The following is a 57,671-nucleotide window of genomic DNA, read 5'->3' as shown; positions in this document are numbered from 1 at the left end:
GGCGATCATATGGACCGCATGCGCGTAGAAACGGAAGCAAGCGACGGCTTAGCTAACATTGATATGCTGAATGCCGCGGGGTACGAAGTTGTAACGATTGGCAACAATGAAGGGCTGACTTTTACATCGGAGCAGCTCACGGAAGCTTACGGTACACGAGCAGCCTTTAAGACGATATGCGCCAATTTCTATCAGCTTGAGGATGGCAAACGTCCGTCCTGGCTGCTCCCTAACACGATTGTTCATAAAGGGAAGCTGCGCATCGGCCTCATTGGCGTGACGGCTGCTTTCGCTGAGTTTTATAAACTTCTTGGCTGGGATGCAACAGATCCGTTGCAGGCTGTGGCAGAGCAAGTTGCCATACTCCGATCCCAAGTGGATGTGGTAGTGGTAATGTCGCATGTCGGCATTACGCTGGATCGCAAGATGGCAGCTGAGATTGCGGGTATCGACCTTATCCTTGGCGGACACACGCATCATTTATTCGAAGAGCCTGAAGTGATCGGCGAGACGTCTCTCTGCGCAGCGGGCAAATTCGGCGAATATCTCGGGCACGTGGAGATTAGAATGGAGAGCACAACGAATCGGCCGATCTTCCGTGCGAAATGCGTACCGATGGAGTCGAGGAGTGAGCAGCCTCAGGCGACAGCGCTAATCAGCGGCTTTAAAGCGGATAGCAGGCAACGTCTAAGCCGGGTTATCACCGTGCTGGACGAACCTATGCCTGCAAGCAGCGAGCATGAAACATCGCTCGCCAATTTGCTCGCCGCAGGCCTGCGGCGCAAAGCCGATGCCGAGATTGGCATCGTCAATACGGGCCAGCTGCTCAGCGGCCTCGCCGCAGGAGAAGTGACGGCAGGCGATTTGCATGCCCTCTGCCCGTCGCCGATAAATCCATGCCGGATGAAACTGACCGGCACTGAAATCCGCTTGTCGCTTGAAGAAGCGCTCCAACGCGAATACGTGGATAAACCGATCCGCGGGTTCGGTTTCCGCGGTCTGGTCCTCGGCACGCTTGCCGTAGACGGACTCGAAATCCACTATTCGCCGGAACGACCGAACTACAGCCGAATTTCCTCCATTGTAGTGAACGGTCATCCTTTACAGGAGGACGGGGTCTACATAGTTGGGACGATCGATATGTTTACCTTTGGGGTCGGTTATGAGAAAATCAAATACGGCACAGACGTTACCTATTATTTGCCTGAGTTTATACGCGATGTGCTGGAGCAGGAGCTGCTCGATAAAGCCGCAATTGCCGATAGCTATCGGCAGCGCTGGATTGAAGATTAAATCAAGTTTCAAAAACGCCTTAGGAGGATCAAATGGGAGACATTATTCACGCGATTATTTTAGGTATAGTGGAAGGGTTAACGGAGTTTCTGCCCGTTTCATCTTCGGGCCACATGATTTTGACGAATAAGCTGCTTGGAATAGCATCGGACGATCAGGCGATCGTTACGTTTGAAATTGTCATTCAGCTCGGCGCTATATTAGCGATGGCCATCGTTTATTGGGATCGCATTCTCGATTTGTTTGGTTTATCGCGCAAAGCACAATCGATGGGCACGCTTTCTTCCGGAAGACGCAAAACAAGCAAATTGAACTTGATCCATGTTGCGCTCGGAATTGTACCTGCCATGCTGCTTGCCTTCCTTCTCAAGGATATTATTAAAGGCGAAGGATTTAATCAGACCCCGGTCTTGATTTCCCTCGTTGTAGGCGGGATCTATATGATCGCTGCTGAGCGGCTGCAGAAGTCTCGTCGCATCAAGGTCGTTTCTGAAACGATGGATGATATATCTTATAAGCAGGCTTTCGGTATCGGCTTGCTGCAGTGTTTGTCGCTATGGCCGGGTTTTTCCCGTTCGGGTTCAACGATTGCCGGCGGCATGCTGACAGGGACAAGCTATAAAGCTGCAGCTGACTTCTCGTTTCTAATGGCAATTCCAATCATGGTGGCGGCTACCGGCTATGAAATGCTCGACAACTACAAGTTTATTGAGGGCGACAATTTGATGTTCTTTATCGTAGGCTTCCTCGTTTCCTTCGTTGTTGCTTGGCTTGTCATCGTCTTGTTCCTGCGGTTCATCCAGAAGGTAAGACTGACGCATTTCGCTATTTACCGTTTTGTATTGGCGGCTTTGTTCTGGCTGTTTGTGATGAGCTAATAAAAATAACTCGAATATGTCGATATTTGGCGAATCGGTTATTGCTCTTTTTTCGCAAATCCCTTACAGTAACATTACGAGGTTTTAATAAGTACTAGAAAGTATTGGATTTTCAATCCGTGCTTCGTTGGTATTTTCAGGGAAGAAACTTACCGCGCCGACACTGTACGGCATAGCATTTCTTCTTACCTAGCCTACAAATTTAGGAAAATAGATGCAAGGCAGGGGTCGATACGATGCGATTATTGCCCACACAGATGTGCCGGCCGGGCATGAGACTAGCGAAAAAGATATATTCCGAGGATGGACTGGTCCTGCTTGGGGAAAATGTCGAATTAACGGCAAAATTGATAACTCGCCTTTATGAATGCGGCGTTCATTTTGTCTATATTCAAGATCCGCGAACAGCCGATCTGATCATTCCCGATATTATAAGCGAAGAAACGAGACATAGGGCGCTTAGCGAGATTAGGACGAATTTCCGAGATTTAATGGATCGTCCTAATCGGAAGAGCGGCGTAACTTATCCATATATAGCGAAATCGTTCAAACAAATAATGACGATGGTTATCGATGATTTGACGGATCAGAAGGATGCTATGATCATGCTCATGAACATGGGCATTGTGGATGATTACTTGTTCCAGCATTCGCTGAATGTATCCGTTTATACGACTTTGCTGGGTATTGCGAATGGCTATTCGAGGGACGAGCTGATGACGCTTGGCCTTGGCGCCATGCTGCATGACATCGGCAAGACGCAGATTAGCATGAACATTCTCAAGAAGCAAGGCTCGCTGTCGAGAGATGAATACGAGGAAATGAAACGGCATGCGGAACGCGGCTACTATCTGTTAAAGGATGAGCCGAATATTCCGTTGCTGGCTGCCCACTGTGCCTATCAGCATCATGAACGGTTGGATGGCAGCGGATATCCGCGCGGCATTAAAGGCAACGAGATTCACGAGTACGCGAAATGGATTGGCCTTGTTGATTCCTATGATGCGATGACGACAACCCGCATTTATCGGAATCCGCTGCTGCCGCACGAAGCGGTAGAATCCCTATATGCAGGCACGGGCACATTATACGAGCAGCGGATGCTTCAGCTGTTCCGTGATAAAGTCGCCATTTACCCGCTTGGCATTACAGTGAAGTTCCATTCCGGAGAGACCGGCGTCGTCGTAGATATTAACGCTTCTTGCCCGCACAGGCCTGTCGTTCGTATTCTGAACGACGAGCAGGGCGAAGAGCTGAAGGTGCCTTACGAGGTCGACTTATCGAAGCAATTGACGACAATGATCGTTGGCGTGAATGAAGATCAACCTTTTGCAGAGGCTTACTGAAGCTGAGAAGTTGTAACTGCTCCAGCAACCCAATTCAATACGGAAGTCCGGGGAGCCGAGCAGGCTCCTTTTCGTTTTTTTGCGCCATTGTGTTTGCAACGAGCGACTTCGGACATTACAATAAAAGAAAGTTATTTAAGAGCGTGCGTTTATCATGACAAAGTAAGGTGCTGAAACATATGCAGAATGCTATATCTTTTGTACAACCGGATTCAAAGCTGTTATACACGCCCGCGAACGATCCGTGGGATCCCATTCTTTCACTGCGCGAGCATGGTCGGCATGTGCTGACAAGTGTAGAGATGACGCTTTCCAATTTATGCAACATGCGCTGTGAACATTGTGCCGTTGGCGACACATTAGTTATGGCGGAGCCTGCGAAGCTGCCGCTCGATACGCTGCTGCGCAGATTGGACGAAGTCGAGCATCTGAAGACGATTAGTATTACCGGCGGAGAACCGACGTTCTCTGCGAAAGCCGTGCGCGAGTATATGATTCCGCTGCTCAAGTATGCGCGCAGCAGGGGCATAGCTTCACAAATCAACTCCAATGTCACATTGGACTATAACAGGTATGAGGAGATCGCACCTTACCTGGATGTGATGCATATTTCATTCAATTACACGAGCAGCGATGATTTTCACCAAATAGGCTTTGCCAAAAGCGGGCATCCTGTTTCGAAGGAAACTGCAACACGTATGTATGACCGCATGATTGAGAATGCAAGGCGACTAAGTGACGGCGGATTATTCGTATCGGCAGAGTCGATGATTAATTTCAGGACTTATAATAAAATGCCGGAAATCCACAAGCTGATTCTTGAAATGGGCTGTAAGCGTCATGAAGTTCATCCGATGTACCCGAGTGCATTCGCGGCGGATTTGCCTGTCATTTCGAAGCAACAGATGCGGGATGCGATTACTTCCTTGCTGGATAGCCGAGACCCATCTGTCTGGATGCTCTTCGGCACGCTGCCGTTCTACCACTGTAATGAACAGAAGGAAGATCGCGAGCTGCTTGCAAGATTGGCGGCGGCCCCGCTTGTAACCGTGCGCAACGATCCCGATGGCCGCAATCGGTTGAATGTGAACTTATTTACCGGCGATGTGTTCGTCACTGATTTCTCCGATGTTCCGGCGTTCGGCAACATTGGATCGGATCGGTTAGACGATCTGTTCGGCCGATGGCTTGCACATCCGCTGGCGCGCAGCGTAGATTGTCATTGCCCGGCTGCATCCTGCTGCGGACCGAACCTGCTCGTGAAAGATATGTATTACCGGGATGTCGACTTTGGAACTCGTCAAGCCATCCTATAATATAGATAGAGCGGCAATATGCCGATGAGAGGAGCGGACGAAGCCTTTGCATGAATTTGAAGCAGGCCGAATTCTGTTAAACTTAAGTGTAGTCCTTATTCTTGTATTGTTGAACGGGTTTTTCGTAGCGGCGGAGTTCTCCTTGGTGAAGGTCCGTTCATCAAGGCTGACTCAGCTGTCCAACGAAGGGCATAAGAGGGCTAAATACGCATTGACAGTCAATAAAAAGCTGGATGCGTACTTGTCAGCCACGCAATTCGGGATTACGTTAGCTTCTCTTGGCCTTGGTTGGGTAGGGGAGCCGGCCATTTCCGATCTCATCGTTGAACCTTTGTTTTTCAAATTCGGTTTGACCGATGAGACGCTCGTACATACGGTTTCGATTATTATCGGATTTCTCGTCATTACTTTCCTGCACATCGTACTTGGAGAGCTTGCGCCTAAATCGCTGGCGATCCAGAAATCGGAAGCAACATCCCTGTGGCTTTCAATGCCGCTGCTGTTCTTCTACAAAATGTTTCTGCCTGTCATTTGGCTGCTCAACGGATCGGCAAATCGCTTGCTGCGATTGTTTGGCGTTCAGCCTGCCAGCGAGCATGATTCGGCACATACCGAGGAAGAAATTCGCATTCTGATGAATCAGAGCGCCAAGAGCGGTATTATCGACAAGGATGAACTTCGTTTGTTCGATAATATTTTCGAATTTAGCGACAGGCTGGCTCGCGAGGTCATGCTGCCACGGACCGATATGGACTGTCTCTATGCGGATCATTCTTTTGAAGAGAACATGAAGATCGTCTACGCCACCAAACATACCCGCTATCCGGTTTGTGTGGAAGATAAGGATCAGCTTATCGGATTTGTACATATTACGGATTTACTTACATCCGATCCCGATGAGGAGCAGTCCATCCATAAATATCTCCGTCCTATATTGAATGTGCCGGAATCGATGGAGATCAGCCATGTTTTGAAGCTGATGCAGCGCAAGCATTCACAACTGGCTATCGTGGTGGATGAGTACGGCGGAACTGCGGGAATGCTGACAACGGAGAGCATCTTGGAGGAAATCGTCGGTGAAATTCATGACGAATTCGATAATCAGCAGCCTAACATTGTCGTTAAAGGAGATGTCACCTCCGTTGACGGCCGGATGCTGATCGAAGAAATCAACGATATGTTTAACTTGGATATCGAAGATGAGGACGTCGATACGATCGGCGGCTGGCTCTTCACGCAGCTGGAGGGTAACCCGGATAAAGGCAAGAAGATTGTAGTGGATGATTTCGCCTTTGAAGTAGCGGAGAGCGAACGTCTGCGCGTATTGCGTGTGTTTATCTACCGCGTGAAGAAGCAGACGGAACAATCCGAGCTGCAAGAACAGGAAGAGAAGGAATAACGATGTAGAAGCTGAGGCTGGCACTATCAATCATCATGGATGATTGATGGGGTCAGCTTTTTTTGCTTTGTCGGCCAACACTATTCCCCGGGAAATCAAAATGGACGATATTCATAATCTATAGGAACATTTACTGGGCGAATGTCATATGATTAGAAATGGAATTTTGTTACTGTTCCGGTCAGATTCGATTATTAGGAGGAGAATGCAGGTGAATGCGATAAAGCCGACACGAGATTGGTACCCCTTCATAGGTCCGTTCGACCCTTGCCCGCCTAAATATGTGAAATCCTACTACGTCCCGCCGAATGAATTTATACCCTATCAGCCGATGAATTTACCGCAGTTCTCGCTGGCAGATGCACTTAAATTAGGTACGCTTTGGCCGGCATTATACGGTCCCTATGAGGCGAAAAGCTCGATGAGGAGGCAGCAGGATGAATAAGCAGCTGGACGAAAACTATTATAAGAAGCTGCTTGAGCTGCAGCAGCTGGACTTTGCTTTGGTCGAATTGACCCTTTATCTCGATACGCATCCCAATGACCTTCAGGCTCTTCAGCAGTTCAATCAATTGGCCCAGCAGCGTCAGCAATGTGCATTGCAGTTCGAGATGGAATACGGTCCGCTCATGCAATTCGGTCACAGCTACTCCAAATACCCGTGGCAGTGGGTCGAATGCCCATGGCCTTGGCAAGTATAGGAGCTGTCATGCTGGTGTAGAAAGGAGAGGAGGAGATTCCATGTGGATTTATGAGAAGAAGCTCCAGTACCCCGTTCGGGTCAGCAAATGTGATCCCAGGGTGGCCGGCTATCTGATCGAGCAATACGGCGGGGCCGACGGCGAGCTGTCAGCGGCGCTGCGGTATTTAAATCAGCGGTACTCGATTCCTAACAAGGTGATTGGCCTGCTTACCGATATAGGTACGGAGGAGTTTGCCCATTTGGAAATGATCGCTACCATGATCTATAAGCTTACGAAGGATGCGACGCCGAAGCAGCTGGAAGAAGCGGGACTCGCTCCGAGTTATGTGAATCACGATAACGGACTGTTTTATAGCAATGCATCCGGAGTGCCGTGGACGGCAGCCTATATCGCGACGAAAGGTGATCCGCTCGCCGATTTGTATGAGGATATTGCAGCCGAGGAGAAGGCGCGTGCGACGTACCAATGGATTATCGATATGACCGACGACGTGGATTTGCAGGATGGACTTAAATTTCTGCGTGAGCGTGAGATCGTCCATGCGATGCGTTTCAAAGAAGCCGTCGAGATGATAAAAGCCGATCAGAGCACGAAGAAAGTGTTCTGAACTCGTGTTCAATCGATCTATAAGTACGAAGCTGGCCCTAGCGCGGAGCCGGCTTTTTTTGATTTTGGATAAGCAATTTTTGGCGAAATATAACTAGTTTTGTCAAAAGCCCCTTTCGACTGAAACTTTTATATTCCGCCTCGCGTTTACTAGGTACAATGTGATTGAAGTCTGGGAAAGCGGGGCGGAGGATGGACATACAATCGAATGTATCGACACCGAGAGAAACAACTATAAATCGTACTGACACTCCACTACAGCACCAAGCAACGGCCAACCATGGATTCAGAAGACGCTGGAAACGAATGGTCCGCATCATGACGATAAGTGGGATGATTCTGCTGATGCTTGGCATCACCGGAATCGGGTGGCTGCTGCTGACACCGTCCGGCAGCAACTTTCGCTATCTGATGGCGGATACGCTCATTACAACGCAGCACAGGCACTGGGCAAAGTACATAATCGGGCAGCACGAGCTGGACGTGCGCGTGCAGCAATATCAGCAGCGATTTAATGCTATGGGCGAAGAACGAGATACGCACGAAATCCATCCGCAGCTGCAGCCTCAGCCGCAGCCGATCCATACAGCCGTACCTGTCAGTACGCAGCCGGAAGCAAAGCCGCTCGTTGAAATCGAGGAGATTTCCGGTACAGGGTACAGCGGGTATGTCATGACGGTGAATGATCCAACGAAAATCCGCATTGGGGTTCCGGCGAAACAAGGCCGCGGTGAACGCGTTCGCAGTATGGTGGAGCGGACCGGGGCGATAGCTGGCGTAAATGGCGGTGGTTTTGCGGATCCGAATTGGCAGGGGAATGGATTTCAGCCGATTGGCATCGTCATGTCCGGAGGTAAGCTGTTCTATGATGATTTGGGCAAATCGAAGACTACACAAGTCGTAGGACTGGATCGCGATGGCAAAATGGTTGCGGGCCGCTATTCACTCACTGAGCTGGAGCAAATGGGGGTACAGGAAGCCGTGACGTTCCAGCCTCGCATTATTGTGAACGGCAAGGGACTTATTAAAAATGCGGCGGACGGCTGGGGAATTGCTCCTAGGACGGCGATGGGACAGAGGGAAGATGGAGCCATTCTCTTCGTGGTCATCGACGGCAGACAGCCCGGTCATAGCATTGGAGCGAATCTGTACGATGTTCAGCAAATCATGCTGGAGCGCGGGGCAGTCATTGCGGCTAATTTAGACGGAGGGTCATCCACTGTGCTGGTTAATGATGATCACGTCATCAACAAACCTTCGACTAAGAGCAGCGAGGGCAGATATTTGCCGACGGCATTCCTTGTGTTTGAGCATCCGGAGCAAGCAAACATTACGAATGTATGGGATGGACTTGGACCGAAAGATATTGATCCCGGCAAATGGTAAATGCAGGTTGCGCGACGGTCTTCTTTTCCAGTATGATAAAGGGCAATAATGCGAAAAGGGGATTTCTTCTTGCAAAGCAACGTTACATTGTCGCGGCCTGAGGCTATTATATTTGATATGGATGGAACATTGTTTGAAACGGATACGCTGCTTATTCACGTGCATGAGCGTATCTTCGAAACGCTGCGGGCTGAAGGGTTGTATATGAAGCCCACTCCGCCGGTAGAGAAGCTGCTGGGCTGCCTTGGCATGCTGCTGGAGGATATCTGGCGCAAGGTAATGCCGGACGGTACGGAGGCCGCTCAGAGAAGGGCTGACGAGCTGCTGCTCCAGTATGAGCTGGAGGGCTTGGAAGCCGGAGAGGGCGAGCTGTATCCGCATGTGGCGGAGACGCTGCAGTCACTCAAGGAGCAAGGATTCCGATTGTTTGTGGCCAGCAACGGGTTGGAGCGCTACGTGAAAGAGGTTGCCCGCTATAAAGGGATCGCACCGTTGTTTGATGGATTGTACAGTGCGGGAGAATATGGAACTGCGTCGAAGATCCATCTCGTAGCGCGGCTCATGGAGGACCACGATGTCAAGACTGCCTGGATGGTCGGCGACCGTTCCTCCGACGTGGAGGCCGGCAAGAGCAACGGGCTGGGCGTAGTCGGCTGCGCCTATGCCGTGTACGGGCGTAAAGAAGAGCTGCTAGGAGCGGATGCGCTTATCTCTGATTTCCGCGAGCTGCTTGCGTTGACGCAAGCGTAGAAATGAAGAGGCTGTCTCAAAAGTGTGGAAGCGACTTTTGAGGCGGCCTTTTTTTTGTTTTGTGAGGGGGAAGAGTACAGGTAGACCTCTATGTGAGCTACATTAGCGAAAATCGCCACAATGGGGTTTGATGTAGATCTCTAGGCGAGCTACATTAGCGAAAAATCATCAATATGGCTCTCAAGTAGATCTCTAGGCGAGCTACATTAGCGAAAAATCATCAATATGGCTCTCAAGTAGATCTCTAGGTGCGCTGCATATTCGGGAATCGTTACTTTAGGGGATTTACATAGGTGAAAATCGGCAAGGATTTAAACCTTTAGTTGAACTTTGTTTGTGAAAATTGTCCCAATGGTTACCGCCATCAGCAGGAGTGGGAAAGCGTGGATGGATTGCGAAGAGGGGGAGTGGTTACCGCACATGAGTGGGAAAGCGTGGATGGATTGCGAACAGAGGTAGTGGTTACCCTACATGAGTGGGAAAGCGTGGATGGATTGCGAAGAGAGGAAATGGTTACCGCACATTGGCGGTAAAGTGAGGATGCACCACAAAGAGAGGTACATGGTACCTCTCTTTAATGACCAACTATGTGTACTCAACAAACGAATCTGCTTGCAGTGGAATCTACCGGCGCGCCTCTGGCAGCTCCGTCACGTGCCAGCTGGACTAATCCAGCGAAGGCACCTGTTTATCCTGTTTATCCTGTTTCTCTTTGCGCCGCTTCTTCTGATCGTAAAGCCAGACGGCGTATTCCAGCGGCCGGACGATGGCTTGCTTATAGGTCTCGCGCTCCCCGGCCTGCGCGAATACTTCGCGAGCCGGCTTCGGATTCACCTCAAGCAGCCAGATCTGTCCTCTCCGGTCGATGGCCAGATCAAGCGCGAGCTCGCATAATCGCCCATAAGACTCTTCGAGATAGGCAGCTACTTTCACGCCGAAATCCTCGGCCTTTTTCATAATATCGGCAGCGGTATCCTCGTTCCTAATCCAGTCGCTCAGCAGCGATTGCATCTTGATCGCTTGGCCGCCTCCGTGGAGGTTGGAGGTAATGCTGCCGGAAGCGCCGATTCGTCCCGCGCAGCCGGTCACTTCCCATTCCCCTTTGCCGTTCTTCTGCACGAGCATCCGGTAATCATGCACGCGGCCATTCGGCAGCTTAAGCTGAATGCCTTGCTGCACGAGATACCGGTTCCCTTTCAGGTCCCAGGAGGCCAGCCTGCCTTGAATGCCGGAGAGTGATGCACGCTGGGGGCGAACGATGCGCCGATCTTGGTCTCTTCCCTGGATTAAATACTCGCCGCCTTGCTGTTTCTCGATGCGTAGTATACCTCTGCCCCCGGTTCCATTGATCGGCTTCAAGTAGATTAGCGGATACTTACGGATCATTTCCGTCAGATCGCCGGGACTCTCGTATAGCCGCGTCATGGGGAGATGCGGGACAAAGCCATCCTCCTTGCGCATCGTGCGGTACACCGTCCACTTGTTGCGGAGTACCCTGTTTAAGAAGGTCAAGTGGCCATATTTCTTACGGAAATGGCTGAGCTGAACGAAGCGATGGCTGCGCTGAATGCGGCAGCGATCATAGATCATATGGGGGAAGGAGCGCCATTTGCGCGACCAGCTTTTCGATGCGGTGTCATAGATATGGGCATGAATCCGGTTATCTGAATAGTTGACGTCCGCCGGTGTGAACACAAATACTTCAAGACCGAGCTTCTTGCCGGCCAACGTCATGCGTTGATAGATCGGTTTCTCCTCGAGCAATCCCTTGTCGTTCAAATAGAGCGTCAGGATGCCGAGAACCGGCTGAACCATAAGGACTCCTCCTAAAAGGTTTTGCAGTGACCGCAAAAACGAACTTCGGAAGCATAGACTTAAGGCGTTGCGGAGGTCAAACCCGCTTCAAATCAACTCTCAAAACGCAATGTCGGCTTGCCTGTCGGGCCGGTATGCAAGCTCACGGCCTTCATGCCGGCACGGAAACACATGGCCATACTGGAGGGATTATCAGAGGCGACAGTGCAGCTGAGAGAGCCCATGCGCTGACTGAGCGCCTTTAGCAGCGCGCTCCCGGCGCCTTGTCCGCGGAACTCCGGGGCAACGACGACGAAGCATGCGCGTTCGCCGCCTTCGGCAGCAAATGCGCACGCAGCCAGCTTGCCGCTGCTTGAGATCGCCAGTGCAATTGCGGCAGGCGACTCGCCGGAACGGCTGCAGGCCAGCTGCGCCGCGGGAAGCTCCCGCAGCTCAACCAAGGCTGCATTTGTAATGCGATCGTCGCCATACCGGTATAAGAAGCGGGTGACCTTCTCCTTCGCAGACGCCCATTGGGTTGGTGTTAGCAGCTTTACCTGCACGGCAAATCACTCCTCGCTATAGACCCTTCAGCTTGAGCAAATACTGGCTGTAGTGAAAAATGCGCTCAAGCGAACGTTTGCGAATATCAGGCTCGTCGAATTTCATCGGCTTCGCGTTGGCTTCGAAGAACCAGATACCTCCAAACTGGTCCACGCCAAGGTCCATCGACATTTCCGCCAATCGGCGGCCGGAGCCGCGCTCGATTTGACGAGCAATTATTAACGCAGCGTTGCGGGCCTTTACTAGCAGTTTACGTGCCTCATCTTGACCAAATACGCTGACAAGCAGCTTCTCCGGATCTTCGATGCTGCCGCCTCGAGGAACATGGGTCGTGATGCTGTACGTTCCGGCTACGCGTGCACCGATGCCGGAGATGTCCCATTGACCCCGCCGATTCTTCTGTACAAGCGCGCGAAGATCGAAGGAGCGCTCATTAAAGGCAGCGAGCTGGATGCCCTGCTGGGCAATGTAACGCTCCCCGCTGCTTTCCTTGATAATGCGGGTCCACAGCTTCCCGATCGTGCCGCAATTGTAAGTCGTACTCCCGCGATCCCCTTGAATCTTCAAGCGGTAGGGAAGCGGCTTTTCCTGCTGCAGCTGGATCGTCATAATACCTTTTCCGGCTTTGCCGCTGACCGGTTTGAGGTATAAAAATTTATGCTTCAGCATCATTTTGCCGAGTCCGCTTATCGTAAGCAGGCGGCGCGTTGCCGGAATGAACGGCTGAGTCGTGCGCGACTGCTTCAACCATTTGAACAGACTCCACTTGTTGAAAAAAGCAGGATTGAAGAGCTGGATGCGGGGATGTTTGACACATGCCGCAATTTTACGTTTCACTTCCGGCTGAAGCTCATCTTCGCGGAGCGGAATCCTGTTATAGATGAGGTCGGGCAGCGGGAATTTCCCCAGCTCCCAGCTCTCGGTAGCCGTGTTGAAGGTGAAGCCGTCAAGCAGCTTGCGCTGAAGCTTCAGCTGCTTGACAGTCAGGACGTAAACCAGAAAACCAAACTCGGTGCCCATAGCAATGATGTCTGCAAAGTTTCCGCGATTGCCTCGAAATAGCTGTATATCGTCTTCTATCGTTAAGATAGCGAGAACCGGCTGCTTACGCTGAATGGAGGCGGCTTCATCTACCGCCGCCGTATCCTCGTGAATAACGAGTGCCATTAAGCTTCGCCTCCTTGCCCCGTGAACCTGCTTAGATACATGCAATGATCCAGAATATGACTTACGGAATCACGTCCTTGCGCACGCAGGGCGGGATGGCTGAAGATCGATCGGCCCGGCTTGGCGTTGGCTTCAAACATCCAAACCTCACCGTCCTTGTCGATGCCGATATCAAGCCCGAGTTCACCAAGCGTGTGCGGGAAATTGCGTTCAATCGCTTCCGACAGCTTCACCGAGACATCCTTGGCTTTCGTCAAGATTTCGTCCGAACGATCTCCGAAGGCCCGGCTGAGCGCCTGTTCCGGAGTCAGCAGCTGGCCGCCGTTCTTGATATGCGTGGTGACGCTGCCGCGTCCGGCTTTCTTCGCGCCGATGCCCACCGGCACCCATTTGTTGCTGCCATTCTTGTGCATATGGAAACGGAAGTCGATCGGACATCCGTCAATTTCGATTAATCGCACGCCTTGCTGGCTGACATAACGACCAAGTCCGCTGCCATGTCTCGATTCCAGCATGCGCATAAGGCTGCTGAAGCTCGTGAAACGAAGCAGCACATTCGTATCCCCTCTGCGGTATCTGGCAAAATAGCCGCGTTTCGGATGATACGTCAGTCGATAAATCCCGATGCCGAGGCTGCCGGCAGAAGGTTTGTAATAAATGAATTGATGTTTCTCAAGCATCTCTTTGATTTTGTCGGCACGCGGGTTATTCACCGATTCCGGCAAATGCTCCAGCGCTTCCACATCCTTATCGAGCAGCTTATAAACATCGGATTTATTGAAGAAGCTCCAGTTGAAGAACGGTACGCCTTTACGGATAAATTTCTCCCTCAGCGACATAATCGAAGCTGTAGTCTCGGCGATGCGGCTTGGGAGGCGGTTGTAAACGACATCAGGGAGCGGAACGACTTTGCGGTACCAGCTTCCCGTACTGTTCAGGAAATACCCATTAATCGTTCCTTGATTCCAGTTTACATCGCGCGGCGTAAAGGCGAAGAAATAGGCTTTGCGTTCTCCTGTTTTTAGCAGCTGCCGGATGTACCCCGATCTTGCGCCAAAAGGAGAATCGGCGGAGCGGCTGCCATCTGTCAGCACGCCGATGAGAGGTCCGATTTGAACCTCATTATCACTGCCTTGGATATAAGAAATACTGCCTGCCTTCGGAACCCGGATGGATTGGCGAACGCCTGCGGAGAGGTAGAGGTGATGGCCTTGCCGATCGATCGGCTTTACGGCAGCAGTTATGCTTTCATGACCAAGCTTAAGCTGAATGGTTTTTTTGCCGGAGAGCTTCAGCGATTTAAGGAGTGAGCCCGACAGGTAAACGATTCGGTCGCTTGATGGTGAGAAGTGTACATGACAAGATGTCAAACTCATGGATGAACCTCCTGGATGTATCTCCTTTGATTTCGTCCAAACTGATAAACCGGCTGTCTGTGAGCGGCGAGTTTCATGGCGTAACGGATCGGTCGTTCAACGGCCAGCCTTGCAGCGCTCTCGTCACCTTCAAGTGCCTTCCGTCCGGGTTTGGCATTGGCTTCAAGCAGCCAGACCCGGCCGCCCTGCTCAATACCGTAGTCGATGCCGAGCTCGGCGAGCCTGCCAAAATGATTCTCCAGCGCCGCCGCCGCCCGTTCGCTGATCCAGCGAATTCGTCCGAGCAGCCGTCCGGCGGTTTCGCTGTCGAACTGTTCCGTTAATGCCTCAAGAGCCCCTTGGGCAGATCCGCCGCCATGCAAGTTGGCGGTAACGCTTCCCCGCTCCCCGGTTCGAACAGCTGCACCTGTGAACGACCATTTGCCCGATTCGTCTTTCTGGATTAATACCCGAACATCATATGAGCGGCCATCCTTGCCGGTAAGGGGCAAGTAAGGCTGAACGATATACGTCACGGAAGCGACGAAGCGATGGATCCATCGGCATGCGTCCTGCCAATTGTCGTATATCACCGCAAGGGGGCGGTTCTTCCGGTCGCGGCCGTCAATGTGCCAGCCGTCGTCTCTCCGAAGCAGTCGCAATGCGCCTTTTCCGTGGCTGCCTGCAGAGGGTTTGAGAAATAAGCCTTCGGGATATTGCTTCATCAGCTGCGTAAGATCAGACGCTCCCTCGTACTTATAGGTGGAAGGGAGCCACGGCGACAGCTGCGAATCGCGTTCGAGCTCCCGATAAACGTCTAGTTTGCCGGGAAGCGAACCATTCAGCAGTATATACGGCTTCAGTCGTTTCAGTTCCGCAAGTGCGCAGCTTGCTAGCTTATATTGGACATTCGTCCTGGGAAGCGAACGGTCATAGAGCACATCGGGAAGCGGGAAGCTTCCTTGCTGCCACCGGCCGTGCTTTAGACGGAAGCCATTAATCAATCGAGATGAGCCGCCTGCGACTTGGGAAGCGCAGAATAAATAGACGAATAGGCCGATGGATTGCCCAAACCGGGATAAACGGCGGCAAAATAGATCCTCAGGCATCACCGGAGGGGAATCGTCTCCGCCGGCGCTTGAGGAAGGTACATGAGAGGGTTCGCTAATCATAATACCGAGGACGCTGCTGCACGGATTCTCAGCCATCACCGCTTCCTCCTTTTCGTTAAAATTCGGCCAAATGTCTTGCATAACGCACCATATTTCGAACGGAAGGACGGATTTTCTTATCCTGAAGCGGTGTATTGTCGTTCTTGGATGGCTTGGAATTCACTTCGAGCAGCCACACCCGGCCGCTGGCGTCAAGCGCTAAGTCGATGCCGAGCTCGCCGAAATGGGCGGGAATGTGCGCGTCGATCCCTTTGGCGATTTCAAGCGCTGCCCGCTGCAGCTTTCCGGGTGCGTCTTGAGCATTTGAGCCGGACAAATTGGATTTGGCGACCGCTTCTTTCACGGTGCTGAGCGTGCCGCCGCGTGCCAGGTTGGACACGAAATGATGGTTGCCGGCCGTTCGTGCCACAATGGAGGTAAGCGCCCATTTGCCGGTTTCGTTCTTCTGCACGAGCGCGCGGAAGTCGACAGGCCTTCCCATGATGTCGATCAAATGCAGCCCTTGCTGAATTTGATAGCGCACCGTTTTCATTTTGCCTGCGAGGGAAGCATAGAGCTTATCAATGCCGCCAAAATGCTGCCTGCGCGTGCCGAGTGTCGTTGCATACTGTGCGGAATAGGAGTCCGTATCCAGTCGGGAGATCCGGATGATGCCTTTGCCCAAGCTGCCGCGTACCGGCTTCAAGAAGACGGTATTATGTTTGGAGCACATCGACTTCAACACCTGCAACCCGCGAAGCACATGGGATTCGGGTAAATAGCGAACGAGAGCGGGATCCTTTACAAGGGCATCGAACACTTCGGCTTTATCGAGAAACTTCTCATTGAACACGACGCTGTTATGACGATGCTTGGTTTCTTTAATGAAGAGCTGTACATTTGGACGGTTTTCGAGCTTGCGAGAGGTCAGACGATTGTTGACAACGTCCGGTGCAGGTACTGGTACTTTCCGCCAGCCATCGGAATAGACCCAGCCTTCGAGCGTGTTGAAATTGTCTGTAATATGATCCGGTGTGAAGAAATAAACATGAGCGCCTTGCGCTTCGCAGGCGTCTACGAGTTCCTTGCAGAACATAGTGATGGTTCCAAACGGCCGATCCCTGGCTTCCGGATCATCACGGCTGATAAGCACGCCGATTAGCGGGCCAACCGAGAGTGTGGCGTTCTCTTGCCGGTAGCGGATTCGTAGTGTGGTGCTTGAGATCAGCCCCATTTTGCGGGCTAAGCTTTGCCCAATACGCATACCGTCAAACCGCTCGACCGGGACGACTTTTACATAGTGGCGGAATGCACCGAATTTCAGCATGATCGGCTGTCCTTGCGGTATTTTCCACTGTCTCAAATAAGCATCACCGAGCATAATGGCATCATCCGGCAAGATGCCTGGGCTGATCACCTGAACGGCGACTTTCGATTTCAGCATCGACGGATCTCCTTCCAAGCTGGAGGATGACGACGTGCAGCTTGCGGTCTATGGGATTTTCACACGAATTACTTTCATCATATGAGGACATCTACCCCTTGGTGATTGGCGGACATCATGAAAAACATGGGGGAAAGGCCCTTTTTCCAAGATACTTGACCGCTCCGCAGATGTGCCGGCAGGAAGAGCATCTGCTAATATAGAACTAGAACAAGCCGAGGAATTGGTTGAAACAAGTAAGGGGGGCCACTGTGATAACAGGAGAAAAGGGACTTGAATCGCAGACGAAACATGAGCGACTCATGCAGTATATCCAGCAGCTCGAAATTGGTACGAAACTTTCTGTACGCACGATGGCCGAGGAGCTGGAAGTCAGTGAAGGCACTGCATATAAGGCGATCAAAGAAGCGGAAGCAACCGGGCTTGTCAGCACCAAAGAGCGGATCGGCACCGTACGTATACAGCGGAAGAACCGGGAATCGCTGGACCGGTTAACGTTCGGAGAAGTGCTCGATATTGTGCAAGGTGAATTGATAGGCGGAGCGGCGGGACTTGTGAAGACCCTGCATAAATTCGTCATCGGTGCGATGGAGCTCGATGCGATGGTCCGTTATATTGACGCTGGAAGTCTGTTGATTGTCGGTAACAGGCAAGGGGCACACGGCTGCGCGCTTGAGCAGGGGGCCGGCGTGTTAATTACGGGGGGATTCGGCACCAGCGAGGATATGAAACGTCTGGCGGATGAGAAAGGGTTGCCGATTATTTCCTCCAAACACGATACGTTTACCGTCGCTTCGATGATTAACCGCGCCATGTTTGACCGATTGATCCGTCAGAAAATCATGCTGGTCGAAGACATCGTCACCTACAGCCGTCCGGTTGAAACGATGAGACTCGGCGAGACGAAAGCGGATTATGTTTCGCTGGCCAGCCGTGTCGGGGGAACGCGGTTCCCCGTGTTGGATGATCGGGGCAGGGTCGTCGGGATTATGACGGCAAAGGATGCCGAAGGCGCACAGGATTCCCAGCTGGTAGAGCGGCTGATGACGCGAAGCCCGATTACGGCTGCGCCGAACATTCCGATTGCTTCGGCGGCACATACGATGGCAGCCGAAGGCATCGACCTGCTGCCGATCGTCGATAAGAATCGCAAACTGCTTGCGGCGCTCAGCCGAAGCGAAGTATTGGAAGCGATGCGGTATGCCGGGAAACAGAAAGAATCCGGTGAAACCTTCGATGAATTGATCGGAGCGGGATTTGAGAAGAAAGAAAGCGAGCAAGGTGGAGATTGGCTGTACGAGGGAAGAATTACGCCGCAGATGTCCGGAACATTCGGAACCATCTCGGAAGGCGTATTGGTTACACTCATGAATCAGGCGGCGCGGGGATTAATTCGGGAGCTCGGGAAGCGGGATTATGTCATCGAAAGCATGACGACGTACTTCGTAAGACCTGTCCAGCTGGAAAGCGAAGTGGTCATTATGCCGAGTTTACTGGAGATGAGCCGCAAGAGCGCCAAGCTCGAAATTGAGTTGAAAGACCCCGGCGGCCTTGCTGCCAAAGCGCTGCTTACGGCGCAGCTGATAGATCCGTATTAACCTTTCATCGAGCGATAAACGCTGCCGTTGCGCAGTCCCGCGAACAGGTTGAACAGACCCAGAACGATAAACAGAGCGCCGATGATAACTTTTACCGTGGAGCCGCTGTAGGCAAGCATCATAAACAAAGCAATGAAGATTAGCATGATGCCCATACTCATATTCATCCGTGCTGCGTTTAACCCGCGCACGCGCGTGTCGGTAGAGCGGCGTGCCTGGAAGCTGAAATAAACCGAGAGCAGCGATGTGCCGCAAATGATAATAACGATCGCCCAATGTAATGCATTGACCATAGTAAAACAAGCATCTCCTTTTAAGCTGTGCAGCTTTCAATATGTGCCTTATTGTACCATGAATGACAGCTGCAAGTGAAACGGCGAGTGCCGATGCAGGATCAATTAATCTGTCGTTGATTGAGCGTGGCTTTGAACCACACTTGAAGCACATTATCGACAACGAGCATCGTGCGAATTTGCACAACGAACTCCTTGCCTTCCACGGCGTAAATTTTGCGGTCCAGCAGATCCCAGGAAAGCTCGGCATTTGAATTGATTTTGTAGATACTGGTGCCTACGAAGACGGATAAGTCTGTTTTCAATTTGTTTTTAAGCGCTAATTTGACTTGTTCATTTGAAATGGGAGCCCCATCGCTCCCTTTATTATCCAGCAAAATCGGCTGAACGCTCTGAATAACGGTATGCTGGTCTTTAAATTTATTCAGCTTCTTGATTCGATCCTCGTAGTCAATCAGCTTATCCTCAAGCGCCGTGTTGCTGTCGCGGAGCGCATTGAAATTCATAAAGAAGATGGCGTGATAGACCATCGCGCCTAATATGGAGCCCAGCACGACATAAGCAGCCGCTTGCATCAGCCTCGTAAATCGTTCGAAAGGCGGTACCCTCATCGGTCAGACCGCCCCTCTGCATAACCACCGGATAAGCTCAGTTCCCATATGCGCACCGAGAAAAGCACACAGAATATACGCGATTTGCAGCACAACCGGCGAGAGATGTCCTTCTATCATGTTGCTTTCAATGACGCGCATCGGGTCGATCGTTCCGCCAACGGCCGCTACCAGCGCCCATATTTTCAGCCTTGAAGCGGTTTCCAGCATAATGGCTGCCGGTGCTGCCAATACGAATACAGATCCGATGCCCGCCAGCATGGAGCCGCCGAATACAACGCCGAAGGCAATGAAGAAATCTATCGTCGCTTTGGATAAGAAGGAGTCCATTTATACGTTCACCCTTCCCGTGGAATGAGAGGACGTCATGCTCGTCCCCTAGTCCATTCTATGGGCGAGGAGGGGTTCAATATGATAAACTAGTATAAAATGATGCTTCGATAGAAAGAAAGAAGGAATAGCGATGAGCGGCGGACCAGACTTTGTACATTTACACGTTCATAGCGAATTCAGCCTGCTCGATGGGGCTGCAAGAATCCGGGATCTAGTGGATCAAGCGGCCGCGCTTGGCATGAAGGCGCTGGCACTTACGGACCATGGCGTCATGTACGGCGCAGTTCCGTTTTATAAAGCCTGCAGGGCACAAGGAATCAAGCCGATTATCGGCTGCGAGGTTTATTTGACGACAGGCTCGCGCTTCGAGAAGGGCGCTCGCAAAGATAACCCGATTTATCATCTCATCCTGCTTGCCAAGAATGAGACCGGCTATCGAAACTTGATGAAGCTGAGCTCGATCGGACATCTGGAAGGCTTCCATTACAAGCCGCGTATCGACTTTGAATCGCTCTCGCAGCATGCGGAGGGGCTTATTTGTCTCAGCTCCTGTTTGGGAAGCGAGATTGCCCAGCATCTGCTGCATGACCGTACGGAGCATGCGCTTCGATCGGCGAACAGGTACCGTGATATTTTCGGCGATGACTTCTACTTGGAGCTGCAAGATCACGGCATGCTGGAGCAGAAGAAAGTGCTGCAGGCGACGCTTGCGCTGGCGAAGGAAACAGGCATCAAGACCGTTGCGACGAACGACGTGCATTACTTGAAATCGACGGATGCCGCCGTGCAGGATGTACTGATCTGCATCGGCACAGGCAAAACCATCGAAGATGAAGACCGGCTGCAAATGCTGACGGATCAGATGTATTTGAAGAGCGCGGACGAGATGACGATGCTGTTCCGTCAGGCGCCGGAAGCGGTTGCGCGCACGGTGGAAATTGCCGAGAAATGCAACTTGGAGCTGACGTTTGGCCGAGCACTGCTTCCATCGTTCAGCCCGATTCCAACCGGAATGTCGTCGTCGGCTTATTTGGCCGCTTTATGTCATGAAGGATTGGAAGCCCGATATGCCGGAAATCCGGATTGGGCCGATGATTCCCGCGCAAAGGTGCAAGCCGTGACGAGATTGGAGTACGAGCTGGGCGTCATTGATAAAATGGGCTTCAGCGACTATTTCCTCATCGTTTGGGATTTCATTCGTTTTGCCCATGAGCAGGGCATTCGGACAGGTCCGGGGAGGGGCTCCTCTGCCGGCAGCTTGGTTGCCTATACGCTGAATATTACCGACGTAGACCCGATCAGATACAAGCTGTTGTTCGAGCGATTCCTAAATCCGGAACGGATCTCCATGCCCGATATCGATATCGATTTTAATGATGAGCGACGCGACGAAGTAATTAATTATGTCTCAGCCAAATATGGCGAGGAGCATGTGGCCCAAATCATTACGTTCGGAACGATGGCGGCCAAAGCTGCCGTGCGCGACGTCGGCCGCGCGATGGCTGTTCCTTTCGCCGAAGTGGATCGGGCTGCGAAGCTTATCCCGAACCAGCTGGGCATTTCGCTGGAAGAAGCGCTGCGGATGAGCGCGGAGCTTCGCGAGGCTACCGAGCGCCAGCCGAAGACAGGCGATTTGCTGCGGATGGCCTTGAAGGTAGAGGGCATGCCGCGCCATGCTTCGACGCATGCTGCCGGAGTTGTGATTTCCGGCGAGCCGCTGACGCACTATGTGCCGCTTCAAGCCGGGAGTGAGCGTACGGCGTTAACGCAGTATTCCATGGAACATCTGGAATCCGTGGGATTGCTCAAGATGGACTTTCTCGGACTGCGCACGCTTTCCATCCTTGAACGGACACTCAACTGGGTGAAGGAACAACAGGGCATCACGGTCGATTTCCGTTTTATTTCGGATCAGGATCCGTCCACATACGAGATGCTGACACGCGGTGAAACGACGGGCATTTTCCAGTTGGAGTCTGCCGGTGTTCGCCGCGTGCTCAAAGAGCTAAAGCCGACGCAATTCGAAGATATCGTTTCGGTACTTGCGCTTTACCGGCCGGGCCCGATGGAGTTTATACCGAAATTCATTCAAGGCAAGCACGGGCATGTGGAGGTTGAATATCCCCATCCATCGCTGAAACCGATTCTGGCCGATACGTATGGCATCATCGTTTATCAAGAGCAGATTATGCAGATTGCCTCGTCGATGGCGGGTTTCTCGCTGGGAGAAGCGGACCTGCTCCGCCGTGCCGTATCCAAGAAGAAGCGCGAAGTGCTGGATGAACAGCGCGCTCACTTCGTGGAGGGCAGCTTAGCTCAAGGGTACGAGAAAACGGATGCCAATGCGGTTTACGATATGATCGTCCGTTTCGCCGATTACGGTTTCCCGCGCGCGCATGCCGCCGCCTATGGCGTATTGGCTTTCCAAACGGCATGGTTGAAAGCGAATCATCCTGTTGCGTTTATGGCTTCCATGCTGGCATCCGTGACGGGAAGCCAGCGCAAAACGGCAGAATATGTGGATGAATGCCGCCGGATGGGCATTGATGTGCTGCCGCCGGACGTGAATGAGAGCAGCGTGACGTTCACGCCGGTAAACGGAGCGGTTCGCTTCGGCTTGGCGTCGATCAAGAACGTCGGCACGCAGGCGATCGATTCGCTGCTGAAGGAGCGGGCAGAACGTCCGTTTGACAGCTTGCTTGACCTGTGCCGAAGAGTCGACCTGCGCGTAGTGAACAAACGGGTGCTGGAGTCGTTAATTCAAGCAGGCGCTTGCGATTCATTGGCAGGTCACCGTGCGCAGCTGATTGCGGTGTTGGATGAGACGGTCGATGCCGCGCTCAAATGGCGCAAGGAACGCGAGGAATTGCAGATCGAACTGTTCGGCTTCGATGAGGTGCAGAACTGGGATATCGAGATGCCGGAGGTACGGCCGTTTACGACGGGACAGCTGCTTGCGCTCGAGCGGGAGCTGCTCGGCATGTATTTGTCCGGCCATCCGCTTGACGACCATAAGGAATTGCTCGAAGAATTGCCGCTCGATCGCCTTGTTGATCTATCCGAAGCGCCTGAAGGCTCTTTCGCTGTCGTAGCCGCGATGGTGGTGTCGGTGAAGCCGTTTACGACGCGCAAAGGTCAATCGATGGCATTTCTGGAAATCGAGGATCGCATTATGCGGGTGGAAGCTGTCGCTTTTCCGACGATTTGGCAGCGGCACTCGAACATGCTCGATCCCGGCAGCTTGGTACTCGTCCTCGCGAATGTGCAGCATCAGGACGAGGATTATAAGCTGCTGATCGAGGATGTTGCTCTGCTCGGCGGAGGCGGGCCTGGTCAGGACGCAGCCTCGCAGGTGCAGCGCCTGCAGCGGCAAGCGCGCAGCAAGGCCGCGCGGACTGCCGGCGGCGCTTCGGGCGCCGCGGATCGCAAAGGCGGAGGCGGGCCTGCCGGTACGCAGCCGGCTTCGGCGCAGCCTGCGAAGACGGCGTCCGCGGGCGCGAGAGCGGCCGCTGCGCCTCAAGCGCAAGCGAAGCCTTCGGCGGCTCCGTCCGGTGCTGCCGCGCAGGATGCCGAGAAGCCGGCGGCTTCCGCGAAGAACTACGCCGCGGAAGATCGTGCTCCGGCAACGGGCTCTTCCGCAGCGCAAGCCGGGCCCGCTAAGACATCAGCGCCGGCCAAACGTCCGCAGCGGCTCTATATCAAGATCGCTGCAGGACGCGAGGATTCCGCTGCGCTTGAGAAGCTGAAGGCCCTGCTCGGAGGAAGCGCGGGTACTTATGAGACCGTGCTGTTCTATGAGCGGGAAGGCCGAACGGTCGCTCTAAGCGATGCATTCCGAATCAAGCCCTCGCCGCAGCTGCTGCAGCAGATCGAGTCGATTTTTGGTAAAGGCTCGGCGGTCGTGAAATAATAAAGGACAACCTGAGCGAGTGTCAGAACACAGGTCGAATGATGCTGAACTCGCTCTATCCGGCACGAATAATCGTTTTGTGAAGCCAGGCACAAGTTGTAACGCGCCTGCATACATTTAGGAGACACAGAGCTTGATGGCTCTGCATTTCGCCGCTTGTGCGGACTGGCGTTTGTCAGCTGACGATGGTCGTTGGCCGCTGGCGCTCCGCCCGATTCGTACAAGCAGATGCGGGGGGATGAACAGTGTCGTCCGACATGGAAAAATGGCTTAACAGACGTGGTGTTTCAGTTGGTGATGTTGCGGATATCGTATTTTCGCTGCAGCGTCCTTATAATCCGGATCTCACTTACCAAGAATGCGAAGAGAGTGTGCATACGGTACTTAATAAACGCGAGGTGCAATATGTGCTGTTTACAGGCATTGCCCTCGATGAGTTAGCGGAACGCAAGCTGCTCCCGGAGCCGCTTCAGGCGATTATGGAGGCAGATGAGTCCCTCTACGGGGTGGACGAAACGCTGGCTCTTGGCATTACAAACGTATATGGGATGATCGGCCTCACAAGCTTTGGCTACTTGGACAAAGTAAAGCCGGGCATCATTCGCAAATTGAACGAGAAAGGCCAGCATGTGCATGTTTTTCTGGATGATTTGGTAGCCGGTCTGGCTGCTGCGGCATCCGCACGTATCGCGCATCAGGATCCGAAGGCTAACCGGTACGAAGTTGAAGATCGTCCTTAAACGGGGAGAGCCTCTCTCGGGGCTCAAAATCGCTTCCAGCCTTGTGGCGTTGCGGTGAAAACTAAACATATGGTATCATTATGACATCATATGCCCAGATAACGTGTGTTTATATTGCGGCCAATGCGTTTACATGTACGCGCAGATGATCTTTTATTAATGCTCAGGGGGTTCCTTCATGTGGACGGTTATCTACATCGCGCCGACGGCAAAAATTGCGGAGAGCATTAAAAACCGGCTGACCCAAGAAGGGTTTCTCGTAAAGATCAGACCGATTAATGTTTCCAAGCAACAGTACGAAATATTGGTCCCATCTGGCGAACTGGAAGAAGTGCAGGAAGTGTTAAATAACATTCTCAACTCGCAACGTTAATTTCCAATTACGGAGTACCTAAGCGCGGGCGATGTAAAAAAACTATTGCGTACCTAACGCGCAGCGTGTAAATTCAGTACTGTTGCGTTTACAGAGGTACATTCTAAACTACTGCATACTCATAAGCGCAACGAACTAAATGTTAAACTACTGCGTTCTACCAGCGCAGTGAAGTACATTCCAAACTTTGCGCCCCCAAAGAGGTGTCTTTTGTGTTCAAGGACTTATTTCATAAAAAGAAATATGCCACAATTCCTTCGGGCCAGCCGAGAACGAAGCCGGATATTCCGGAAGGCTTAATGTCCAAATGTCCGAAGTGCGGCAATATTCAATTCAGCAAAGAAGTCGAGAAAAACTTAAAAGTATGCCCGGGCTGCGGCCACCATTTCCGGCTGAACGCTTGGGAACGAATCGCCATTACGCTCGATGAAGGGCGTTTGGTTGAGTATGATGCGGATCTGGAGTCGGTTGATCCGCTTCCTTTCCCGGGTTATGCAAACAAGCTGGAAGCACAGAAGAAGAGCTCCGGTCTTAAAGATGCGGTTGTTACAGGAGAGGGGACGATCGGCGGATTGCCGGTCGTCGCCGCTTTCATGAGCTTTGATTTCTTTGCAGGCAGTATGGGATCGGTTGTCGGTGAGAAAATCACGCGAGCGATTGAACAAGCCCATGCGAAGAAGCTGCCGCTTCTTATTTTCTCTACTTCCAGCGGTGCGCGGATGCAAGAAAGTATTCTCAGCTTGATGCAAATGGCCAAGACAAGCGCAGCACTTGCAAAGTTCCAAGGCGACGGCGGTCTGTATATTTCCGTTTTAACCGATCCAACGACAGGCGGCGTCTCCGCAAGCTTTGCGATGCTTGGCGACTTTAACTTGGCCGAGCCGGGTGCTCTTATCGGTTTTGCCGGACGAGTGGTTATCGAGCAGACGATTCGTCAGAAGCTGCCGGACAATTTCCAAACAGCGGAATTCAATTTACAGCATGGACAGCTTGATAAAGTGGTTCACCGCAAAGAAATGAAAGCAACGCTAGCTAAATTGCTTGATATGCATTCGGTAAAGGGGGAAATTATCAATGGCGGGTGAGCTGCCGTTTGAGAAGCCGCTTAACGAGCTGCAGAAGAAGATCGAAGAGCTGAAGAAATTCGGACAAGAGTCAGGCATCGATTTCACCGATGAAATCAGCCGACTGGAGGACCGTTGTAAACAGTTGCAGGAAGAGCTTTATGATGAGCTGACGCCGGCGCAGAAAATGCACTTGGCGCGTCATCATGGCCGTCCTACCTCTCTGGATTACATAGGGATGATTTTCACCGATTTCATCGAGCTCCATGGTGATCGTCTATTTGCAGATGATCTTGCTATTGTGGGAGGACTTGCTAAGCTGAACGGCGTACCGGTTACGGTAATCGGCCATCAGCGAGGTAAAGATACGAAGGACAACATTGCTCGTTTCTTCGGAAGTCCGCATCCGGAAGGATTCCGTAAAGCACTGAGACTCATGCAGCAGGCGAATAAGTTCGGACGTCCTATTGTAACGTTAATCGATACGAAAGGCGCATATCCAGGGAATACGGCGGAGGAGCGCGGTCAGTCCGAGGCGATCGCTCGTAATCTCCGCGAAATGGCCATGTTCGGCGTGCCGATCATTTGTGTGGTCATCGGGGAAGGCGGCAGCGGCGGTGCGTTGGCACTTGGTGTCGGCAATCGCGTGCTTATGCTGGAGAATGCGATTTACTCGGTTATTTCGCCAAACGGTGCGGCATCCATCCTATGGAAAGATGCTTCCCGTGCAGATGAAGCGGCTGCGGTTATGAGAATTACGGCTGGCGATCTGCTTGAGTTTGGCATAGTGGAAGAGATTATCAAGGAACCGCAAGGCGGGGCGCATCGCGACCTGGCTGTGCAGTCCGAGACGATTAAAGAAGCGATCTGGCGCCATCTTGGTGAGCTGTCCAAGCTTTCCTCTGAGGAGCTTGTTGCGGATCGTTACAATAAATTCCGTAAAATCGGTCAATTTCGCGCTCCTGAGCCGGAAGCCGAGCTGATTTTGGACGAGATCGAATCAGCGCAAGTGTAATCAATGTTAAGTTAAATGTGAACGTATCAGACGGAGGATGGAATTTACTTATGCGTAAAACGAAAATCGTATGTACGATCGGCCCATCCAGCGAATCGCTGGAAAATACGAAGAAACTAATCAATGCCGGCATGAATGTCGCGCGTCTTAACTTCTCGCACGGCGACTTTGAAGAGCACGGCAACCGGATCAAGAACATTCGTCAAGCTTGTTCCGAGCTTGGCAAAACCGTTGCTATCCTGCTGGATACGAAAGGTCCGGAAATTCGCCTCGGCAAACTGAAAGAAGAGCCGATTGAACTGAATCAAGGCGAAACGATCACACTCACCACGGAAGAAATTCTTGGTGACAAGAACCGTATTCCCGTCACGTATGCGAACCTGCCTGCAGATGTTGAAGTGGGTTCCACCATTCTAATCGATGACGGTTTGATCGGTCTTACGGTTGAAGAAGTGCAAGGCACCGAAATTCTTTGCCGTATCGTAAACAGCGGTCCGATCAAGAGCAAGAAAGGCGTTAACGTTCCGGGCGTGCATATTTCCCTGCCTGGTATTACGGAGAAGGACGCTAACGATATCGTGTTCGGTATCGAGCAAGGCATTGATTTCATTGCCGCTTCTTTCGTTCGTAAAGCGACAGACGTTCTTGAAATCCGCGAATTGCTTGAGAAGCACGGCGCGAGCCACATCCAAATCATTTCCAAAATCGAGAACCAGCAAGGCGTGGACAACCTCGATGAAATTCTTGAAGTATCCGACGGCCTAATGGTTGCCCGCGGCGACCTCGGCGTTGAAATTCCGGCTGAAGAAGTACCGCTGGTTCAGAAGCAAATGATTCAGAAGTGTAACCGTGCAGGTAAACCGGTAATCACAGCTACGCAAATGCTGGATTCCATGCAGCGCAACCCGCGTCCGACTCGTGCGGAAGCGAGTGACGTAGCGAATGCGATTTTTGACGGTACGGATGCAATCATGCTTTCCGGTGAAACAGCTGCCGGTAAATATCCGGTAGAATCCGTTCAAACGATGTCCCGTATCGCTATGCGTGCGGAGTCGGCGCTTGATTACCGTGAGATTTTCACGAAGCAAGCAAGAGCACAACAAACGACAGTAACGGAAGCAATCAGCCAAGCCGTTGCTAACTCGGCTCTTGATCTGGATGCTAAAGCGATTATCACTTCCACTGAGAGCGGTTATACGGCACGTATGGTTTCCAAATACCGTCCGAAATCGCCAATCGTGGCAGTAACTCCGCAAGAGCAAGTAATGCGCCGTCTGGCACTCATCTGGGGGATTATCCCGGTTCTGGGCACACCTGCTGAAACAACGGATGAAATGTTCGATATCGCGGTACAAGGCGGAATCAACTCCGGTATCGTGAAGCTAGGCGATACGGTTATCATTACGGCCGGTGTTCCGGTTGGACGCTCCGGTTCGACGAACCTGATCAAGATCCACACAATCGGTGAAATGATTGCTAAAGGTCAAGGGATCGGCAGCCAAAGCGCAACCGGTAAAGTGGTTGTAGCACGTACTCCACAAGAGGCGATTGCCAAGACGACTGAAGGCTCCATTCTCGTAACGGTTTCCACTGACAGAGAATACATGCCTGCGATTCAGAAGGCAGCTGCAGTTATTACCGAACAAGGCGGCATCACAAGCCATGCGGCAATCGTGGCGCTGAACCTTGGAATCCCTGTTGTACTGGGCGTTCAGAACGCGCTTGAGCTTCTGCAGGACGGATCCGAAGTAACGGTCTACGCTGAAGTTGGCGTTATCTACTCCGGTCAAGCTAAAGTAATGTAAAGATTGTTGACTAAAATGAAGCGATGGTGCGCAAGCACCGTCGCTTTTTGGCTATTCGGTGTTGGAATGGTCGAAGGAAATGCATGGATGTTGCATCTTAAAGCTGAGTTTAGCCGTATTAGTATGAATGCGTTACATTACTCTCCATAGATTACAAAGGTAAAGGATTGATCAAAGCATGACGGAAGCAGACAAAGAGTCCGTTCTCTGGTATTTGCATCCTCTTCGCGTTCGTTATCAGGAAACGGATCAGATGGGCGTAGTGTTTCATGGGAACTATGTGACATGGTTTGAAATTGGTCGTACGGAGTTCGTGCGGGCTTTGGGGATGACCTATGACACGATTGAGAAGCAAGGTTTATTGCTGCCAGTCGTCGATTTGGATTGTTCCTATGTATCGCCGGCTCGGTATGATAACAACGTCATCATTTGTACGCGATTGGACCAATTCTCGCCGATCCGAGTATCGTTTCGTTCGGAGATTCGGCTCGTCGATGACATGGAACACCAAACGCTCGGTTGGTTTCCAGGCGCTGAACCGCCCGGAAAGCTGCTTGTGCGAGGCGGTACCCGGCATGTGTGGGTTAACCGGGATTGGCGGCCTTCGCGGCTGGATAAGCTGCTTCCGGAGCTTTACAGCATGATGAAGGCGGCATCGGAAGGAAACGGGCCAGTGCCGAACAAGGAAGAGGGAGGCAGTTAATATGCTGAAATGGATTATTGCCGCAATTATTATCGTTCCCGCAATCGAGATGTGGGGCATTATCAAAATGGGACACATCATCGGCGGCTGGTCAACCTTTGGCCTTATCCTCATTACCGGTTTCGCCGGCGCACAGCTCGCAAGAAGCGAAGGACGCAAGGCCTTCATGGACGTCCAAGCCCAAATCCAAAGCGGCAGACCTCCGGGCCACGCCATGCTAAACGGGATCTGCGTGCTCATAGGCGGCTTGCTCCTACTCATGCCAGGCTTCTTCACCGACATCATAGGCGTCACCTTGCTGCTCCCATTCACCCGGCCGTTCTATCGGTTACTCATGCTTCGCTGGTTAGAGAAGAAGCTTCGGAACGGCTCGTTAACGATTCGCAGAAGGTAAATTTCATTTGTTATTGGTGTTAGTTGCGAATATAGAAGAAGTAATTTCGAGTACTGTCCATATATAGTGCTTAAAGAAGCTTGGCCAAAGGCCAAGCTTCTTTTCCATTGGAGCGCCAAAACCAAAAGCGTGTCCCGGAGGGACGAAAGCGAGTACTGGGCACGATGTAACTCGGGAGCTGAACGGCAGCTTCACCGCCAACCTTCCGGGTGTCCAGAGGGACGGGTCCCTCGGGGTCCCCCTTCTAGGGGGATTTAGGGGGTCCTTAAAGTTGGGGTCCTAGGGGGATGCTCCCCCTACTTCGGCTTCGGCCCACGAACAACAAAATAATACAAATCCCGAAATACATTCGCTCTATGTATCGCCGTTAAGATAACGAGTGAAACCGGGCCGATAATCAGTCCGAGCACGCCGAACAGCTTAAGGCCAACGAACATCGCGATAAGTGTAGGCAGTGGATCAAGGCCGACGCTGGTCGCAAGCACCTTCGGTTCAATCATTTGCCTTGCAACGAGGATGACGCCGTACAGAATCGATAAGCTGATTCCGAGCGATACGTCTCCATAAATAAACGTATACGCGATCCAAGGGACCATGGCGGCTCCGACGCCGAGATAAGGGAGCAGGTCGACAAGCCCGATCAGCATACCGATCGTGACCGCATAATCGACGCCAATGATGAGCAGACCGACCGTTACGACAATGGCTGTGATGGAAATCATAATGAACTGAGCGCGTACGTAGCCAAACAACGCTTTTTGTAAATCGACCCAAACAATCGATGTGGATTTGCGAAGTTCGGCGGGAAACCATTGGGTCAAGCGTTTGACATGCTGACTCCAATCTTTACTGATAAAGAAGGCTGCAAGCAGAACGACGACCATGATGGTGGCCACATTCGGCAGCGAAGTAATGATGCTAACGATCCCGTTTAAGAAATAGGTTATAATATTGGTACTCGTTTGCGCTAATAAATTGGCGGTGTCGTTGATTTTGGCATTGATCGTTTCATGATAGTTGGGGTTTTCCTGATAGAACGCATTGAGCTTCTCTATCAGGTTCTGAATTTCCGGCGAAGCGACAACGATTTCGAACTGATCGCGCCACCAGTCAATGGAGCTGCTGAGCGATTTGGACAAATGGATGATTTCCACCACGATTCGTGTCACCAGGGCGGAAACGATGGTCACCATTGCGGCGACAAAAATCAATAGCGTGAACGTTACGCCGATCCAGCGCGGTACCTTTAATTTCTTTTGCAGCAGGTTAACAAGGGGATTTATGGCGTAAGCAAGCAGCCATCCCAGCAGAAACGGATACACGAGCGGAGTTACATATACGATGGCAAGCACAAATGCTACTAATCCGGCAATGAGCATCAATGTGCGCCAGATTCGCTTCCATATGACACGGTCCATACAGCGATCACTCCTTCAGATTTCGAAACAGGAAAAACTTTCCCCTACTTATTGTATAATTGTAGCATAGGCGATATTTCGTTGTTTATCAAAAAATAAATTAGTCATAAAGGCTCGTCTTTACATCCCATTAACAATAGTTTAATAAGGAACAAACAATCAAACTACATAATTGGGATAATCGACAAGCAGGAGGATCCCGGAATGAACAAAACATTATCACCGTATGTAAACCGTGACTTAAGCTGGGTCGAATTTAATCGAAGAGTGCTCGAAGAGGCACAAGACCCCGATAATCCACTGCTCGAACGTGCCAAATTTCTTGCGATCGTTTCAAGCAATTTAGACGAATTTATGAGTGTGCGCGTCGCGGGTATACAAGATCAAATGAAAGCAGGGTATACAAAACGGGATTTCACCGGCTATACGCCGGCTGGTTTGTGGAAGCGACTCATGAAACGTACCAATCAGATGGTGGCCGATCAGTACAGAACGTACCGTGAAGTACTGCGCGGATTAGCCAAGGAAGGCATCTGCTTCCGTCCGATTGAAGAATTAAATGTGCAGCAGCTGAAGGCTGTAGATGAATATTTTCACGATATCGTGTTTCCGGTATTGACGCCGATGGCGGTCGATCAGAGCCGTCCGTTCCCGCTGCTCCATACGAAAGAGCTTTATTTGTCCGTAATATTAGGACGAGAGAATATGCCGGAGGAAGAAGAGCCGTTCTTCGCGATCGTTCAAGTGCCTTCCATCCTGCAGCGATTTATATCCGTTCCGGGTCGGGTGAACAGCAAGAAGAACGAATTTGTGCTCCTTGAAGAACTGATCGAACGGCATATCAACACCCTGTTTAACGGTTATACGACGATAGCGGTTGATCCGTTTCGATTAACGCGCAATGCGGATCTTACGCTGAACGAAGAAGGCGCCGAGGATCTGCTAGAGGAGATTGAGAAGGAGCTTCGACGCCGCAGATGGGGACTTCCGGTTCGTTTGGAGTACGGGAAGGGTATACACCCTTATGCGCTTCAAATGTTGAAGGAAGAGCTTGAGCAGGGGGAGAATGTATTCGAAATCGACGGTCCGCTCGATCTAAGCTTTCTGATGCGTTTTGCCAATTCGTTGTCGTCGAGCTATGAATCGTTGTTGTTTGAACGGATTGAGCCGGTATATCCCCAAGAATTCGAACATGCGGATGATATTTTCTCGGTAATTCGGCAGGAGGATGTGCTCCTGTACCATCCGTATGAGTCGTTTGAGGCGGTAAGCGATTTTGTAGCGGAGGCTGCTGAAGATCCCGATGTGCTTGCGATCAAAATGACGTTGTATCGGGTCAGCGGTCAATCCGCGCTTGTTCAGGCACTTGCCATGGCGGCGGAGTCCGGCAAACAGGTTACAGTGGTCGTGGAGCTTAAAGCGCGGTTTGACGAGGAGCGGAATATCGCGTGGGCGAGACAGCTTGAGAAAGCAGGCTGCCATGTGGTTTACGGCCTTGTAGGGTTGAAAACACATGCCAAGATTACGCTTGTCGTGCGCAGGGAACAAGGCATGCTGCGTCGTTACGTGCACGTCGGCACAGGGAACTACAATGACAATACGGCCAAATTGTACACAGACATTGGTCTGTTTACATCACATCCGATTATCGGTGCCGATGCTTCGGCATTGTTTAACGAGGTGACGGGGTATTCGTCTCCTTACGAATGGAAAGCATTCGGCGTGGCTCCGTCTGACCTGAAGGAGAAGCTGTTCGGCTTGATCGATCGCGAGATCGCTCACGCGGCAGCGGGTAAACCCGCTCATATCATTGCAAAAATGAACAGCCTATCGCATCAGGAAATGATCGATAAGCTGTATGAGGCATCGCAGGCAGGTGTGAAAATCGAGCTGATTATTCGCGGCGTATGCTGCCTAAGACCAGGCGTGCCTAACCAAAGCAGCAATATTCGAGTGATCAGTATCGTAGATCGCTTCTTGGAGCATTCGAGAATCATTTATTTCCATAACGGGGGCGAAGAGGCGCTGTACTTGTCCAGTGCGGACTGGATGACGCGCAACTTAACCCGCCGCATTGAATTGATGTGCCCTGTATTTGATGCGAGATTGCGCAAAAATTTATTCAATGTGCTGCGGCTTAATTTGGATGACAACAAAAAGGCTCGCGAGCTCCAATCAAGTGGAATCTACGAGCCTGTTCAGAACGATCTTCCGGTTCTGCGGAGTCAGTTTCAAGCGAAAAATATACGCAGATGGAAGACTTATCGGTGATCCGGCGAATGGAGGACGGGAATTAGTCCCCATACCTTCTTGAAGTCGCCTGCAAGCGCGTCGACTTCTTTCCGTTCAACAGAGAGCATGCCGTCGGCGCGAATGGCGCGCAGATGAAGCTTCCCGCCGGCAATTTCAATGTGGAGCTTGCCGATGGCTTGGGTTTCACTGCGATCGAGTGCAATGGCCAGCTGCAGCAAGGTGCCCAGCTTACAAACGTCGTTCACATCTTCTTCGCTGAGCATCGGCTTATAGGCTGCGGCGATTTGCTTGACGCGATTCTTTCCTTTGAAAGAAGCGATGGCTGCGCATACAAGCAGCTCTACGTGAGAAAGTCCGTTAATATGTGAATTGATCATCAGGTAAAAGGTGTGCTTGCGATAATCATAATAATCGATGCTGGCTCCGATTCGATGCAGAATCGAGGCAACATCGATCAGCTGCCGGGCTTGGCCCGGATTTCGCACCTGCGATTGCAACGTATCCATCAAGCTGAGCACGATGCGATTGACCTGTGAGGTATGCTGCATTGGCGCTTCGGGGTGCAGGGCAGCCAAATTGTTGACGCTGTACGTAAGGACATCATCCAGTCTCGGACGTTCCGGGAAACGAGTAGCATAGAACAGTCCGTCACGAAGACCTGCCGCACAAACGATGTAATGCGATGAGCCGATGAGCCGATAAATCGTACGCAGAATGGCGATACCGGGGACGATAATATCGACCCTGTCCTTCGACAAACCCGGCATCTTACTGCGCTTGTCCAGCGGTTCCTTGCGCAGCAGCTCGAATAAAACATCGGTCGATTGACCTAATATCGGATAGTTGTTGGTGCTTTCGAAAGGGTATTTGATATGGGCTTGATGTACCTTGCCAAGCGCTCGAACCGTTCCGCCAACCCCGATCAGCGGGAGTCCCGGCGTCGTTTTAAGCCAATCTTCCCGTTCAACATATTCGGTTACATGCTGCTCCAGCTCGCGAAGCTGCTGATCCGATAACAAGCCTCCCTTGGCAAAGCGGCGGGTCATGCTGACGCAGCCAAACGGGAACGAAACGGCTTGTACCAGCGTGCGGTCTTTGAAAAGGGATACTTCCGTGCTCCCGCCGCCGATGTCGATGAGGAAGCCGTTTTGGATGTCCATGGAATTGATCATGCCGAGAAAACCGTAGCCGGCTTCTTCCTCGCCCGACAGCAATTCGATGGGAAGACCTGTTTTCGCTTCGATTTGGTGCAGGACCTCTGTTCGGTTCGACGCGTTGCGAATCGCCGCTGTTGCGACGGCCCGAATAAGTCCTGTCCGATGATGGGCACAAATGAGTCGAAAGTGGTTAATCATATCTACAAGCTCGTCGATTGTACGGGAAGGAAATGCGCCGTCGTCATCCAATTGATCGCTCAGCCGGGCCGCACGTTTGCTTCCGTCAATGACGCGATGAGCGCCGCCGGAAGTCCGTTCATAAATAACAAGCCGGATCGAGTTGGAGCCGATGTCGATGATGCCAATACGCTGTTCCGTCATAAGTAAGCCCCTTTCACTGTCGCTGCAAGTCCTAATTCTATTATCACATCTTACCATTTCCACGACAGCGCAATAAAGTGCTTATTTGTGAGGGTAAAAGCGTAGGAATTTGGGAAAAATCATTGCAGGAAAGGTGAAGAAAAAACCTTTATGGTGCCGATAAATCAATTTTATGTCCGATTTTGTTCACTTCACGGTCAAAATCCGATATGATTAAAACGACGATACGGAACTCGAATCCAATTATTGTTAATTGTTACTCCATTATTTAAATAAAAAGAGGTCAAAGGAGAGAGAAACATGACAGCAACCAAAGGTCTAGAAGGCATTGTCGCAACGACATCCTCGATCAGCTCGATCATTGATGGCGTACTGACATATCGCGGAATCGACATCGATGATCTTGCGGAGCACGCTTCTTTTGAAGAAGTGGCTTACTTACTCTGGTACGGCAAGCTGCCAAACCAATCCGAACTGGACGAGTTGCTTGGACAACTCAGCGCGTACGCAGCTGTACCGGCAGGGGTGCTGGAACAATTGAAGCTCTACCCTAAAAATACAAATTCGATGGCGGCTCTTCGTACAGCGGTTTCAAGTCTCGCGCTGTTCGACGAATCGGCTAATGATATGTCGCAAGAGGCGAATATCAAGAAAGCCATCAAGATCCAAGCTCAAATCCCTACGCTGGTTGCGGCATTCTCCCGCATTCGCCAAGGTCAAGAGCCGGTAGCACCGAAGAGCGGCGTCTCCATTGCTTACAACTTCCTCTACATGCTAACAGGACAAGAGCCGGATCAAGTAGCCGTTAAAGCACTGGATCAAGCGCTTGTATTGCATGCAGACCACGAGCTTAACGCTTCCACATTCGCAGCACGGGTTACGGTTGCTACGCTGTCGGATATCTACTCCGGCGTAACATCGGCAATCGGCGCTTTGAAAGGTCCTCTTCACGGCGGAGCGAACGAAGCCGTTATGGTTATGCTTGAAGAGATCGGGTCTTTCGAGAATGTAGAATCCTACATTAACGCGAAACTTGCGAACAAAGAGAAAATCATGGGCTTTGGTCACCGCGTTTACAAGGGCGGCGATCCACGCGCGAAGCATCTTCAGAAGATGTCCCGTGAGCTTGGCAAACTGACAGGCAACATGGAGCTTTACGAAATGTCCGTAAAGATTGAAGAGCTTGTAACCGGTCAGAAGGGCCTGAAGCCGAACGTTGACTTCTACTCCGCATCGGTTTACACAACGCTTGAAATTCCGCGTGACCTTTTCACACCGATCTTTGCGATCAGCCGTGCATCCGGATGGACAGCGCACATTCTCGAGCAATACGAGAATAACCGCTTGATCCGCCCTCGTGCTGAGTACACAGGACCGGTTGACCAGAAAGTAACGCCGATTACACAGCGTTAAGAATGAAGCTGTTAAGCACCAGCAGGCACCGCCTGATGGCGCCTTGCATGCGACGGGGTGCCGGCGCACGACCGCTAGGTTGTGTCGCCGGCTCCCGTCATGTTATGTTTACCGACGTCATTCATTAATCAAGCGTGCGCTTCGAGTCATGCACTCGCGGAGCAACGCATAATCTTAGGAGGAATTCATTCATGCAACTCGAAAAGTTCGCACTACCAACTGAAGGCGACAAAATTACGATCGATAACGGTGTACTTCAAGTCCCTAACAACCCGATCATTCCTTTCATCGAAGGCGACGGCACAGGCCGCGACATCTGGAAAGCGTCCAAGCGTGTTCTGGATGCAGCTGTTGAGAAAGCATACGGCGGCGAGAAGAAAATCGCATGGTACGAAGTATTTGCCGGCGAGAAAGCATTCAACGCTTACGGCGAATGGCTTCCGGCTGACACATTGACTGCAATCCGCGAATACATCGTAGCGATCAAAGGACCTTTGACTACGCCAATCGGCGGCGGTATCCGTTCCCTGAACGTAGCGCTTCGTCAAGAGCTTGACCTTTATGTTTGCCTGCGTCCTGTTCGTTACTTCGACGGCGTACCTTCCCCGGTTAAACGTCCTGAGCTTGTAAACATGGTTATCTTCCGTGAGAACACAGAGGATATCTACGCGGGTATCGAGTACCAAGAAGGTTCCGATGCCGTTAAGAAAGTGATCTCCTTCTTGCAAAACGAAATGGGCGTTAACAAAATCCGTTTCCCTGAAACGTCCGGTATCGGTATTAAACCGGTTTCCGCTGAAGGCTCCAAACGTCTTGCACGTGCTGCGATCGAATACGCGCTGAAACACGGCCGTAAATCGTTGACACTTGTTCATAAAGGTAACATCATGAAATTCACAGAAGGCGCGTTCAAGAACTGGGGCTACGAAGTGGCTGAGCAAGAGTTCGCAGACCAAACCTTCACTTGGGGTCAATACGACCGCATCAAAGAAGCAGAAGGCACTGACGCAGCTAACAAAGCACAAAAAGATGCAGAAGCAGCTGGCAAGCTGATCGTGAAAGACGCTATTGCCGACATCGCATTGCAACAAGTACTTACGCGTCCTACAGACTTCGACGTGATCGCAACGCTTAACCTGAACGGTGACTACCTGTCTGATGCACTGGCTGCACAAGTTGGCGGTATCGGTATCGCTCCGGGCGCTAACATCAACTACCTGACCGGACATGCAATCTTCGAAGCAACTCACGGTACAGCTCCTAAATACGCTGACCTTGATGTTGTTAACCCGGGTTCGGTTATCCTCTCCGGCGTTATGCTTCTTGAGCACCTTGGCTGGCAGGAAGCTGCTGATTCCATCTACAAAGGTCTGGAAACGGCAATCAACAACAAAACCGTTACTTATGACTTCGCACGTCTGATGGAAGGCGCAACTGAAGTGAAATGTTCCGCATTCGCTGACGAAATCATCAAACACCTGTAATTCAATCAATAATACGAAGCACGTCCCCTTGGGGTCCTTCTCATCATGAGGAGGACCCCAAGGGCTTATCCTTTGGAATCCCAGCCGGCTGATGACGGATATAGACAGGCGTAATTACATTTGTTTAAGGGAGGCCGTTTGTAATGGCGATTAAACGTAATAAAATTACAGTTGTAGGTGCTGGTTTCACCGGTGCTACGACAGCATTGATGCTTGCGCAGAAAGAGCTTGGCGATGTTGTGTTGGTCGATATTCCCCAACTGGAGAACCCGACTAAAGGTAAGGCGCTTGATATGTTGGAATCGACGCCGGTTCTCGGCGTAGACTCCAAAATTACAGGTACTTCCGACTATGCAGATACAGCAGGTTCATCTGTGGTAATCATTACTGCCGGAATCGCTCGTAAACCGGGCATGAGCCGTGACGATTTGGTAAACACCAATGCCGGCATCGTGAAGTCGGTTTGCGAAAACATTAAGACGACCAGCCCGGAAGCGTATGTAATCATATTATCTAATCCGGTGGATGCGATGACTTACGCAGCATACAACACGCTTGGTTTCCCTAAGAACCGCGTTATCGGTCAATCCGGCGTCCTGGATACAGCACGGTATTGCACCTTTATCGCACAAGAGCTGAATGTATCGACGGAAGATGTTCGGGGCTTCGTGCTTGGCGGACACGGCGACGATATGGTACCGCTGGTTCGTTACTCGAACGTAGGCGGCATCCCTATTGAGAAGCTGATTCCGGCTGATCGTATTGAAGCGATTGTGCAGCGTGCGCGCGTTGGCGGCGGCGAAATCGTAAATCTGCTGGGCAACGGCTCCGCCTATTATGCGCCTGCCGCATCGCTCGTTCAGATGACAGAAGCGATTCTGAAGGACAAGAAACGCATCCTGCCGGTAATCGCACTGCTTGAAGGGGAGTACGGTTACAACAACCTTTTCATGGGTGTACCGGTTATTTTGGGCGGTGACGGCATCGAGAAAGTATTCGAGCTGGAGCTTACCGAAGATGAGAAAGCGGCACTGGAGAAGTCCGCTAACTCCGTTCGCAACGTAATCGCGGTTGTTAACGGCTAATAGAGCAAGACGCAACTCATGAAGCACATGAGACCCTGACAGATTCCCGTCAGGGTTTTGCTGTTTTTAATTTTAAGAAGGAGGTGGCTGCCCATGCATACGGAAGCACAGCAAATGCTGAAGCAAGTTTACGGCTACGACAGCTTCCGCAAAGGACAAAGCGATATTATTGAAGGAGTATTGGCAGGAAAAGATACACTTGCGATACTGCCGACAGGCGGCGGGAAGTCCATCTGTTATCAGCTTCCGGCCATGCTGCTGCCTGGAACGACGATAGTGGTCTCACCGCTTATTTCGCTCATGAAGGACCAGGTGGATGCTTTAAACCGCTTAGGAGTACCTGCGGCCTATTTAAACAGCTCCTTAGATGCAGCTGCATATCGCGATGTTGTGAGGCAGACGGCTGAGGGCGTGTACAAACTGCTTTATGTCGCGCCCGAGCGGCTGGACAGCAATATGTTCGACTCTCTGTCGAGCCAGATGCACATCCCGCTAATCGCAATTGATGAGGCGCACTGCGTGTCGCAATGGGGACATGATTTCCGTCCGAGCTACAGACAGCTTGCGGGCTGGATCGGAAGGCTGGAGAACCGTCCGCCGGTTGCGGCGTTCACCGCAACGGCGACACCGGAAGTTGCCGATGACATCGCGGCGATGCTGGGGCTGCGCAAGCCGAATATTTTCATAACCGGCTTTGCACGGACGAACTTAACGCTCTCCGTTGTGACGGGAACGGATAAACGGAAATTTCTTCGCGACTTCGTTTCGCAGCGTCCTGATCAATCGGGCATTGTCTACACGGCAACGCGCAAGGAAGCGGAGGAAGTGAGTGACGATTTGACCCGGCTCGGGATTGCGGTTGGCAAATACCACGGCGGCTTGGGCGATGAGGAACGCGCGGATGCGCAGGAGAAGTTCAGGTTCGATGACTATCGGGTGATGGTTGCGACGAACGCATTCGGCATGGGGATCGACAAGCCGAACGTTCGCTATGTCGTGCACTATCAGATGCCCGGCGATGTCGAGTCGTACTATCAGGAAGCGGGACGTGCGGGCCGAGACGGGGAAGAGAGCGATTGCGTCCTCTTATTTGAGCCTCAGGACGTGCAAGTGCAGCGGTTCTTGATCGACAGAAGCACCGGCGATCCGGAGCGGAAGACCGTTCAGCTTAACAAGCTCTATACGATGATGCATTACAGCAGGTCGGAGAAATGTCTGCTGCAGTATATCGTGAAATATTTTGGCGAGTCGGATGTGCCGGAATGCGGAAAATGCAGCAACTGCTTGGACCAAAGCGCGTTGATCGATACGACTGAGGATGCAAGGAAGGCGTTATCTTGCGTGGGAAGGCTCAAGGGCAGATTCGGAATATCACTTGCAGCCAAGGTACTTAAGGGCTCGAGAGAGAAACGGATCATTGAGTTCGGGTTAGACCGGCTGTCGACGCATGGACTCATGAGGAGCTGGGCTGAGAAAGAAATTACGGACCTGCTGTACTGGCTTGTGGCAGAAGGTTATTTGCGAATCAGCGAGGGCGAATATCCGACGGTTTCACTCACAGCGGAAGCTCTGCCCGTACTGGAGGGGAAAGTGACGGTCCATCGCAGACAAAGCGCAGCAGCCAAAAGAAGAGCATCTGAAGGCACGTCTGTCGCATCGGCGAACACGCCGCTGTTCGAAGCGCTGCGGGAATGGCGCCGAGTTACGGCAGCCAGAGAGCATGTCCCGCCTTTTATGCTGTTTTTTGACGCGGCACTAAGAGAAATTGCAGATCGGCAGCCCGTGAACACCGAGCAGCTGCTTGGCGTGAAAGGCATCGGGGCTGCCAAGGCGAATAAATACGGCGGCGAAGTAATTGCGATCGTAAGATCGTTTAAAGGAGATGTAACGGCAGAGGCAGGCGCTGCGCCATTCTCGCAGCTTCCACAGCCGTATGTTGATTCAGCCTCGCCAGCGCCTCGCGTAGAGCGTGAGAAGCCTTCTGAAGCGCTCACAGGTGCACTCCAAGCCGAGTTGGAGGGATTATCAAGCCACATGCAGTCATTAACGCTGCTTGGCCTGGGCCATTCGATCGCCGACATCGCCTCGATACGCGGTATGGGGCGAGTGACGATCGAGAATCATTTGCTGCGATGTGCGCAGGAGGGCGAGGAGCTGGACTGGGATACGTTTATTCCACAGCATTATGAGGCTAAGATTGTGGAAGCCATCCAGCAAGTAGGGGCAGATAAGCTCAAGCCGATCAAGGAAGCGCTCCCGGATGATGTCGAATATTTTGCAATCAAAGCGGTTATGGTGAAGCACCGATTGTTACCTGCCGCAGAGTAAACGGGTTTCTTTGAATTGCGGCGCCGATTTTAGTATACTTGTAAAGATCATAATACAATTTAGGAGGACGTACGGATGTTGAATTTCATGTTGTTTTTGCACGTGCTCGGTGCAGCCGGAATGGGGTTTTACCTCGTTTTGCCGCTGATGGTCGGACGCGCATCCAAGCTAGACGGCTCCGGACAAGCAGGCCTTGCCGAAGGTCTTGTTTCCGCAAACCGAATTGCCCAATATTTTCTCGTCCTGCAGCTGCTGACAGGCGGTTACTTAATGTCGCAAGGTGAGTATGAAGTAATTTGGATGATTATTGTTACGTTGCTCTTCTTAGCTATTGCCGCGCTGGGGGGCATTGTAACGAAACCGCTGAAGCGGATTGCAGCCGAGATTCAGAGCGGTCAGAGTGCGACGGCTCATATTGGCAAAGCCCGTGTACTGAGTCTAATCATTCTTGTTATCTATGTTGTAATTCTTTACTTCATGAAATATCCGATTATCAAAACGATGTAAGTCACATTGGAGGGATAACCGTTGACGAATGCAGTGCCGGATTTATTAACGTTCGGGGAAACGATGGCTTTGTTTATGCCGCAGGGATATAAAAGTATCGAGAATGCCCCTACGCTTGAAGTAAGCTTCGGAGGAGCGGAGAGCAATGTGGCCATCGGAGTTGCTCGATTAGGCGAATCAGTCGGCTGGTTCGGCGCGCTAGGCGATGATCCGTTCGGCCGCGCGATCATGAAGCGCATTCGCGGTGAGGGAGTAGACGTGTCGCGTGCGAGCTTGGTTGAAGGGGCGCCGACAGGGATGATGTTCCGTGAAATGGTGGCAGGGAAACTTGCCGTCCACTATTTCCGCAAACACTCCGCTGCCAGTCAGATGCAGCCGGATCAGCTTGATCTGGATTACATCCGCGGCTGCAAAATATTGCATATCTCCGGCATTACGCCGGCGCTCAGCCAAAGCTGCCGCGAAACGATCTTCGCCGTTGTGGCTGCTGCAAAGGAAGCCGGCGTTCGCATTTCCTTCGATCCGAATTTGCGTCTGAAGCTGTGGACGATCGAGGAAGCGCGTGAAGCGGTTATGCCGCTTGCGGCGCAAGCGGATTATTTCTTGCCGGGCTGGGATGAGCTGCGGTTGCTCTATAACAATGATGATTTCGAAGCGGTGAAGGCGGAGCTGTCGAAGCTTTCGGCAATTAGCATCATCAAGGGTGTCGGGGATACGACAGTCGTTCTGGAGAATGGACAAGCGGTCGAAGTGCCGTTCTATCCGGTTGATCGTGTAATCGATACGGTAGGGGCCGGCGACGCGTTCTGCTCCGGTTTCTTGGCGGGACTGCTTAAAGGCATGAGTGCCCTTGAGTCTGTTCGTCTGGGCAGCATCAGCGGCGCATTGGTCGTTCAGATGCGCGGTGACTGGGAAGCGCTTCCTGACTGGACGGCGGTTGAGCGCAGATTATCGGACAAAGGCTGGGTGGAACGCTAAATGGCGGATGTGCAATCGTCGAAAGGACAGCGGCGGCGGGAGCAGATAATGAATGTGCTGAAGCGGCAAGGACGAGTTTCGATCCAAGAGGTCGTAGAACGATTTGGCATATCTGAAGCTACGGCGCGCCGCGATTTGGAGCTGATGGAGAAATCAGAGCCGGTCATTCGGACGATTGGCGGAGCGATGTACGATGGCATGAACGCAGTGAGAGAGCTCCCTTTCGCAGAGAAGGAAGGCCTTTCTTTCCTCGAGAAGGAACGGATTGCGGCAGCGGCGGCAGGGCTCATCTTCGAAGGCGATGTCGTCGGTCTCTCCGGCGGCACGACCAACTATTACTTAGCCAAGCTGCTCAAAACGCGCAGAGGGATTACCGTTGTGACGAATACGGTCAACGTCGCGATGGAGCTGGCCGGCAGCGATATCAACGTCGTTGTGACAGGCGGGATGATGCGGCATAACAGCTTTGAATTATGCGGACCGCTCGGCGAAGGCATGATCAGTCAGCTGCATATCGGCAAAATGTTTCTGGGCGTCGACGGTGTATCCTCAACCGGGGGCATCACGACCTATTCCGAGCAAGAAGCGCAGATCGCCAAAGCGATGATTCGCAGATCCCAAGCAACCTACGCGATGTTCGATCATACGAAGATTGGCCGTACTTCGCTGTTCTCCATTGCGCCGCTCACCGAGCTGCAAGCCTTTATAACGGACAGGCCGCTCCCGCAGCAGCTGGCGTCAATCGCCAATGCGCATGGCATTCAAACGGTCATTGCAAGCGGGGAGCAGGAAGCTTCGATCTAAACATAAGTGAGCCTGTTATCACAGCTACATATAGAGCAAGAAGGAAGCAACATCGTAATGGAGGGGAATCCATGCAGATGTTGCTTTTTTGTTAAAATATTACTTTTGCTTTTGCCCGATTTTGGTATACTTGGGATTGTACGAAAACTTGAAAGGGGAATGTGAACGTGTCAGAAAAATTGATTATCGGTAACGAATCTCACTCCTATGAAGTCGCGCAAGGCTGGGGCAAGCTGCCTGAAGGAATTGCTTACGGCTATACACACGGTATTGTCGTCGATGAAAATGATAACGTTTACGTACATAACACCAGCAAAGATTCCGTTGTCGTATTTGACAAAGAGGGGAACTTCCTAACCTCGTGGGGGGCGGAATTTGAGGGAGGCGCTCACGGCTTCTACCTGCACCGCGACGCTGACGGCATCGAATATTTGTATTTCGCAGATACAAACCGTGCGCTTGTGGTCAAAACGACCCTCTCCGGCGACGTATTGCTTGAAATCGGCGGACCTGATCGTCCGGATCTGTATGATGCGGAGCGCCGCTACGTTCCGACTGACGTGTGCGTCGCGCCAAACGGCGACATTTACGTTTCCGACGGCTACGGTCAATTCTATATTCATCACTACGATGCCAAAGGCAGCTATATCCGCTCTTGGGGCGGCCGCGGCTCCGAGCCCGGTAAAGTGAAAGAACCGCATGGTATTTCCATTAATCTGCGCGGCGATGAGCCGGAAATTTACGTGGCAGACCGCAGAAACAGCCGCATTCAAGTGTTCACGCTAGAGGGCGAGCATAAACGTTTCGTCGATCATAACCTTGACCTGCCATGCAGCTTCTATTTCTTCGGCGATGAGGTTTACATCCCGGATCTGGACAGCCGCATCACAGTGCTGGATAAGAATGATCGCTTGATCACGCATCTCGGAGAAGACCAACAGGCTTACAAACAGCAGGGTTGGCCGAATCTGCCGAAATCCTATTACCGCCCTGATAAATTCAGCTCGCCGCATGGCGTATGCGTAGACTCGCAAGGCAATGTCTACGTAGCGGAATGGATTTTCGACGGTCGGATTACGAAGCTCATCAGACAGAAATAACAAACGCACTCTTACTAAATAAAGAAGGGTTATGCAGCAAGCGGCCGCAATTACGACGGCGGCCAAGCTGCATAACCCTTCTTTGCGTTCATCTTAACTGCCGTGTACAAGGCGGCCATTCACCCAAGTATGGCTTACTTCGGTAAACGCCGCATCCGTAAGAACCAGATCGGCCCGTTTACCGACCGCAATGGAGCCGGTCACTTCGGCAAGTCCTAATTGACGAGCCGGATTACCGCTGGCCATACGACTTACTTCTGCGGGGCTCAGATCCGTGTGTGTAAGCATGTAACGGAACGCATCGATCATGGTCAGCGTGCTGCCTGCCAAGCTGCCGCCTTCGCGGAGACGGGCCACGCCTTGCTTCACATCTACGATAAGTCCGCCGAGATCATAGTCGCCGTCGCCAAGTCCTGCAGCCGACATGGCGTCCGTGATCAGGACGACTTTATCGGCCGGCTTCGCGCCTACGAGCAGTCTAATTGCCGCGGGGTGGACGTGATGGCCATCGGCGATGATCTCCCCGGTGATGCGATGATCGGTCAATACAGCGCCGACCGTTCCCGGCTCACGATGATGAAGTCCTCGCATCGCATTGAACGTATGCACCGCTTGCGTTAAACCAGCGTCAGCCGCAGCAGTAACCTGCGAGTAGGTAGCATCCGTGTGTCCGCAAGCGGCAACGATACCGCTCTCTGCGAGGTAGGCGATCAGCTCGCAAGCCCGTTCTTTCTCCGGAGCCAAGGTGAGCTGTTTGATAAGTCCGGGATACTGCTCATTCCACGACTTGACCCAGTCGACGCGTGGAGGTGATATAAAGGCCGGGTTCTGAGCGCCGGGCCACAGCTCGCTGATGAACGGACCTTCCAGATGAACGCCGCCAAGCGCGGCATAGTCCATTTCACCGCTAACATAGTCGTTGGCAGCTGCCAGCACCGCTTCGATAGCTTCCTTGGATGCCGTAACGGTAGTCGCCAGCATGCGAGTAGTGCCTTGGGCCGCATGATAACGAGTGATGGTATCGTAGGCTTCGCGATTTGCGTCCATGAAGTCGGCTCCGAAGCCGCCGTGTACATGCATATCGATAAAACCGGGCAGCAGCCAGCTGCCGTTCCCGTCGATAGTCCGATGCTGCTCGTTCTCAGCCGGAAGGAATTGACCTTCAACAATGGCTGTAATAATCCCGTTCTCTACGATAATGCTGCCTTCCACAACCGTATCTTGCACGATTGCTTTCACATTCGTGATGAACCAATGGTTATCCGCGGGTTTCATCCTTTACAACAACCTCCCTGCCTCTCGATCGACCAATACGATCACGTTCTTATGCGTTTGCAGCAGCGATGCCGGAACTTCTGTCGTAATCGGACCGTGCAGCGCTTGTTTGACGATATTAGCTTTATCGGCACCCTTGACGACAAGGACGATCGAATCTGCTTTCAGAATGGAGCCTACGCCCATCGTAATGGCTTTCGTCGGCACTTCATCCGGCGTATCGAAAAATCTTGCATTTGCGGCTCGGGTTGCTTCCTCAAGCTCGACGATATGCGTACCGCCTTGCAGTTCTTGATCCGGCTCGTTGAAGCCGATGTGGCCGTTATGGCCAAGGCCGAGCAGCTGCACGTCGATCGGTTGTTCAGCCAGCATGCGATCATAAGACTGGCATTCCGCCTTCAAATCATTTACCATGCCGCTTGGCAAATGTGCTTGCTGCTTCGGCAGATCGATGTGGTCAAACAAGTGGTGTTTCATGAATTGGGCGTAGCTTTGCTCATGGTCGGGCGATAGTCCAACATATTCGTCCAAGTTGAATGTGGTGGTATCCTTGAAAGAGATCTCGCCGTTATTGTACATCTCAATCATTTTTCCATAAATTCCGATAGGTGTCGAGCCGGTTGCCAGCCCAAGCGTTGCGCGAGGATTATGTTTAATCGTATCTGCGAAAATCTGAGCAGCATAACGGTCAAGATCACTAATGTTGTCGAAGCATTTCAATTCCATAATGAGGTGCCCCCTAAGGTTCGTTATGATTTTATTATAAATGAGATTGTCAAAACCGACAATAAAAATGATTAAAAAAATCATTATTAAGAAAATATTAATCATAATTACAGGGATTCTCCGCAAACTTGCTATGGAGGTCGCGCATATGCCATGATGATTGCAGCAAAAGTAGATGACAGGGGGATTGCTGACCATGATGGACAGGCAAGCTGAGGAGCATGTCCAAACGACGAAGAGGAAAGGCGAGCATATTCGAATCTGTCTGCAAGAAGAGGTGCAAAGCGTGGGCACGGAGCCGGGGTTTGAACATTACCGGTTTCGCCATCAAGCACTCCCTGAGATCGATTTCGAGGAAGTTGACATCACTTCATCGTTTCTTGGCAAACCGATTGCCGCACCGCTGCTCATTAGTTCGATGACCGGAGGAACGGCGGAGACGGCTGTTATTAATGAAAGACTTGCCGATGCCGCGCAGGCCAGGGGCTGGGTGATGGCGCTCGGCTCTATGCGGGCTGCCATAGAGAAGGAATCACTCGCTTCGACATTCCATGTGCGCAAGCAAGCGCCGACCATACCGATCATAGCTAACCTAGGTGCGGTTCAGCTCAATTACGGCTATGGCGTCGATGAATGCAGGCTTGCCGTCGAGCTTGCCGAAGCAGATGCGCTTGTCTTGCATTTGAACAGCCTGCAAGAGGTGTTCCAGCCGGAAGGAGACACGAATTTCCGCGGCCTGCTGCAGCGAATCGCCGAGGTATGCCGCAAGCTGCATGTTCCGGTCGGCGTGAAGGAAGTCGGCTGGGGCATCGATGCCGAGACGGCACTCCGGCTGCATCAAATAGGCGTTGCCTTCATAGATGTTGCCGGAGCCGGCGGAACATCCTGGAGCCAGGTGGAGAAATACCGCGCCCGCGACCCGCTGCGCGCCGAAGCCGCATCTGCCTTCGCAGGCTGGGGGACGCCGACTGCAGCATGTGTGCGAGACGTCCGGTCCGCGCTTCCGGAAGGTACTCTAATTGCGAGCGGCGGCTTGCACACAGGCGTGGATGCCGCGAAAGCGGTCGCGCTCGGCGCAGACTTGGCGGGTTACGGCCGATCGCTGTTGGCCGGTGCGGCAGAACCGCAATCCTCGGGCGGAAGCGAAACGCTGCAACGCCAAATGGAGCGCATCGAGTTCGAGCTGCGTACTGCAATGTTCGGCATTGGTGCCGCTACCCTGCAAGAGCTGCGACGCACGAATCGCTTAATTCAAAGGTGACCGGCCGTTACCGATTAGCGAGTTAAACCAGACCCTTCGATGATTACATCCGCTTTAACCTCAAATTTCAAAGTGGGATATATAGACTCCCACTCTTTCCAAGTCTTCGGTGTTCCGGCATGTGTCGCGCGATACCGAAGTCCAAACCCGAACGGATCCACGCCTGCTTTCTGTACTTTCTCAAGCAGGCGCTTGGCTTCGTCGGCAACCTGGGTATCGAAGGCCTTCTCAAGCTCCTTCCAATCCTGATCATAGATTCCGCCGGGCGCCTCCTCGAATATACCGCCGATTTTCAGCTTCATCTTCAGCACGTAACCATCTCGCTCTTTGACGATTCGGTAATTCGAGTTGATTCTTTCAACGGAGATGACCAGCGTATCCCCTTTAATCGTTGCCGTTACCGTCGACTTTTTATAGTGATTGCGAATTTGGTTATACATTTCTGTTTCGCGGGCATTGAGCGTCAAGACGAGCCTACTCTTATCAAGCAGTCCCAGCTTGGAAACCACGTACCCATTCTTCTCTTGCCGCATGATCGGCATAATCGGATCCATGCCGCGTTCATCGACGCGCCGCATGAAGTCAAACATATAGACACTGACGATGTAGGAGGACTGGGTGCCGTCTTTTCCGTAAAACAGGAAGATCGTATTCCCCGGAAATCGTTCAGCGGGCGGATTGACATTCAGAATCGTTTTCGCATCCGGCTTGCCGATAGCCATATAAGCAATGTTCGACACATCGCGGCGCCGGGATATCCACCGAAGGGTAGGCGTATAATCCGATTTAACAAGCCCTTCGCCCAGCAGATAGAGCTTGCAATGCCCGAAATCCAGCTCCTTATCCACATGGGATTTCAGTAATCGGAGAGCTTCGGCAATGGTGGAAGCCTGAATGGTTTCCACTTGCGTTTGGGCTGCTCCGGGCTCTACCTTCGGTGATGGAATGGCGAGTCGAAGCGTGATTTTGAAGCCTTTCTTTCCTTCGTCGGCGGAATCGATCCCCATGGCAATGACGAAGAACCGTTTATCGATATCTTTGAAGCCGCACCCCCCAAGCAGTACGGTGATAAGCACGATCAGGGTTAGTTTTACTGCCGGACTTCTTACGTTCATGTTTTCATCTTCTTTCGACGTGCGATCAAACTTAGAATAACAAGGAACAGAACGGTCGCCGTTTCGGAAAATAACCGAATCAACAGCCAGCTTCTGGTAATGTATAAGCTCTGTTTTTCATTAAAGGTGTAGAACGACAGCATCGTTAAGGCTGCAAAAATCGATACAATCACATAATTTGAGGCAGCTGTGCGCGTTGGGTCGATATGCGGCTTTGCTTTGGGCAAACAGCTCTTGATCATCTCCATGGCAATGTGCCAGCCCGACGTCGTATAAAGGAGCGTGAGGTTTAGATACAATAACAGAAACAAGAAGATGACCCGTTCAATGAACCCGTAACCAAGCACCATCGAATCCGAGGTTACCGTCCAAACGTACAAATACGAACCGACCGCTTCCGTTCCGTGAAATCCGATCGGCACGAAGAAAGAGAGAAATAGAATCAGGGTGCAGATGATTGGAAGCGCCCAGCGGAAGCGAAACCTGAAATTCGGCGGGTTAAGTCGATTGAATATGGCATAGTTGGTATACCCCGTAAATACATAGGTCGCAGCTGCAAAAGGTTCAAGCTTGGGCGGAACTCGCCAATATTGAGCGACGGTTCGAATGGCATCCCAGTCCAGAAACGGATTGGTCGACGCTTTAAATAGAATGAAGAACACGATCGGCAGATTGATGAGCAAGGTCATTTCCATAATCAGCGAAACGGTTAAAGTAGAGCGTGTCGCCGTGTATATGCATGCCCCGACAAGAATTAACAGCACGAGCATCGAGCTGGTATCCGGGTTGAAAAAGCGATTAATGAGCACCGCATACGCAATAATGGCGATCCCGGCAGCCGCATACCACATGGCAGATAAGAGTATCAATATGGGGACATTGATATACTTGGGGAAGAAGAGCGCCAAGATTTCCGGAAGTCCTTTGCCCGGGAAGGTTTTCATGACATGGGTAAAGATTAGCGCCAAGAAGCTGCCGAAGAAAGCCGCGCAAATCATGGAGGACACAGAGCCCGTATAACGGTCATTAAGAAGCAAATACGGAACAAACAGCATGAGATTCAGGATGCTGACAAGAATGATATTGTAATAATAGTAACGAATCACTCATTATTCACCTGCCCGATGTCGCCGCTTTGCGAGGCTGATTTGCTAATGATGCGAAAGTACGGTTTTCCGAAGCTCCGCATATCGGCCAAATAGACCAAATAACAGAACAACCCAATGGTCACCCCCGATATGCCGAAGAATATCGCCGGGATAATAAGCGGGTATTTCAGAAAACGGATCGACCCCGACATATTGTTGACGGGGATGACAAAATTGGATATGGCCACAACGGAGGTCACTATAATCATGATGCTGCTGACGAGTCCTGCCTGCTGTGCCGCTTGTCCGAGAATGAGACCGCCAACGGTTGTCGCCGTCGAACCGATATATTTGGGCAGCCTGACGCTGGCTTCAATGAGCGCTTCGATCATAAACAGCATGATAAACACTTCGATGAAAGAAGGATAAGGCACAGCAGATCTACTGCCTGCAATCGAGAAGGTTAATTGGACCCGGAAGAGCTCCGGATTATAGGAGACGATCGCCACGTAAAGCGCCGGCAATGCGACCGTAAGGATAACGGCCATATAGCGGAGTGCCAGCAGGCAGCGCGTCATCCAGAACGAATCGTAGTGGTCATCCACTGCATTCATAAAGTTGAAGAACGTCGCAGGCAAAATAAGCGCAAACATCGAACCTTGAATGAGCAGAATGATTTTGCCGTCTTGTATGCCCGTGCATACGCGGTCGGGACGCTCTGTCAGCATCATGGTCGGAAAGAGCCGATACCGGTCGCCAAGAGCTCTGGCTAATTCCCCGGTCGCCGAAATCATCGGTATCGATACACGGTCGAGCTTCTCTCTAACCCCGGTAAGGACGGTCGGATCTACACGTCGTTTATCAAAGAGCAGCAGAACTCTGGTCTTCGACATCGTGCCGACCGTGCGCTCCTCGACAGCGAGCTCCGGGTTCGGATAGCGGCTGCGAATAATATTGACGGAGTCGATCAGATCTTCGCTTAACGCGATTTGCGGGCCGGCAATGACCGTTTCGACCATCGTTTGCGGATTTTCGTTTCGGATAATACGCGCGGCATCAAGCTGATATATTTTTCCGTTTAATTGGATCAGTACAAAGCCATGCAGAATCGTATCCGCCCATTTGGCGGGGTCATCAAGGCGCTTAAATACGGGATTGGTCAAAACCAGTTCTTCAAAAGGATGCTCTTGCTTCGTAAACGGGACAAGAATGAAGTCGCTGACTTTACTTTCGTCGCAGAGCGTCGCAATATAAGCGATTTCGATCGAAAGCGTATCGTTTTGCAGGCGATTCATCGTCAGATCCCGCGACTCCGCAAACAGGGTATTAATTCGATTCAGCATAGCGGCTTCCCCTTTCCGGAACATGTTTGACCGTGAAGATAACAACATGGCATAGTATGGATATTTAGGATGCAAATTATGCCGCTGCATGAGTCTTTTGCCAGAATAGCGGAGGGTGAAGTACAATAGTAGTCATAAAAACAGAGATGGAATTGAGAGGGGAAGCAGGTATGGCGAATTGGTATGAGCGCAGTTTCGGCTCTGATTATATGGTCGTGTATCGGCACCGCAACTGGGAGCAAGCGGCGCGTGAGGTGGAAACCATGGCAGGGTGGCTGGAGCTTGCACCGGGTGCCTCCGTACTTGATATCGGCTGCGGAATGGGCCGGCATGCTCTTGCCCTGGCTCAGCTTGGTTACAAGGTTACGGGCATCGACTTGTCCGAATCGCTGCTTCAGAAAGCACGCGAGTGCAATGAGCAAGGACATATTCATTCCCTCATACAAGGCGACATGAGGGAGCTGCCTTTCGAAGACGGCAGCTTTGATGCGACCGTCAATTTGTTCACGTCCTTCGGCTATTTCGAAATGGAAGCGGACAACCACCGCGTCATCCGAGAGATTCGCAGAGTGCTGAAGCCGCGAGGGGCTTTCCTCATTGATTTTATGAATCCGTCCTATGTTGCCGCCAATCTGGTGCCGCATTCGGAGCGTACGGATGAGCTGACAAGGCTGCATATCAGGGAACAGCGGGCTATTGCAGATGGCTGGGTGGTGAAGCAAATTCATATTACCCCGCAAGAAGGGACTGAGGCATCTCGCAATTACGTGGAGCGGGTTCGCTTGTTTCCGTTGCCTTGGTTTGAACAAGCACTCCGGGAAGCGGGGCTCGAGCTGGAGCATCGCTACGGGGATTATGAAGGGCGACCTTATGAGGAGAAGAGTTCACCGCGGATGATTCTGAAAGGCAGGGCGTTATCGTGAGTGAAGGGGCACAATCGAAGGTGACACTGTGGCACGGAGGCATCGTTCAGGTTAAAGTTCCGCTGCCGTTCTCGCTGAGATGGGTGAACAGCTACTTGATCCCGGACGCAGCCGGATATACGTTGATCGATCCGGGATTACATACCGACGAAGCTGTTCAGGCTTGGTACGAGGCGCTGCGCGAGCAATCGATCCCATTCGATTCGATTCACACCATCATTCTGACGCATCAGCATCCTGACCATTACGGTCTGGCGGGATGGTTTCAAGAGCGGACCGGCGCTCCGGTCTATATTTCCGAGCTTTCGTATGGCTACACCCAGCGCTTATGGGGAGCGGACCTTGGAGCGGAATTTGCCCTTTCGCTTACGAAGCTGTATGCCGAACAAGGGATGCCGCAGTCGGTTGTTGAGGAAATCGCTCCGCATCTGGATAGCTTCGCGGAGAAGGTTTCGCCGCAGCCGGCGGTCACCTTCCTGGAAGCAGGCCGGATGATGACAATCGGCGATTCGGAATGGCAGATGATCGACAGCCCGGGGCATGCGAAGGGCCAGCTGTGCTTCTATGAGCCGCTTAAGAAATGGATGATATGCGGGGATCAAGTGCTCCCGGATATTACGCCGAACATCAGCGTAGTGCCGGGAGAGAACCATGATCAGCTGCGGCAGTTTCTGGATAGCTTGGAGGCGTTGAAGAAGTACGAGGTTGAGCTTGCTTTTCCGGGGCATCGGAATCCCTTCACGAACTTCAGCGAACGGATTGTTGAGCTGGCCGCTCACCATGAACGGAGATTGCTTCAAATCCAAGGTTTGATTCAAGCGGAGCCGATGACGGGTTATAGGCTTTGTATGCGGCTCTTCGGTGAACGGATTGCCGGCAATACACATAATTTGAGGTTTGCCATGTCGGAGACGCTGGCTCATTTATTCCATCTGGAGCGCCAAGGCCTTGTTACGGGAACAAGGCAAAATGATCAGCTGTATTATTCGGCGAAGCCGGATTCGATATGAAAAAGCTTCCAAAAGCGCCCGGACTATGGTGTATAATGAATGGGTCATCGTTTGAAGAAAAGGAGCCCAACTACTATGCCTGTATCCCGCTCTGAATCTCGTCAACATCAGAAACAACAACGCGCCCGCAGAATGAAACGCCTGTTTGCGATCAACCTTGTCCTGCTGCTGATCATCGGTGCACTTGCGGTCGTTTATGTCGTGCAGCGGCAAGATGGCAATGAGAAGCTGAACAACGCGGCTAATGAACAACATGCGCCTGCCGACAGCGATAATGCGGGCCAATCCGAGGATGCAGGGAACGAGACCGGAACAGAGGCCGATGATTCAACATCAGAGGGACATACCATCTATGAGCCCATCTCGGATGATGAACCTTCGACCGATAATGAAGCTGCGACCGGCGGCACGGTTACGCCGGATGACGGCGGTCAAGTGAATTTGTCTTTCACGGGCGATGTTCTGCTGGCGGCTTCCGTAGAGAAGCTGATGCTTAAGAACGGCTATGATTACCCGTATGCGAAAGTATTGAATGAATTGAAGACGCCGGACTTGATGGCGGTCAATTTGGAGACGCCCGTAACTTTGCGCGGCACGCCGGCAGAGAATAAACAATATGTCTATAAATCGTCACCGGATGCACTTCCCGCCTTGAAGGCAGCCGGTATCGACGTTGTCAATTTAGCGAACAATCATACGCTGGACCAAGGCGAAGAGGGGCTGCTGGACACGATTGCTCACCTCGATGAAGCGGGCATTCCCAATATGGGTGCCGGACGCGATGAGCTGGAAGCGTTCAAGCCCGTACTGCTGGAGGCCAAAGGAATTAGCGTTGCGTATCTTGGATTAACGCGAGTAGTCCCCGTCGGCTCCTGGAAGGCTACGAAGGATCATGCGGGATTGGCGGAAACCTACGACTCTACGCGAGCGGTTGCCGCGATTAAGCAGGCGAAGAAGCAAGCCGATATTGTCGTCGTCATGGTGCACTGGGGCATCGAACGCGAAGATTTGCCGAATAACGATCAGAAAAGATTAGCCCATGAATATATTGATGCAGGGGCAGATTTAGTCATCGGCAGCCATCCTCATGTTCTTCAAGGCTTTGAGTCCTATAAAGGAAAGTGGATTGCCTACAGCTTAGGCAATTTTATATTCAGCGGCATGACGCCGGATAAAACGAAGGACACCGGTGTCCTCCAAGCCGCCTGTAATGAGAAAGGCGATTGCGCGTTGAAATTTAATCCGATGCGCGCGGTGCAGTCGCAGCCGGCGCCTTTGACAGGAGAAGAGGGAGTCGCTCTGCTGAAGCGCATGTCGAGTATTTCCTTCCATGCAACAGTGGATGAAGCAGGGAACATTCAACCTAAGGAGTGAAGCTGATGTTGAATCCGTGTGTTGCCCACCGCGGAGCTTCAGGACTTGCGCCGGAGAATACGATGGCCGCTTTTCGGGAGGCGCTTAGTTTTCCGTTCGTGCAGTGGATCGAGCTTGACGTTCAGATGTCGAAGGACGGGATTCCCGTTGTCATTCACGATGACTCGTTACGTCGAACGGCCAGAGTGGCGGGGCGTGTTCATGAATTCACGGCGGAGCAGCTTGGCAAGATGGATGCAGGCAGCTGGTTCGATAAGTCTTTTGCAGGTGAAGGCATTCCGACGCTGCAGCAAGTGGCAGACGCCACAATCGGACGCTGCCGGCTTAATGTGGAGCTCAAAACCTACGGAGGCCGCTATCCCGGCATGGAGAAGAAGGTCGTCGAGCTGCTGTACCAGAACGGATTGCAGCATGATGCCGTCATCACGTCCTTTGACCGAGAGGCGCTGCGGACGGTGCGTGAGCTGTCCAAGGAGGTCCGGACAGGACTTATCCTGGATGCGTCACCTTGGACGCTGGTAACGGATTTGGAGCGTTTAGGCGCTAACTTCTTATCCGTCGGCTATACGCGTGTAACGGATCAGCTGCTTGCTTCTTTGCGGGCTGCACGGGTCGACGTAATGGCATGGACCGTGAATGATGCGCCTATGATGAAGCGGCTCGCCGCGCTCGACAGCGCCTTAATGATTTGTACGAATTATCCGGATCGCTTCGCGCAGGCGAAGAATGAGAGCATATAACGAAAATGGTGGTGCAGAGTCAGGACTCTGCACCACCATTTATTTTGACGTATAGGTTATATGTCACGGAACCGATCTCGAATATCGAGAATCGCAGGGAGCTGCTCCATCAGGATATCAACCAGCTGCGGGTCGAAATGGTTGCCGCGTTCTTCTTGGAATAACTGCAGAATTCGTTCAAGCTCCCAAGCCTTCTTGTACACGCGATCGCTGCCGAGCGCATCGAATACGTCTGCAATGGCCGTAATCCGTCCGTAGAGATGGATATCCTCTCCGCTAAGTCCTCTCGGGTATCCTTTGCCGTTCCATTTCTCATGATGCTGATAGGCGACGATCGCGGCGGTTTTGAGCAGCTCGCGACTTGACGATTTGAGCAAATGATAGCCGATATCGGTGTGCAGCTTCATTTGGTCGAACTCTTCCTCGGTCAGCTTGCCGGGCTTGAGCAGGACGGCGTCGGGGATGGCCACCTTGCCGATATCATGCATAGGCGAAACCATCTTGAGCAGCTCGGCTTCTTCTGGCGGCAGCCCGTACCCGATCGCGAGGATGTAGGAATATTCAGCTACCCGTTTGACGTGGTTGCCGGTTTCTTTGGAGCGGCTTTCGCCGATCTCTCCCATGACGGTAATGATTTCGCGCTGCGTTGCGACGATCTCCTCATGGAGAATAACCGATTCCAGCGATTTGCCGGCGTAGGAGGCTGCCAGCTTCAAATGGTCCAGGTCGCGTTGCGTAAAGACCGCTTGCGGCGTCAGCTTGTTAATGGCTTGATAAGCCCCGATAATGGTTCCGTCATTGCCTACGAAGGGGACGGTTATCACCGATTTGGTTCGGTAGCCGGTGCGGCGATCGTTCTCGTCATTATGTCGAAGGTCGCTGTAGGCGTCGTCGATTAATAAATAATCGCCGGTCTCGATCGAATGGCCGACGAAGCCGGTGCCGAGCGGGATGCGAATTTCATTGACGCCATGGGCTATGGTTGTAAACAGTTCTTGGCGGGCATGGTCGATGAGCCACACTGTGCATCGGTCTGCCATGATCATCTCGCGGCCCATATTGGCCATGAGCAGGAGGACGCTCTTTAAGTTTCGCTCTCCTCCGATTTTGGCGGTATAATCAAATATGATACGAAGCAGCTCTTCCGGCGTCCGTTCGTTTGCGGCGTCAGAGTGTGGGAGAATTTCTTCATGACGTAGATGACGATCATACATATGCAATCGAACGCTCCTTAGATGACATAAAAGTGTATTCTTCGACATAATCAATTCAACATAACTTTAACGAATCCTGCTAAAGCATATGTAAAAAATGGGAGTATGGAGCGTGAATGATAGGATGATTGAGATTTGGAGTTCGGCCATAGGGCGGCTGGCGGCCGGGATGATCGGAAGCGCCGCTATCGCATTGGCGGCTTATCGGCTTCGCTCGTTATCCGGGAGCGGGGCTGTTTCGGCTGCCGTCATGGGGACGGGCTATGTGGCGTTAGGCGGGCCGCTGTGGTTCGGCACGCTGCTGGCTTTCTTCTTGTCGTCTTCGCTGTGGTCCAAGTGGAAGCGAAGACATTCCGCCAAGCAGGCCGCCGAGGCGAAGTACGCCAAGAGCGGCCGGCGAGACGCCGCTCAGGTATGGGCCAATGGCGGCCTGGGGCTGCTGCTGTGCGCGGGGCATGCGATCTGGCCCGCGGCAGCATGGGTGTAGGCGTTCGTCGGCGCCATGGCCGCCGTGAACGCAGATACGTGGGCCACGGAGATCGGCGCGCTCAGCCGCCGCGCTCCGCGTGCCCTGCTTAGCGGGCGTCGCGTCGCGCCCGGCACGAGCGGCGGGGTCACGCCGCTTGGCAGCTTCGCCGCGCTGGCCGGCGCCGCTTTCATCGGCGCTGCCGCAGCGCTGCTGCACGCGGCGCCGCCGGCGCC

At 52.1% G+C, this 57,671-nt stretch carries 51 protein-coding genes and 1 pseudogene (1 of these 52 running past the window's edge); 35 read left to right on the top strand and 17 right to left on the bottom strand.

All coding sequences use genetic code 11. The features are described 5' to 3' along the window. The 11 genes from I8J30_RS05445 to I8J30_RS05395 form a co-directional block, all read left to right on the top strand. Window positions 1-1,293 carry the 3' portion of a bifunctional metallophosphatase/5'-nucleotidase gene (locus I8J30_RS05445; RefSeq protein WP_210656190.1) on the top strand. The gene continues 150 nt to the left of window position 1, outside the view, so 1,293 of the gene's 1,443 nt are visible here — the last part of the coding sequence; its start codon lies beyond the left edge, outside the window; the stop codon is at window positions 1,291-1,293. A gap of 32 nt (window positions 1,294-1,325) precedes the next feature. Then, the gene (locus I8J30_RS05440; RefSeq protein ID WP_210656187.1) at window positions 1,326-2,171 is read left to right on the top strand and encodes an undecaprenyl-diphosphate phosphatase; all 846 of its coding nucleotides are present in this window, start codon (window positions 1,326-1,328) and stop codon (window positions 2,169-2,171) included. Window positions 2,172-2,407: 236 nt separating this feature from the next. After that, complete coding sequence (locus I8J30_RS05435; protein ID WP_091220814.1) at window positions 2,408-3,517, top strand: HD-GYP domain-containing protein; 1,110 nt, start codon at window positions 2,408-2,410, stop codon at window positions 3,515-3,517. 179 nt (window positions 3,518-3,696) lie between these two features. After that, entirely contained in the window at window positions 3,697-4,833 is a 1,137-nt protein-coding gene (gene yfkAB, locus I8J30_RS05430) for a radical SAM/CxCxxxxC motif protein YfkAB (RefSeq protein WP_210656185.1), read from the top strand. Between the two features lie 46 nt (window positions 4,834-4,879). After that, window positions 4,880-6,232, top strand: a complete 1,353-nt coding sequence (locus tag I8J30_RS05425) for a hemolysin family protein (protein ID WP_240547872.1) — start codon at window positions 4,880-4,882, stop codon at window positions 6,230-6,232. 211 nt (window positions 6,233-6,443) lie between these two features. Further along, a complete protein-coding gene (locus I8J30_RS05420) occupies window positions 6,444-6,677 on the top strand; it encodes a spore coat associated protein CotJA (RefSeq protein WP_338044816.1) in 234 nt (77 codons plus the stop codon). Continuing rightward, on the top strand, window positions 6,670-6,933 hold the full coding sequence (locus tag I8J30_RS05415) for a spore coat protein CotJB (RefSeq protein ID WP_210656182.1): 264 nt from the start codon (window positions 6,670-6,672) through the stop codon (window positions 6,931-6,933). Before I8J30_RS05420 ends, I8J30_RS05415 begins: the two co-directional genes overlap by 8 nt. 40 nt (window positions 6,934-6,973) lie before the next feature. Beyond that, window positions 6,974-7,543 carry a manganese catalase family protein gene (locus I8J30_RS05410; protein WP_210656181.1) on the top strand — a complete coding sequence of 190 codons (570 nt, stop codon included), beginning with the start codon at window positions 6,974-6,976 and terminating at the stop codon, window positions 7,541-7,543. A gap of 305 nt (window positions 7,544-7,848) precedes the next feature. Beyond that, entirely contained in the window at window positions 7,849-8,928 is a 1,080-nt protein-coding gene (locus I8J30_RS05405) for a phosphodiester glycosidase family protein (protein WP_210656180.1), read from the top strand. Window positions 8,929-8,997: 69 nt separating this feature from the next. After that, window positions 8,998-9,678 carry an HAD family hydrolase gene (locus I8J30_RS05400; RefSeq protein WP_276316089.1) on the top strand — a complete coding sequence of 227 codons (681 nt, stop codon included), beginning with the start codon at window positions 8,998-9,000 and terminating at the stop codon, window positions 9,676-9,678. Window positions 9,679-10,061: 383 nt separating this feature from the next. Then, complete coding sequence (locus tag I8J30_RS05395; RefSeq protein WP_210656178.1) at window positions 10,062-10,211, top strand: hypothetical protein; 150 nt, start codon at window positions 10,062-10,064, stop codon at window positions 10,209-10,211. Window positions 10,212-10,344: 133 nt separating this feature from the next. Here I8J30_RS05395 and I8J30_RS05390 read toward each other — a convergent pair whose 3' ends face one another. From I8J30_RS05390 to I8J30_RS05365, 6 genes are all read right to left on the bottom strand, one after another. Then, window positions 10,345-11,493 carry a YheC/YheD family endospore coat-associated protein gene (locus I8J30_RS05390; RefSeq protein ID WP_210656176.1) on the bottom strand — a complete coding sequence of 383 codons (1,149 nt, stop codon included), beginning with the start codon at window positions 11,491-11,493 and terminating at the stop codon, window positions 10,345-10,347. Between the two features lie 92 nt (window positions 11,494-11,585). Then, complete coding sequence (locus I8J30_RS05385) at window positions 11,586-12,035, bottom strand: GNAT family N-acetyltransferase (protein WP_091220796.1); 450 nt, start codon at window positions 12,033-12,035, stop codon at window positions 11,586-11,588. Window positions 12,036-12,051: 16 nt separating this feature from the next. Next, entirely contained in the window at window positions 12,052-13,203 is a 1,152-nt protein-coding gene (locus tag I8J30_RS05380; protein WP_210656174.1) for a YheC/YheD family endospore coat-associated protein, read from the bottom strand. Then, the gene (locus I8J30_RS05375) at window positions 13,203-14,579 is read right to left on the bottom strand and encodes a YheC/YheD family endospore coat-associated protein (RefSeq protein WP_210656172.1); all 1,377 of its coding nucleotides are present in this window, start codon (window positions 14,577-14,579) and stop codon (window positions 13,203-13,205) included. The genes I8J30_RS05380 and I8J30_RS05375 overlap by 1 nt, the downstream gene beginning before the upstream one ends. Then, a complete protein-coding gene (locus I8J30_RS05370) occupies window positions 14,576-15,766 on the bottom strand; it encodes a YheC/YheD family endospore coat-associated protein (protein ID WP_210656170.1) in 1,191 nt (396 codons plus the stop codon). The genes I8J30_RS05375 and I8J30_RS05370 overlap by 4 nt, the downstream gene beginning before the upstream one ends. 19 nt (window positions 15,767-15,785) lie before the next feature. Then, the gene (locus I8J30_RS05365; protein WP_210656168.1) at window positions 15,786-17,153 is read right to left on the bottom strand and encodes a YheC/YheD family endospore coat-associated protein; all 1,368 of its coding nucleotides are present in this window, start codon (window positions 17,151-17,153) and stop codon (window positions 15,786-15,788) included. Between the two features lie 254 nt (window positions 17,154-17,407). Between I8J30_RS05365 and I8J30_RS05360 the strand changes: the two genes are divergently transcribed. After that, window positions 17,408-18,751 (top strand): DRTGG domain-containing protein, encoded by a 1,344-nt coding sequence (locus I8J30_RS05360; protein WP_256256484.1) that lies wholly within the window; start codon window positions 17,408-17,410, stop codon window positions 18,749-18,751. On the opposite strand, the gene I8J30_RS05355 is transcribed toward I8J30_RS05360, so the two are convergent. The 3 genes from I8J30_RS05355 to I8J30_RS05345 all read right to left on the bottom strand — a co-directional run bounded on the left by I8J30_RS05355 (window position 18,748) and on the right by I8J30_RS05345 (window position 19,985). Then, the gene (locus I8J30_RS05355; protein ID WP_091220782.1) at window positions 18,748-19,044 is read right to left on the bottom strand and encodes a YtpI family protein; all 297 of its coding nucleotides are present in this window, start codon (window positions 19,042-19,044) and stop codon (window positions 18,748-18,750) included. The genes I8J30_RS05360 and I8J30_RS05355 overlap by 4 nt on opposite strands. Window positions 19,045-19,145: 101 nt before the next feature. Continuing rightward, a complete protein-coding gene (locus I8J30_RS05350; protein ID WP_210656167.1) occupies window positions 19,146-19,655 on the bottom strand; it encodes a sporulation membrane protein YtrI in 510 nt (169 codons plus the stop codon). A 3-nt stretch (window positions 19,656-19,658) separates the two neighbouring features. Continuing rightward, window positions 19,659-19,985, bottom strand: a complete 327-nt coding sequence (locus I8J30_RS05345) for a YtrH family sporulation protein (RefSeq protein ID WP_210656165.1) — start codon at window positions 19,983-19,985, stop codon at window positions 19,659-19,661. A 133-nt stretch (window positions 19,986-20,118) separates the two neighbouring features. Between I8J30_RS05345 and I8J30_RS05340 the strand changes: the two genes are divergently transcribed. From I8J30_RS05340 to I8J30_RS05305, 8 genes are all read left to right on the top strand, one after another. Beyond that, window positions 20,119-23,898: a DNA polymerase III subunit alpha gene (locus I8J30_RS05340; protein ID WP_210656163.1), complete on the top strand. Its 3,780-nt coding sequence runs from the start codon at window positions 20,119-20,121 to the stop codon at window positions 23,896-23,898. Between the two features lie 257 nt (window positions 23,899-24,155). Then, complete coding sequence (locus tag I8J30_RS05335; RefSeq protein WP_240547924.1) at window positions 24,156-24,638, top strand: phosphatidylglycerophosphatase A family protein; 483 nt, start codon at window positions 24,156-24,158, stop codon at window positions 24,636-24,638. A gap of 178 nt (window positions 24,639-24,816) precedes the next feature. Next, the gene (locus I8J30_RS05330; protein ID WP_090981787.1) at window positions 24,817-25,011 is read left to right on the top strand and encodes a glutamate decarboxylase; all 195 of its coding nucleotides are present in this window, start codon (window positions 24,817-24,819) and stop codon (window positions 25,009-25,011) included. Window positions 25,012-25,223: 212 nt separating this feature from the next. After that, the gene (gene accD / locus I8J30_RS05325; protein WP_210656160.1) at window positions 25,224-26,096 is read left to right on the top strand and encodes an acetyl-CoA carboxylase, carboxyltransferase subunit beta; all 873 of its coding nucleotides are present in this window, start codon (window positions 25,224-25,226) and stop codon (window positions 26,094-26,096) included. Beyond that, window positions 26,086-27,090 (top strand): acetyl-CoA carboxylase carboxyltransferase subunit alpha, encoded by a 1,005-nt coding sequence (locus I8J30_RS05320; RefSeq protein ID WP_210656159.1) that lies wholly within the window; start codon window positions 26,086-26,088, stop codon window positions 27,088-27,090. Before accD ends, I8J30_RS05320 begins: the two co-directional genes overlap by 11 nt. A gap of 50 nt (window positions 27,091-27,140) precedes the next feature. Further along, the gene (pyk, locus tag I8J30_RS05315) at window positions 27,141-28,895 is read left to right on the top strand and encodes a pyruvate kinase (protein WP_091220766.1); all 1,755 of its coding nucleotides are present in this window, start codon (window positions 27,141-27,143) and stop codon (window positions 28,893-28,895) included. Window positions 28,896-29,073: 178 nt separating this feature from the next. Beyond that, window positions 29,074-29,598 carry an acyl-CoA thioesterase gene (locus I8J30_RS05310; RefSeq protein ID WP_210656158.1) on the top strand — a complete coding sequence of 175 codons (525 nt, stop codon included), beginning with the start codon at window positions 29,074-29,076 and terminating at the stop codon, window positions 29,596-29,598. Window position 29,599: 1 nt separating this feature from the next. Further along, a complete protein-coding gene (locus I8J30_RS05305) occupies window positions 29,600-29,992 on the top strand; it encodes an FxsA family protein (protein ID WP_210656157.1) in 393 nt (130 codons plus the stop codon). Between the two features lie 296 nt (window positions 29,993-30,288). Here the strand turns inward: I8J30_RS05305 and ytvI are convergent, their stop codons facing one another. Beyond that, complete coding sequence (gene ytvI, locus I8J30_RS05300; RefSeq protein WP_210656156.1) at window positions 30,289-31,410, bottom strand: sporulation integral membrane protein YtvI; 1,122 nt, start codon at window positions 31,408-31,410, stop codon at window positions 30,289-30,291. 204 nt (window positions 31,411-31,614) lie between these two features. On the opposite strand from ytvI, the gene ppk1 reads away from it, so the two are divergent. Beyond that, window positions 31,615-33,681, top strand: coding sequence for a polyphosphate kinase 1 (gene ppk1 / locus I8J30_RS05295; protein WP_210656155.1), 2,067 nt, complete (start codon window positions 31,615-31,617; stop codon window positions 33,679-33,681). Here the strand turns inward: ppk1 and I8J30_RS05290 are convergent. Continuing rightward, the gene (locus tag I8J30_RS05290; RefSeq protein WP_210656153.1) at window positions 33,672-35,201 is read right to left on the bottom strand and encodes a Ppx/GppA phosphatase family protein; all 1,530 of its coding nucleotides are present in this window, start codon (window positions 35,199-35,201) and stop codon (window positions 33,672-33,674) included. The two genes, ppk1 and I8J30_RS05290, sit on opposite strands and share 10 nt — an antisense overlap. A gap of 300 nt (window positions 35,202-35,501) precedes the next feature. On the opposite strand from I8J30_RS05290, the gene citZ reads away from it, so the two are divergent. From citZ to I8J30_RS05250, 8 genes are all read left to right on the top strand, one after another. Then, window positions 35,502-36,614, top strand: coding sequence for a citrate synthase (citZ, locus tag I8J30_RS05285; protein ID WP_210656151.1), 1,113 nt, complete (start codon window positions 35,502-35,504; stop codon window positions 36,612-36,614). A 191-nt stretch (window positions 36,615-36,805) separates the two neighbouring features. Next, window positions 36,806-38,098 (top strand): NADP-dependent isocitrate dehydrogenase, encoded by a 1,293-nt coding sequence (icd, locus tag I8J30_RS05280; RefSeq protein WP_210656149.1) that lies wholly within the window; start codon window positions 36,806-36,808, stop codon window positions 38,096-38,098. A gap of 143 nt (window positions 38,099-38,241) precedes the next feature. Beyond that, a complete protein-coding gene (gene mdh / locus I8J30_RS05275) occupies window positions 38,242-39,183 on the top strand; it encodes a malate dehydrogenase (RefSeq protein ID WP_210656147.1) in 942 nt (313 codons plus the stop codon). Between the two features lie 93 nt (window positions 39,184-39,276). After that, entirely contained in the window at window positions 39,277-41,511 is a 2,235-nt protein-coding gene (gene recQ / locus I8J30_RS05270) for a DNA helicase RecQ (protein ID WP_210656145.1), read from the top strand. A 75-nt stretch (window positions 41,512-41,586) separates the two neighbouring features. Then, a complete protein-coding gene (locus I8J30_RS05265) occupies window positions 41,587-42,018 on the top strand; it encodes a hypothetical protein (RefSeq protein WP_210656144.1) in 432 nt (143 codons plus the stop codon). A 21-nt stretch (window positions 42,019-42,039) separates the two neighbouring features. Beyond that, a complete protein-coding gene (locus tag I8J30_RS05260; protein ID WP_210656142.1) occupies window positions 42,040-42,996 on the top strand; it encodes a sugar kinase in 957 nt (318 codons plus the stop codon). Next, the gene (locus tag I8J30_RS05255; RefSeq protein ID WP_210656140.1) at window positions 42,997-43,800 is read left to right on the top strand and encodes a DeoR/GlpR family DNA-binding transcription regulator; all 804 of its coding nucleotides are present in this window, start codon (window positions 42,997-42,999) and stop codon (window positions 43,798-43,800) included. A gap of 167 nt (window positions 43,801-43,967) precedes the next feature. Continuing rightward, window positions 43,968-44,900 (top strand): NHL repeat-containing protein, encoded by a 933-nt coding sequence (locus I8J30_RS05250; RefSeq protein ID WP_210656138.1) that lies wholly within the window; start codon window positions 43,968-43,970, stop codon window positions 44,898-44,900. 93 nt (window positions 44,901-44,993) lie between these two features. On the opposite strand, the gene nagA is transcribed toward I8J30_RS05250, so the two are convergent. After that, window positions 44,994-46,175 carry an N-acetylglucosamine-6-phosphate deacetylase gene (gene nagA, locus I8J30_RS05245; protein WP_210656135.1) on the bottom strand — a complete coding sequence of 394 codons (1,182 nt, stop codon included), beginning with the start codon at window positions 46,173-46,175 and terminating at the stop codon, window positions 44,994-44,996. A 3-nt stretch (window positions 46,176-46,178) separates the two neighbouring features. Continuing rightward, window positions 46,179-46,901, bottom strand: a complete 723-nt coding sequence (gene nagB / locus I8J30_RS05240) for a glucosamine-6-phosphate deaminase (protein ID WP_210656133.1) — start codon at window positions 46,899-46,901, stop codon at window positions 46,179-46,181. Window positions 46,902-47,097: 196 nt separating this feature from the next. On the opposite strand from nagB, the gene fni reads away from it, so the two are divergent. Beyond that, a complete protein-coding gene (fni, locus tag I8J30_RS05235) occupies window positions 47,098-48,162 on the top strand; it encodes a type 2 isopentenyl-diphosphate Delta-isomerase (protein ID WP_210656131.1) in 1,065 nt (354 codons plus the stop codon). A gap of 14 nt (window positions 48,163-48,176) precedes the next feature. Here the strand turns inward: fni and I8J30_RS05230 are convergent, their stop codons facing one another. Genes I8J30_RS05230 through I8J30_RS05220 form a run of 3 tightly spaced genes read right to left on the bottom strand, consistent with a single transcriptional unit; the run spans window position 48,177 to window position 51,708 of the window. Next, window positions 48,177-49,277 carry a Ger(x)C family spore germination protein gene (locus tag I8J30_RS05230; protein WP_210656130.1) on the bottom strand — a complete coding sequence of 367 codons (1,101 nt, stop codon included), beginning with the start codon at window positions 49,275-49,277 and terminating at the stop codon, window positions 48,177-48,179. Further along, complete coding sequence (locus I8J30_RS05225; protein ID WP_210656128.1) at window positions 49,274-50,383, bottom strand: GerAB/ArcD/ProY family transporter; 1,110 nt, start codon at window positions 50,381-50,383, stop codon at window positions 49,274-49,276. The genes I8J30_RS05230 and I8J30_RS05225 overlap by 4 nt, the downstream gene beginning before the upstream one ends. Next, window positions 50,380-51,708: a spore germination protein gene (locus I8J30_RS05220; RefSeq protein ID WP_210656126.1), complete on the bottom strand. Its 1,329-nt coding sequence runs from the start codon at window positions 51,706-51,708 to the stop codon at window positions 50,380-50,382. The genes I8J30_RS05225 and I8J30_RS05220 overlap by 4 nt, the downstream gene beginning before the upstream one ends. A 170-nt stretch (window positions 51,709-51,878) precedes the next feature. Here I8J30_RS05220 and I8J30_RS05215 point away from each other — a divergent pair, with 170 nt between their 5' ends. The 4 genes from I8J30_RS05215 (at window position 51,879) to I8J30_RS05200 (ending at window position 55,755) form a co-directional block, all read left to right on the top strand. Further along, the gene (locus I8J30_RS05215; protein ID WP_210656124.1) at window positions 51,879-52,631 is read left to right on the top strand and encodes a class I SAM-dependent methyltransferase; all 753 of its coding nucleotides are present in this window, start codon (window positions 51,879-51,881) and stop codon (window positions 52,629-52,631) included. After that, the gene (locus tag I8J30_RS05210; protein ID WP_338044815.1) at window positions 52,628-53,641 is read left to right on the top strand and encodes an MBL fold metallo-hydrolase; all 1,014 of its coding nucleotides are present in this window, start codon (window positions 52,628-52,630) and stop codon (window positions 53,639-53,641) included. The genes I8J30_RS05215 and I8J30_RS05210 overlap by 4 nt, the downstream gene beginning before the upstream one ends. A gap of 75 nt (window positions 53,642-53,716) precedes the next feature. Beyond that, the gene (locus tag I8J30_RS05205) at window positions 53,717-55,015 is read left to right on the top strand and encodes a CapA family protein (protein ID WP_210656121.1); all 1,299 of its coding nucleotides are present in this window, start codon (window positions 53,717-53,719) and stop codon (window positions 55,013-55,015) included. Window positions 55,016-55,020: 5 nt separating this feature from the next. Further along, entirely contained in the window at window positions 55,021-55,755 is a 735-nt protein-coding gene (locus tag I8J30_RS05200) for a glycerophosphodiester phosphodiesterase (protein WP_210656119.1), read from the top strand. 56 nt (window positions 55,756-55,811) lie between these two features. Here the strand turns inward: I8J30_RS05200 and I8J30_RS05195 are convergent, their stop codons facing one another. Continuing rightward, window positions 55,812-56,969 carry an HD domain-containing phosphohydrolase gene (locus I8J30_RS05195; protein ID WP_210656117.1) on the bottom strand — a complete coding sequence of 386 codons (1,158 nt, stop codon included), beginning with the start codon at window positions 56,967-56,969 and terminating at the stop codon, window positions 55,812-55,814. Between the two features lie 124 nt (window positions 56,970-57,093). On the opposite strand from I8J30_RS05195, the pseudogene I8J30_RS05190 reads away from it, so the two are divergent. Continuing rightward, a pseudogene (locus I8J30_RS05190) lies at window positions 57,094-57,671 on the top strand (DUF92 domain-containing protein); the annotation flags it as partial.

The sequence above is a fragment of the Paenibacillus lignilyticus genome, assembly GCF_017942085.1.
GTDB classification, from domain to species: domain Bacteria; phylum Bacillota; class Bacilli; order Paenibacillales; family Paenibacillaceae; genus Paenibacillus_Z; species Paenibacillus_Z lignilyticus.
The sequence above is the reverse complement of the archived record's forward strand: the minus strand, read 5'-3'. Positions and strand labels throughout refer to the sequence as shown.

Coding starts and splice junctions, on each gene's coding strand:
- I8J30_RS05365 (WP_210656168.1), bottom strand. CDS start 17,153: ATGCTGAAATCGAAAGTCGCCGTTCAGGTGATCAGCCCAGGCATCTTG.
- I8J30_RS05410 (WP_210656181.1), top strand. CDS start 6,974: ATGTGGATTTATGAGAAGAAGCTCCAGTACCCCGTTCGGGTCAGCAAA.
- I8J30_RS05330 (WP_090981787.1), top strand. CDS start 24,817: ATGTGGACGGTTATCTACATCGCGCCGACGGCAAAAATTGCGGAGAGC.
- citZ (WP_210656151.1), top strand. CDS start 35,502: ATGACAGCAACCAAAGGTCTAGAAGGCATTGTCGCAACGACATCCTCG.
- icd (WP_210656149.1), top strand. CDS start 36,806: ATGCAACTCGAAAAGTTCGCACTACCAACTGAAGGCGACAAAATTACG.
- I8J30_RS05345 (WP_210656165.1), bottom strand. CDS start 19,985: ATGGACTCCTTCTTATCCAAAGCGACGATAGATTTCTTCATTGCCTTC.
- I8J30_RS05290 (WP_210656153.1), bottom strand. CDS start 35,201: ATGACGGAACAGCGTATTGGCATCATCGACATCGGCTCCAACTCGATC.
- I8J30_RS05350 (WP_210656167.1), bottom strand. CDS start 19,655: ATGAGGGTACCGCCTTTCGAACGATTTACGAGGCTGATGCAAGCGGCT.
- I8J30_RS05340 (WP_210656163.1), top strand. CDS start 20,119: ATGAGCGGCGGACCAGACTTTGTACATTTACACGTTCATAGCGAATTC.
- I8J30_RS05380 (WP_210656174.1), bottom strand. CDS start 13,203: ATGGCACTCGTTATTCACGAGGATACGGCGGCGGTAGATGAAGCCGCC.
- I8J30_RS05435 (WP_091220814.1), top strand. CDS start 2,408: ATGCGATTATTGCCCACACAGATGTGCCGGCCGGGCATGAGACTAGCG.
- I8J30_RS05305 (WP_210656157.1), top strand. CDS start 29,600: ATGCTGAAATGGATTATTGCCGCAATTATTATCGTTCCCGCAATCGAG.
- I8J30_RS05220 (WP_210656126.1), bottom strand. CDS start 51,708: ATGCTGAATCGAATTAATACCCTGTTTGCGGAGTCGCGGGATCTGACG.
- I8J30_RS05355 (WP_091220782.1), bottom strand. CDS start 19,044: ATGGTCAATGCATTACATTGGGCGATCGTTATTATCATTTGCGGCACA.
- yfkAB (WP_210656185.1), top strand. CDS start 3,697: ATGCAGAATGCTATATCTTTTGTACAACCGGATTCAAAGCTGTTATAC.
- I8J30_RS05215 (WP_210656124.1), top strand. CDS start 51,879: ATGGCGAATTGGTATGAGCGCAGTTTCGGCTCTGATTATATGGTCGTG.
- ppk1 (WP_210656155.1), top strand. CDS start 31,615: ATGAACAAAACATTATCACCGTATGTAAACCGTGACTTAAGCTGGGTC.
- I8J30_RS05265 (WP_210656144.1), top strand. CDS start 41,587: ATGTTGAATTTCATGTTGTTTTTGCACGTGCTCGGTGCAGCCGGAATG.
- I8J30_RS05200 (WP_210656119.1), top strand. CDS start 55,021: ATGTTGAATCCGTGTGTTGCCCACCGCGGAGCTTCAGGACTTGCGCCG.
- nagA (WP_210656135.1), bottom strand. CDS start 46,175: ATGAAACCCGCGGATAACCATTGGTTCATCACGAATGTGAAAGCAATC.
- I8J30_RS05230 (WP_210656130.1), bottom strand. CDS start 49,277: ATGAACGTAAGAAGTCCGGCAGTAAAACTAACCCTGATCGTGCTTATC.
- I8J30_RS05415 (WP_210656182.1), top strand. CDS start 6,670: ATGAATAAGCAGCTGGACGAAAACTATTATAAGAAGCTGCTTGAGCTG.
- I8J30_RS05390 (WP_210656176.1), bottom strand. CDS start 11,493: ATGGTTCAGCCGGTTCTCGGCATCCTGACGCTCTATTTGAACGACAAG.
- pyk (WP_091220766.1), top strand. CDS start 27,141: ATGCGTAAAACGAAAATCGTATGTACGATCGGCCCATCCAGCGAATCG.
- nagB (WP_210656133.1), bottom strand. CDS start 46,901: ATGGAATTGAAATGCTTCGACAACATTAGTGATCTTGACCGTTATGCT.
- I8J30_RS05195 (WP_210656117.1), bottom strand. CDS start 56,969: ATGTATGATCGTCATCTACGTCATGAAGAAATTCTCCCACACTCTGAC.
- I8J30_RS05375 (WP_210656172.1), bottom strand. CDS start 14,579: ATGAGTTTGACATCTTGTCATGTACACTTCTCACCATCAAGCGACCGA.
- I8J30_RS05255 (WP_210656140.1), top strand. CDS start 42,997: ATGGCGGATGTGCAATCGTCGAAAGGACAGCGGCGGCGGGAGCAGATA.
- mdh (WP_210656147.1), top strand. CDS start 38,242: ATGGCGATTAAACGTAATAAAATTACAGTTGTAGGTGCTGGTTTCACC.
- I8J30_RS05320 (WP_210656159.1), top strand. CDS start 26,086: ATGGCGGGTGAGCTGCCGTTTGAGAAGCCGCTTAACGAGCTGCAGAAG.
- I8J30_RS05370 (WP_210656170.1), bottom strand. CDS start 15,766: ATGGCTGAGAATCCGTGCAGCAGCGTCCTCGGTATTATGATTAGCGAA.
- I8J30_RS05335 (WP_240547924.1), top strand. CDS start 24,156: ATGGAAAAATGGCTTAACAGACGTGGTGTTTCAGTTGGTGATGTTGCG.
- I8J30_RS05405 (WP_210656180.1), top strand. CDS start 7,849: ATGGTCCGCATCATGACGATAAGTGGGATGATTCTGCTGATGCTTGGC.
- recQ (WP_210656145.1), top strand. CDS start 39,277: ATGCATACGGAAGCACAGCAAATGCTGAAGCAAGTTTACGGCTACGAC.
- I8J30_RS05440 (WP_210656187.1), top strand. CDS start 1,326: ATGGGAGACATTATTCACGCGATTATTTTAGGTATAGTGGAAGGGTTA.
- ytvI (WP_210656156.1), bottom strand. CDS start 31,410: ATGGACCGTGTCATATGGAAGCGAATCTGGCGCACATTGATGCTCATT.
- fni (WP_210656131.1), top strand. CDS start 47,098: ATGATGGACAGGCAAGCTGAGGAGCATGTCCAAACGACGAAGAGGAAA.
- I8J30_RS05310 (WP_210656158.1), top strand. CDS start 29,074: ATGACGGAAGCAGACAAAGAGTCCGTTCTCTGGTATTTGCATCCTCTT.
- I8J30_RS05205 (WP_210656121.1), top strand. CDS start 53,717: ATGCCTGTATCCCGCTCTGAATCTCGTCAACATCAGAAACAACAACGC.